Annotated in this window: 51 protein-coding genes; 39 read left to right on the forward strand and 12 right to left on the reverse strand. The window is 69.1% G+C overall.

All coding sequences use genetic code 11. The annotated features are described in order from the left end of the window. Positions 1-672, reverse strand: a 672-nt coding sequence (locus tag QM568_RS02310; RefSeq protein ID WP_415135408.1) for an A/G-specific adenine glycosylase, incomplete at its 3' end; no start/stop codon positions are given. A 40-nt stretch (positions 673-712) separates the two neighbouring features. Here QM568_RS02310 and truB point away from each other — a divergent pair. The 6 genes from truB to QM568_RS02340 all read left to right on the forward strand — a co-directional run bounded on the left by truB (position 713) and on the right by QM568_RS02340 (position 6959). Continuing rightward, the gene (truB, locus tag QM568_RS02315; protein ID WP_415135410.1) at positions 713-1597 is read left to right on the forward strand and encodes a tRNA pseudouridine(55) synthase TruB; all 885 of its coding nucleotides are present in this window, start codon (positions 713-715) and stop codon (positions 1595-1597) included. Beyond that, positions 1594-1962, forward strand: a complete 369-nt coding sequence (locus QM568_RS02320; protein WP_415135412.1) for a hypothetical protein — start codon at positions 1594-1596, stop codon at positions 1960-1962. The genes truB and QM568_RS02320 overlap by 4 nt, the downstream gene beginning before the upstream one ends. A gap of 72 nt (positions 1963-2034) precedes the next feature. After that, on the forward strand, positions 2035-2427 hold the full coding sequence (locus QM568_RS02325) for a hypothetical protein (RefSeq protein WP_415135501.1): 393 nt from the start codon (positions 2035-2037) through the stop codon (positions 2425-2427). Continuing rightward, positions 2424-3374, forward strand: coding sequence for a bifunctional riboflavin kinase/FAD synthetase (locus QM568_RS02330; protein ID WP_415135503.1), 951 nt, complete (start codon positions 2424-2426; stop codon positions 3372-3374). Before QM568_RS02325 ends, QM568_RS02330 begins: the two co-directional genes overlap by 4 nt. Before the next feature lie 161 nt (positions 3375-3535). Then, positions 3536-5698 (forward strand): DEAD/DEAH box helicase, encoded by a 2163-nt coding sequence (locus tag QM568_RS02335; RefSeq protein ID WP_415135414.1) that lies wholly within the window; start codon positions 3536-3538, stop codon positions 5696-5698. A gap of 232 nt (positions 5699-5930) precedes the next feature. After that, positions 5931-6959: an ATP-dependent 6-phosphofructokinase gene (locus QM568_RS02340; protein ID WP_415135416.1), complete on the forward strand. Its 1029-nt coding sequence runs from the start codon at positions 5931-5933 to the stop codon at positions 6957-6959. 35 nt (positions 6960-6994) lie between these two features. Here QM568_RS02340 and QM568_RS02345 read toward each other — a convergent pair whose 3' ends face one another. Continuing rightward, entirely contained in the window at positions 6995-9088 is a 2094-nt protein-coding gene (locus QM568_RS02345) for a S9 family peptidase (protein ID WP_415135418.1), read from the reverse strand. Positions 9089-9245: 157 nt separating this feature from the next. On the opposite strand from QM568_RS02345, the gene QM568_RS02350 reads away from it, so the two are divergent. The 5 genes from QM568_RS02350 (at position 9246) to QM568_RS02370 (ending at position 13891) form a co-directional block, all read left to right on the forward strand. Further along, positions 9246-10715 (forward strand): inorganic phosphate transporter, encoded by a 1470-nt coding sequence (locus tag QM568_RS02350; protein ID WP_415135420.1) that lies wholly within the window; start codon positions 9246-9248, stop codon positions 10713-10715. After that, positions 10715-11050, forward strand: a complete 336-nt coding sequence (locus QM568_RS02355) for a peptidase (RefSeq protein WP_415135422.1) — start codon at positions 10715-10717, stop codon at positions 11048-11050. Before QM568_RS02350 ends, QM568_RS02355 begins: the two co-directional genes overlap by 1 nt. 42 nt (positions 11051-11092) lie before the next feature. After that, entirely contained in the window at positions 11093-12001 is a 909-nt protein-coding gene (locus tag QM568_RS02360; RefSeq protein ID WP_415135424.1) for a phosphodiesterase, read from the forward strand. Between the two features lie 78 nt (positions 12002-12079). After that, positions 12080-13540, forward strand: coding sequence for an aspartate ammonia-lyase (locus QM568_RS02365; protein WP_415135425.1), 1461 nt, complete (start codon positions 12080-12082; stop codon positions 13538-13540). A gap of 51 nt (positions 13541-13591) precedes the next feature. After that, positions 13592-13891, forward strand: a complete 300-nt coding sequence (locus QM568_RS02370; protein ID WP_415135427.1) for a hypothetical protein — start codon at positions 13592-13594, stop codon at positions 13889-13891. Positions 13892-13952: 61 nt separating this feature from the next. Here the strand turns inward: QM568_RS02370 and QM568_RS02375 are convergent, their stop codons facing one another. After that, positions 13953-14822 (reverse strand): fumarylacetoacetate hydrolase family protein, encoded by an 870-nt coding sequence (locus tag QM568_RS02375; protein WP_415135429.1) that lies wholly within the window; start codon positions 14820-14822, stop codon positions 13953-13955. A 63-nt stretch (positions 14823-14885) separates the two neighbouring features. On the opposite strand from QM568_RS02375, the gene QM568_RS02380 reads away from it, so the two are divergent. Continuing rightward, positions 14886-16211, forward strand: a complete 1326-nt coding sequence (locus QM568_RS02380; protein ID WP_415135431.1) for a PrsW family intramembrane metalloprotease — start codon at positions 14886-14888, stop codon at positions 16209-16211. Between the two features lie 170 nt (positions 16212-16381). On the opposite strand, the gene QM568_RS02385 is transcribed toward QM568_RS02380, so the two are convergent. Together QM568_RS02385 and QM568_RS02390 are read right to left on the reverse strand one after the other, a co-directional pair. After that, positions 16382-17089 (reverse strand): cache domain-containing protein, encoded by a 708-nt coding sequence (locus QM568_RS02385; protein WP_415135433.1) that lies wholly within the window; start codon positions 17087-17089, stop codon positions 16382-16384. Positions 17090-17120: 31 nt separating this feature from the next. Continuing rightward, a complete protein-coding gene (locus QM568_RS02390) occupies positions 17121-17912 on the reverse strand; it encodes a FadR/GntR family transcriptional regulator (protein WP_415135435.1) in 792 nt (263 codons plus the stop codon). Positions 17913-18063: 151 nt separating this feature from the next. Here QM568_RS02390 and QM568_RS02395 point away from each other — a divergent pair, with 151 nt between their 5' ends. The 3 genes from QM568_RS02395 to rpsO all read left to right on the forward strand — a co-directional run bounded on the left by QM568_RS02395 (position 18064) and on the right by rpsO (position 19689). Next, positions 18064-18432 carry an FKBP-type peptidyl-prolyl cis-trans isomerase gene (locus tag QM568_RS02395; RefSeq protein ID WP_415135436.1) on the forward strand — a complete coding sequence of 123 codons (369 nt, stop codon included), beginning with the start codon at positions 18064-18066 and terminating at the stop codon, positions 18430-18432. A 113-nt stretch (positions 18433-18545) separates the two neighbouring features. Then, positions 18546-19100, forward strand: a complete 555-nt coding sequence (locus QM568_RS02400) for a YceI family protein (RefSeq protein ID WP_415135438.1) — start codon at positions 18546-18548, stop codon at positions 19098-19100. A 319-nt stretch (positions 19101-19419) separates the two neighbouring features. Then, complete coding sequence (rpsO, locus tag QM568_RS02405) at positions 19420-19689, forward strand: 30S ribosomal protein S15 (protein WP_055993247.1); 270 nt, start codon at positions 19420-19422, stop codon at positions 19687-19689. Between the two features lie 83 nt (positions 19690-19772). Here the strand turns inward: rpsO and QM568_RS02410 are convergent, their stop codons facing one another. Further along, complete coding sequence (locus QM568_RS02410; protein ID WP_415135441.1) at positions 19773-20777, reverse strand: isopenicillin N synthase family dioxygenase; 1005 nt, start codon at positions 20775-20777, stop codon at positions 19773-19775. Between the two features lie 146 nt (positions 20778-20923). On the opposite strand from QM568_RS02410, the gene efeU reads away from it, so the two are divergent. Genes efeU through efeB form a run of 3 tightly spaced genes read left to right on the forward strand, consistent with a single transcriptional unit; the run spans position 20924 to position 24451 of the window. Next, a complete protein-coding gene (gene efeU, locus QM568_RS02415) occupies positions 20924-21877 on the forward strand; it encodes an iron uptake transporter permease EfeU (RefSeq protein WP_415135443.1) in 954 nt (317 codons plus the stop codon). Next, entirely contained in the window at positions 21874-23109 is a 1236-nt protein-coding gene (gene efeO / locus QM568_RS02420) for an iron uptake system protein EfeO (protein WP_415135445.1), read from the forward strand. Before efeU ends, efeO begins: the two co-directional genes overlap by 4 nt. 40 nt (positions 23110-23149) lie before the next feature. Beyond that, complete coding sequence (gene efeB / locus QM568_RS02425; RefSeq protein ID WP_415135505.1) at positions 23150-24451, forward strand: iron uptake transporter deferrochelatase/peroxidase subunit; 1302 nt, start codon at positions 23150-23152, stop codon at positions 24449-24451. A 41-nt stretch (positions 24452-24492) separates the two neighbouring features. Here the strand turns inward: efeB and QM568_RS02430 are convergent, their stop codons facing one another. From QM568_RS02430 to QM568_RS02440, 3 genes are read right to left on the reverse strand one after another with little or no spacing between them, the layout of a single operon-like run. Next, the gene (locus tag QM568_RS02430; protein WP_415135447.1) at positions 24493-25662 is read right to left on the reverse strand and encodes a DUF2207 family protein; all 1170 of its coding nucleotides are present in this window, start codon (positions 25660-25662) and stop codon (positions 24493-24495) included. A 44-nt stretch (positions 25663-25706) separates the two neighbouring features. Continuing rightward, positions 25707-26576, reverse strand: a complete 870-nt coding sequence (locus tag QM568_RS02435) for a serine hydrolase domain-containing protein (protein ID WP_415135449.1) — start codon at positions 26574-26576, stop codon at positions 25707-25709. Beyond that, complete coding sequence (locus tag QM568_RS02440; protein ID WP_415135451.1) at positions 26573-27730, reverse strand: acyltransferase family protein; 1158 nt, start codon at positions 27728-27730, stop codon at positions 26573-26575. The genes QM568_RS02435 and QM568_RS02440 overlap by 4 nt, the downstream gene beginning before the upstream one ends. 111 nt (positions 27731-27841) lie before the next feature. On the opposite strand from QM568_RS02440, the gene QM568_RS02445 reads away from it, so the two are divergent. The 7 genes from QM568_RS02445 to QM568_RS02475 all read left to right on the forward strand — a co-directional run bounded on the left by QM568_RS02445 (position 27842) and on the right by QM568_RS02475 (position 35876). Then, complete coding sequence (locus QM568_RS02445) at positions 27842-29053, forward strand: LLM class flavin-dependent oxidoreductase (protein WP_415135453.1); 1212 nt, start codon at positions 27842-27844, stop codon at positions 29051-29053. A gap of 324 nt (positions 29054-29377) precedes the next feature. Next, a complete protein-coding gene (locus tag QM568_RS02450) occupies positions 29378-30181 on the forward strand; it encodes an SGNH/GDSL hydrolase family protein (RefSeq protein ID WP_415135455.1) in 804 nt (267 codons plus the stop codon). A 278-nt stretch (positions 30182-30459) separates the two neighbouring features. Beyond that, positions 30460-32736, forward strand: coding sequence for a polyribonucleotide nucleotidyltransferase (locus QM568_RS02455; RefSeq protein ID WP_415135457.1), 2277 nt, complete (start codon positions 30460-30462; stop codon positions 32734-32736). A 214-nt stretch (positions 32737-32950) separates the two neighbouring features. Further along, positions 32951-33979 carry an aldo/keto reductase gene (locus tag QM568_RS02460; RefSeq protein WP_415135459.1) on the forward strand — a complete coding sequence of 343 codons (1029 nt, stop codon included), beginning with the start codon at positions 32951-32953 and terminating at the stop codon, positions 33977-33979. 77 nt (positions 33980-34056) lie between these two features. Further along, complete coding sequence (locus QM568_RS02465; RefSeq protein ID WP_415135461.1) at positions 34057-34659, forward strand: histidine phosphatase family protein; 603 nt, start codon at positions 34057-34059, stop codon at positions 34657-34659. Positions 34660-34701: 42 nt separating this feature from the next. Continuing rightward, the gene (gene dapB / locus QM568_RS02470; protein ID WP_415135463.1) at positions 34702-35442 is read left to right on the forward strand and encodes a 4-hydroxy-tetrahydrodipicolinate reductase; all 741 of its coding nucleotides are present in this window, start codon (positions 34702-34704) and stop codon (positions 35440-35442) included. Beyond that, a complete protein-coding gene (locus QM568_RS02475; protein WP_415135465.1) occupies positions 35439-35876 on the forward strand; it encodes a hypothetical protein in 438 nt (145 codons plus the stop codon). Before dapB ends, QM568_RS02475 begins: the two co-directional genes overlap by 4 nt. 3 nt (positions 35877-35879) lie before the next feature. Here QM568_RS02475 and QM568_RS02480 read toward each other — a convergent pair whose 3' ends face one another. The 3 genes from QM568_RS02480 to QM568_RS02490 form a co-directional block, all read right to left on the reverse strand. Continuing rightward, positions 35880-36305 carry an OsmC family protein gene (locus QM568_RS02480; protein ID WP_415135467.1) on the reverse strand — a complete coding sequence of 142 codons (426 nt, stop codon included), beginning with the start codon at positions 36303-36305 and terminating at the stop codon, positions 35880-35882. Positions 36306-36388: 83 nt separating this feature from the next. Beyond that, the gene (locus QM568_RS02485; RefSeq protein ID WP_415135469.1) at positions 36389-36886 is read right to left on the reverse strand and encodes a DUF4395 domain-containing protein; all 498 of its coding nucleotides are present in this window, start codon (positions 36884-36886) and stop codon (positions 36389-36391) included. Positions 36887-36905: 19 nt separating this feature from the next. After that, positions 36906-37316, reverse strand: a complete 411-nt coding sequence (locus QM568_RS02490; protein ID WP_415135471.1) for a TlpA family protein disulfide reductase — start codon at positions 37314-37316, stop codon at positions 36906-36908. A 95-nt stretch (positions 37317-37411) separates the two neighbouring features. Between QM568_RS02490 and QM568_RS02495 the strand changes: the two genes are divergently transcribed. The 14 genes from QM568_RS02495 to QM568_RS02560 form a co-directional block, all read left to right on the forward strand. Next, the gene (locus tag QM568_RS02495; protein ID WP_415135473.1) at positions 37412-38221 is read left to right on the forward strand and encodes a thymidylate synthase; all 810 of its coding nucleotides are present in this window, start codon (positions 37412-37414) and stop codon (positions 38219-38221) included. Further along, positions 38218-38694, forward strand: a complete 477-nt coding sequence (locus tag QM568_RS02500; RefSeq protein WP_415135475.1) for a dihydrofolate reductase — start codon at positions 38218-38220, stop codon at positions 38692-38694. The genes QM568_RS02495 and QM568_RS02500 overlap by 4 nt, the downstream gene beginning before the upstream one ends. Position 38695: 1 nt before the next feature. Beyond that, positions 38696-39457, forward strand: a complete 762-nt coding sequence (locus QM568_RS02505) for an SDR family NAD(P)-dependent oxidoreductase (protein WP_415135477.1) — start codon at positions 38696-38698, stop codon at positions 39455-39457. A gap of 127 nt (positions 39458-39584) precedes the next feature. Then, on the forward strand, positions 39585-42197 hold the full coding sequence (locus tag QM568_RS02510) for a carbohydrate-binding protein (RefSeq protein WP_415135479.1): 2613 nt from the start codon (positions 39585-39587) through the stop codon (positions 42195-42197). A 154-nt stretch (positions 42198-42351) separates the two neighbouring features. Further along, on the forward strand, positions 42352-43329 hold the full coding sequence (gene dapA / locus QM568_RS02515) for a 4-hydroxy-tetrahydrodipicolinate synthase (protein ID WP_415135481.1): 978 nt from the start codon (positions 42352-42354) through the stop codon (positions 43327-43329). A 52-nt stretch (positions 43330-43381) separates the two neighbouring features. Then, positions 43382-45058: a ribonuclease J gene (locus tag QM568_RS02520; RefSeq protein ID WP_415135483.1), complete on the forward strand. Its 1677-nt coding sequence runs from the start codon at positions 43382-43384 to the stop codon at positions 45056-45058. Between the two features lie 59 nt (positions 45059-45117). Then, positions 45118-45606 (forward strand): GNAT family N-acetyltransferase, encoded by a 489-nt coding sequence (locus tag QM568_RS02525; protein WP_415135485.1) that lies wholly within the window; start codon positions 45118-45120, stop codon positions 45604-45606. Between the two features lie 71 nt (positions 45607-45677). Continuing rightward, entirely contained in the window at positions 45678-48407 is a 2730-nt protein-coding gene (locus tag QM568_RS02530; protein ID WP_415135487.1) for a DNA translocase FtsK, read from the forward strand. Then, the gene (gene pgsA / locus QM568_RS02535) at positions 48407-48982 is read left to right on the forward strand and encodes a CDP-diacylglycerol--glycerol-3-phosphate 3-phosphatidyltransferase (protein ID WP_415135489.1); all 576 of its coding nucleotides are present in this window, start codon (positions 48407-48409) and stop codon (positions 48980-48982) included. The genes QM568_RS02530 and pgsA overlap by 1 nt, the downstream gene beginning before the upstream one ends. Then, positions 48979-49461 (forward strand): CinA family protein, encoded by a 483-nt coding sequence (locus QM568_RS02540; RefSeq protein ID WP_415135491.1) that lies wholly within the window; start codon positions 48979-48981, stop codon positions 49459-49461. Before pgsA ends, QM568_RS02540 begins: the two co-directional genes overlap by 4 nt. A 135-nt stretch (positions 49462-49596) precedes the next feature. Continuing rightward, complete coding sequence (locus QM568_RS02545) at positions 49597-49905, forward strand: helix-turn-helix domain-containing protein (protein WP_415135493.1); 309 nt, start codon at positions 49597-49599, stop codon at positions 49903-49905. Between the two features lie 13 nt (positions 49906-49918). Next, a complete protein-coding gene (locus tag QM568_RS02550) occupies positions 49919-50143 on the forward strand; it encodes a DUF3046 domain-containing protein (RefSeq protein WP_415135495.1) in 225 nt (74 codons plus the stop codon). 264 nt (positions 50144-50407) lie between these two features. Then, the gene (gene recA, locus QM568_RS02555; protein ID WP_415135497.1) at positions 50408-51451 is read left to right on the forward strand and encodes a recombinase RecA; all 1044 of its coding nucleotides are present in this window, start codon (positions 50408-50410) and stop codon (positions 51449-51451) included. 64 nt (positions 51452-51515) lie between these two features. Beyond that, positions 51516-51698, forward strand: a 183-nt coding sequence (locus tag QM568_RS02560; RefSeq protein WP_415135499.1) for a hypothetical protein, incomplete at its 3' end; no start/stop codon positions are given.

Raw genomic sequence — 51698 nt, forward strand, 5'->3', positions numbered from 1 at the left:
CGGCCGGCCGGCGGCGACCCACGCGCAGCCGTCGCGCAGCGGGCAGCGCTCGCAGCGCGGTGCGCGTGCGGTGCACACGGTGGCGCCGAGCTCCATCATCGCGGCGTTGAAGACGGCCGCTTCGGCCGCCGATGCCGGCAGCAGCGACGCCATGAGGTCGAGGTCGCGCCGAGAGGGCGGCGCCGGCTGGGCTGCGCCCTGCACGGCACGGGCGAGCACCCGCCGGGTGTTGGTGTCCACCACCGGATGCCGGTCGCCGTAGGCGAACACCGCGACGGCGCGCGCGGTGTAGTCTCCGATGCCGGGCAGTGAGAGCAGCGCGTCGACGTCGCGCGGCACGATGCCTCCGTGACGATCGGCGATCTCGATCGCGGCACGGTGCAGCCACAGCGCCCGTCGGGGATAGCCGAGGTTCGCCCACTGCTGCAGCACGTCGGCCGGGCTGGCCGCGGCGAGGGCGCCAGGCGTCGGCCAGCGCGTCAGCCACGCCTGAAGGTGCGGGATCACGCGGGTCACGGGCGTCTGCTGCAGCATGAACTCGCTGACCAGCGTTCCCCAGGCGCCGTATTCCTGACGGAACTGCGGCCGCCGCCACGGCAGATCCCGTGCCGCGTCCCGGTACCAGTCCGCGACGTGCGCCCTGCTCACGGGGGCGGGCGACGCGGAGGACACCACGTCAGCCTAGGCGACGGCCGCGCCGTAGGCTGGGTGGATGGTCCCGCCCGGCATCCTCCTCGTCGACAAGCCGCCCGTGCTCACCAGTCATGACGTCGTCGCGCGCACCCGCCGTGCGTTCGGCACCAGGAAGGTGGGCCACGCCGGCACGCTCGACCCGATGGCCACGGGGCTCCTCGTCATCGGCATCGAGGGCGCGACCCGGCTGCTGACGTACATCGTCGGCGCCGACAAGACCTATGCGGCCACGATCCGCCTCGGCCAGACGACATCGACCGACGACGCCGACGGCGACATCGTGGCCGCACCGGGCGCCGAGGGCATCGCCGACGAGCTCATCGCCGACGGCATCCGCGCTCTCACCGGCCGGATCTCGCAGGTGCCGAGCTCCGTCTCGGCGATCAAGGTCGACGGCCGCCGCGCCTACGACAGGGTTCGCGCGGGGGAGGAGGTGACCCTCGCCTCCCGCGAGGTCACCGTCTCGCGCTTCGACGTGCTCGCCCGCCGCGACGGCGACGGCGTCATCGACCTCGACGTCGTCGTCGACTGCTCATCGGGCACCTACATCCGCGCGCTCGCACGCGACCTGGGGGCAGGCCTCGGTGTCGGCGGCCATCTGACGGCGCTCCGGCGCACCAGGGTGGGCGACTTCGATGTGGCGGATGCCGTCGGCATCGACGACCTCGCCGACGCCGTCGCGCTGAGCCCGGCCGACGCCGCAGGCCGGGTGATGCCCGTCCTACCGGTGACCGCCGACGATGCGCGGGACCTCCGTCACGGCAAGCGGCTGGCAGGCTCCGCCGTGCGTCTCGACGGCGCCCACGCCGCGGCGATCGACGAGGACGGTGCGCTGGTCGGGATCGTGGAGAGGCGCGGAGCGGATCTGAAGAGCGTCATGAACATGCCGGAGGTCGCGCGATGATCCTCTGGTTCACGACCCTGCAGATCGTGGTGGCGCTGGCCGCTGGTCTGTTCTGCGTCGTCGCCGGTCTCGCCGGGCGCCGACCAGGAGACGTCAGCGTCGGATCCCTCGCGCTCGTCGAGGTGCTGCTCGTCGTGCAGATCGTCGTCGCCGTCATCGCCCCCGTCGCCGGCAACCCGCCCACCGGCGACCTCCTCGAGTACTGGGTCTACCTCGTCTCCGCCGCGCTCCTTCCGGCAGGCGCCGTGCTGTGGGCCCTCATGGAGCGCAGTCGCTGGAGCACCGTGATCCTCGGGGTCGCTGCGCTCGCCATCGCGATCATGCTCTGGCGAATGCAGGTCATCTGGACCGTGCAGATCGCCTGAGTGCGACGTGGGTCCTACCCGGCGCGGATTAGGATGGTGCAAGCTATGAGCACTTCTGCGCCTTCTCCCCGGATGACCGGCATCGGTCGCGTCCTCGTCATCGTGTACGCCGTCATGGCGCTCGCCGCGACGGGGCGGAGCTTCGTGCAGATCGTCCGCCGGTTCGACGAGGCGCCGCTGGCGTACTCGCTGTCGGCCGCCGCGGCGGTCGTGTACATCCTCGCCACGCTCGCCCTCGTCCTGGCTGGACGTCGTGGCTGGTACGCGGTCGCCTGGGTCGCGATCGTCTTCGAGCTCACCGGGGTGCTCGTCGTCGGCACGCTGAGCCTGGTCGTGCCCGAGCTCTTCCAGCACGAGACGGTCTGGTCGCTGTACGGACGCGGATACCTCTTCATCCCCCTCGTGCTGCCGATGTTCGGCATCTGGTGGCTGGTCGCGCACCGTCCAGCCGGGGCGCGCGCGTGATCGTCTTCCGCGACCCCGGCGATGTGCCGGCGTGGTTCGGGCCGTCGGCCGTCGCGATCGGCAAGTTCGACGGCGTGCATGCCGGGCACCGCGCGGTGATCGAACGGCTGAAGCAGCGCGCCGCGCAGTCCGGCGCCAGGGCGGTCGCGGTGACCTTCGACCGCAACCCGCTGGCGGTCATCCGCCCCGACCTGTGCCCGGAGAACGTCGTCTCCGTCGAGCGCAAGATCGAACTGCTCGGCGAGCTCGGCCTCGACGCGGTGCTGCTGCTCACCTTCGACGCTGAGTTCGCCGCGCGTTCCGCGGAGGAGTTCGTCACCGACATCCTCGTCTCGGCGCTCCAGGTGTCGACGGTCTTCGTCGGCGAGGACTTCCGCTTCGGGCACGGCGGTGAGGGGACACCCGCGCTGCTCGCCGAGATGGGCCCGCGGCACGCGTTCACGGTCGAGGTCGTCGACGAGGTCTACCTGCCGGGCTCCCACCGCCGGGTGTCGTCGAGTTGGGTGCGCGAACTGCTGGCGGCCGGTGACGTGGCCGCCGCCGCCGCGGTGCTCGGACGCCTCGCCGACGTGCGCGGCGAGGTCGTGCACGGGCACAAGCGCGGCAGGGAGCTCGGCTTCCCGACGGCGAACCTCGAGAGCATCACCGACGCGTTCGTACCGGCGGACGGCATCTACGCCGGCTGGCTGGTCGACCACGACAGCGGCATCCGGCATCCGGCGGCGATCTCGGTCGGCACGAACCCCACCTTCGACGATGTGATCCTCCGCCAGGTGGAGGCTCACGTGATCGGCGAGAACGGTCTCGATCTGTACGGCCACGATGTCACGGTCGAGTTCGCCGAGCGCCTACGGGGGATGGTGGCCTTCGAGGGCATCGACGAGCTCACGCGGCAGATGGCCGCCGATGTCGACGACGCGCGCCGCGTGCTGGGAATCAGCGCCTGATGGCGTAGACTTGCCCGTAGTTCCCGAGGTTCCCTGCCGGAGCGAAAGGCGATGGCGAGAACCGGTGTTACCGTCCGCACGGTCCTGGCTCGCGCCACACGCGGACACCGAAGACGGCTCCGGCATCCACGGATGCTGTGGCCTCCACGCTCAGGAGGAGCATGCCGACCACGGCAACCGCCGCCACACGGCGCAGGAAGACCTCTCGTCGTGACGACGAGGCACCCCTCATCCCGATCCTCGCGCGCAAGGTGCGCGAGATCGAGGCCAAGTCCCAGCGGGGCAAGCTCGGACCGACGAACAGGGTCAAGTTCCAGGTGATCGCCTTCCTCGTGCGCGAGGAGCGCGCCAGGGTGAAGGCCGACGCGGCGATCGGCGATGCCGCGCGCGCCGAACTGCTCAAGCGGCTCGACGGCGTGGCCACCATTCTCGCCAAGACCGCGGCGCGCGACACCTCGCTGATCCAGCTGCTCGAAGCCGATCAGGCCACCTCGCCCGTGGCCAAGCGCATGCGCCGCGACTGGCTGCTCGAGTCCGGGGCGGAGCTCGCCCCGGAGGAGCTCATCATCGCGGACGTCGTCCCCGTGCAGGCGCCGGTGGTGCCCGCCGCGATCGCCGAGCGCCAGGTGACCCCGCCCTCGGTCGAGGCGCGTCAGCTCGCCAACCCCTTCCTCGCCCCCGACCTCACGCCGCGCGTCACCACGACGCCGCGTCGCCGGCTGGACGGCTGGGAGCTGATGGGTCCGCTCTACAAGGCGTTCGAGACCGGGGCCGGGGGTGCGGCGGCGAGCATGGAGCTGCCGCCTGCACCCGAGTTCGACCACGTGTCGCCCAAGGGCCTCGAGGTGATGGTGCACCAGTCGCGCTTCCTCGAGTCGGTGCGCGCCGGCCACCGCAGCTTCCTGCTCGCCGACGAGCCGGGACTCGGCAAGACGGCGCAGTCGGTGCTCGCGGCATCCGTCGCCGGCGCCTACCCGCTGCTGGCGGTCGTCCCGAACGTCGTGAAGATGAACTGGGCGCGCGAGGTCGAGCGCTGGACGCCGCAGCGCCGTGCCACCGTCATCCAGGGAGACGGCGCCGATATCGATGCCTTCGCCGACGTGTTCATCGTCAACTACGAGATCCTCGACCGGCACCTGTCGTGGCTCGCATCGATCGGCCTGCGCGGCATGGTCGTCGACGAGGCGCACTTCATCAAGAACCTCACCTCGCAGCGCTCGCAGAACGTGCTCTCGCTGGCCGCACGGGTGCGCGAGCGCACCCCGGGCGGCAATCCGCTCATGATGGCACTGACCGGGACGCCGCTGATCAACGACGTCGAGGACTTCGACGCGATCTGGCGCTTCCTCGGCTGGACCAACGGCGAGAAGCCCGGCCCCGAGCTCATGGAGAAGCTCGACGCGACCGGCTTCACGCCGGCCGACAAGGCGTTCTACCCCGAGGCGCGCGACGCGGTGATCTCGATGGGCATCGTCCGGCGCAAGAAGAAGGACGTCGCCGCCGACCTGCCGGACAAGCTCATCGCCGACCTGCCGGTGCAGCTCGACGACGAGTTCGGGCGCAGCATCCGTCAGGCCGAGCGGGAGCTCGGGGAGCGGATGGCGGCGAAGTACCGCCGCATCATCGCGGCCCGTTCTGACGCAGCGGTCTCCTCCGGCATCTCGCGCGGGCACGGTGAGATCGACGACGACATCGTGCGCCTCGTCGCCCACAACGAGCTCGAGGAGTCGAAGGCCGCTGGTACCGGCGGCGACAACGTCTTCACCATGGTCCGGCGCATCGGCCAGGCCAAGGCGCACCTCGCGGCCGACTACGCCGCGCAGCTGCAGCGCTCGGTCGGCAAGGTCGTCTTCTTCGCCAAGCACATCGACGTCATGGATCAGGCCGAGGCGCACTTCGCCGCCGCAGGCATCCGCTTCGTGTCGATCAGGGGAGACCAGACCTCCACCAACCGGCAGATCGCGATCGACGACTTCAACGGTGACCCCGAGGTCGGCATCGCGGTGTGCTCGCTCACCGCGGCTGGCGTCGGCCTCAACCTGCAGGCCGCCTCGAACGTCGTGCTCGCTGAGCTGTCCTGGACGGCGGCCGAGCAGACCCAGGCCATTGACCGCGTGCACCGCATCGGCCAGGACGAGCCGGTCACGGCATGGCGCATCATCGCCGCGCACACGATCGACACGAAGATCGCCGAGCTCATCGATCAGAAGCAGGGGCTCGCAGCCCGCGCCCTCGACGGCGAAGCCGTGGACGATGCGGCCGGCGAGCCGGTGCAGCTGGCGGCGCTCATGCACCTGCTGCGCGAGGCGCTGGGAGCGGCGTGATCGTCACGCGCTGAATCCCGCGGGCGAAGGGCGTTAAGAATCAATGTTCTTAGCACCCTTCTTCGCTTCAAGGGCGCCTCTTTCCCAAAGTTCCCGTATTTCGTCTGATACGGCACGCAAGAAGCGCTGTTTTCGGCGCTCCGAATGGCGCTCGATCGCTCCGGGACGCTAGTCTCATTCGCAGGCAACGTCGCCGTCCTCCCCCACCACCCGAACAATCGAAGGCGGCAGCATGAAGATCGGCATCCTGACGAGCGGCGGCGACTGCCCCGGGCTCAATGCGGTCATCCGCGCGATCGTGCTCAAGGGCACCCGGGCCTATGACCTCGAGTTCGTCGGCATCCGCGACGGCTGGCGCGGCGTCGTCGACGGCGACTTCTTCCCCCTCACCCGCCACGACGTGAAGGGTCTGTCGAAGGTTGGCGGCACGATCCTCGGCACGAGCCGGACGAACCCCTACGAGGGCGTGCGCGGCGGTGCGGAGAACATCGCCAAGACCCTCTACGGCCACAAGATCGACGGCATCATCGCGATCGGCGGCGAGGGGACCCTCGCCGCCGCCGATCGTCTCGCCAAGGACGGCATCCACGTCATCGGCGTCCCGAAGACGATCGACAACGACCTGCGCGCCACCGACTACTCCTTCGGCTTCGACACGGCCGTGAACATCGCCACCGACGCGATGGACCGACTGCGCACCACCGGCGATTCGCATCGCCGGTGCATGGTCGCCGAGGTCATGGGCCGCCACGTCGGCTGGATCGCCCTGCACGCCGGCATGGCCGCAGGCGCCCACGTCATCTGCATCCCCGAGGTGCCCTTGTCGATCGAGGAGATCGCGGAGCTCGTCACGAGCGCGCACGATCGCGGTCGTGCCCCGCTCGTGGTCGTCTCGGAGGGCTTCAAGCTGCGCGACATGGACGAGGCCTACAGCGACAAGGGCCTCGATGCCTTCAACCGCCCTCGCCTCGGCGGCATCGGCGACCTGCTCGCCCCCGAGATCGAGCGCATCACGGGCATCGAGACGCGCGCGACGATCCTCGGTCACATCCAGCGCGGCGGAGCGCCCTCGGCGTTCGACCGTGTGCTCGCCACGCGCCTCGGCATGCACGCGGCGGATGCCGTGGTCGACGAGGCCTGGGGCCAGATGGTGGCCATGCAGGGCACCGAGATCGTGCGCGTCCCCTTCGCGGATGCCCTCGGCGAGCTGAACACGGTGCCGCAGGTCCGCTACGACGCCGCGGCCACGCTCTTCGGCTGAGTCGTCTCGCACCGGGCTGGTTCGAAGGGCGGGCGTCAGGCGAGACCCAGGGTCTCCAGCATCCAGGCGAGCTCGAACGCCCGCTCGCGCCAGGAGTTGTAGCGTCCGCTGACGCCGCCGTGACCTGCGACCATCTCGCACTTGAGCAGCACATCGGATGCTCCGGCTTCGCGCAGAGCCGCGACCCACTTGGCCGGCTCCACGTAGGCGACGCGGGAGTCGTTCAACGAGGTCACTGCCAGGATGCGCGGGTACGTCGAGGCGTCGCCGATGTTCTCGTACGGCGTGTACGACTTCATGTACGCGTACACCTCGGGGTCGTGCAGAGGGTCGCCCCACTCGTCCCATTCGATGACGGTCAGCGGCAGCGACGGGTCGAGGATGGTGGTCAGCGCGTCGACGAAGGGCACCGCGGCGAGGATGCCGGCGAACGAGGTCGGCGCGAGGTTGGCCACAGCGCCCATCAGCAGCCCGCCCGCGCTGCCGCCCTCCGCCACCAACTGCGCGGCGGTGGTCGTGCCGGAGCCGATCAGATGCTCGGCGCAGGCGATGAAGTCGGTGAACGTGTTGCGCTTGTGCAGCAGCTTGCCGTCCTCGTACCACTGGCGCCCCATCTCGCCGCCACCGCGCACGTGCGCGACGGCGAAGACGACGCCGCGGTCGAGCTCGCAGAGGCGGGCGACCGAGAACCCGGGGTCGATGGAGTGCTCGTAGGAGCCGTATCCGTACAGGTGCACGGGGCGCGGCTGCGCTCCCGGCTCGCCGAACGAGCGCTTCCAGACGAGCGAGATCGGCACGCGGGTGCCGTCGGATGCCGTCGCCCACTCGCGCCGCTGACCGTAGTCGGCGGGGGAGTAGCCCCCGAGCACCACCGCCTGCTTGCGGAGCACGAGCTCGCGGGTGGCGAGGTCGAGCTCGTACACGGTGCCCGGTGTGACGAACGAGCCGTACCCGAGGCGGAGGAACGGCGAGTGCCACTCGGGGTTGCCGCTGACGCCGGCCGAATAGAGGGGCTCGTCGAAGGCGATGTCCTCGAGGGTGCCAGACGCGTAGTCGAGCAGCGCGACCCGCTCGAGGCCCTCGCTGCGGTACTCGACCGTGCCGAAGTCGCGGAACGCGTCCATTCCGAGCAGCCGGCGCCCAGGCCGGTGCGGCAGGACGATCTCCCGCTCGCCCTGCGGGTCCTCGGCCGGGACGCAGACGAGCTCGAAGTCGAGAGCGTCCTGGTTGTGCAGGATGTACAGCCGGTCCTCGCCGTCGACGATCGCGTGCTCGATCGAGTACTCGACGCCCTCGGTGCGCGGCCAGACCAGTCGCGGCGAGGCGGTGAGGTCGCCCCGGAGGTCGACGAGGTGCTCCTCGCTGGTGATGCTCGACCCGACCGCGATGACGAGGAAGCGACGGCTGCGGGTGATGCCGGCACCGAGCCAGAACCTCTCGTCCGGTTCGTGGAACAGCTGCACGTCGTCGGCGACGGGGGTGCCGAGCCGGTGCAGCCACAGGGTGTCGGGGCGCCAGGCCTCGTCGCGGGTCGTGTAGAGGACGCCTGAGCCGTCCGGCGTGAAGAACGCGCCGCCGGTGTTCGGGATCTCGTCGGCGAGGGTCTCACCGGTGGTGAGGTCGCGCACGCGCACCGTGTAGAGCTCGTCGCCCTCGAAGTCGGTCGACCACAGCAGCATCGTCCCGTCGTCGGAGGTGTCGAAGGCGCCGAGTGAGAAGAAGCCGTGGCCCTCCGCCTCGACGTTGCCGTCGAGCAGCACCGCTTCGCCGGGGACGGCGACGCCCGGCTGGAGCTCGGGGGGCGTCCAGTCGTCGTCGGCGGCCGCGGTGCGGCAGTGGATGCTGTACTGCGCGCCCTCCTCGGTGCGGCTGTAGTACCACCATCCGCCCCGCCGCGTCGGCACGGAGAGGCCGGTCTCCTGCACGCGCCCCTTGATCTCCTGGAAGAGCTTCTCGCGGAGATCGGCGAGGTGCGCTGTGCGCTCCTCGGTGTAGGCGTTCTCGCTCTCGAGGTGGGCGATCACCTCGGAGGAGTCCTTGTCGCGCAGCCACTCGTACGGATCCTCGACGGCATCGCCGTGGTGCGTGCGGACGATCGGGCGGCGGGCGGCTGCTGGTGCTTCGGTCACCCTCCCACGCTAGTCGAGGTCGAGTTGACCGGGTTCGGAGAGGGTGGGAGGATTTAGCGGGGCCGGTTAACGGAAGTCAAACCCCCGACGAACTCTTCGTTCGTCACGTCGATCCCGTCGACATCCTCTTCCTTCCTCACACGACCGAAAGCGAACGGTGGAAACCGCAGCCCTCATCGTCGTGCTGGTGATCGCACTGGCACTGTTCTTCGACTTCACCAACGGGTTCCACGACACGGCGAACGCCATGGCCACGCCCATCGCGACCGGCGCCCTCAAGCCGAGGACCGCGGTGCTGCTGGCCGCCGCGCTGAACCTCGTCGGCGCCTTCCTATCCACCGAGGTCGCCAAGACCGTCTCCGGCGGCATCGTGCGCGAGGACGCGATCAGGCAGATGGGCGCCGAGATCTTCCTTCCGCTCATCTTCGCCGGCCTCATCGGCGCGATCACCTGGAACATGCTGACCTGGCTGCTCGGGCTTCCTTCGAGCTCGTCGCACGCGCTGTTCGGCGGCCTCATCGGCGCGACCCTCATCGGCGTCGGCTTCTCGGGCATCGACTTCGGCGTCGTGCTGTCGAAGATCATCCTTCCTGCCCTCATCGCTCCGCTCACGGCGGGCGTCATCGCCTTCATCGCGACGAAGATCGCGTACTCGATCACCCGTCGCTACGACGGCAAGCCCGACGGACGCGACGGCTTCCGCTGGGGGCAGATCTTCACCTCGTCCCTCGTCGCCCTCGCGCACGGCACGAACGACGCGCAGAAGACCATGGGCATCATCACGCTCGCCCTCATCACGATCGGATGGCAGTCCGGCGCGCATCACGAGCCGGAGTTCTGGGTGATCGTGGCGTGCGCCTTCACCATCGCACTTGGCACCTATCTCGGCGGCTGGCGGATCATCCGCACGCTCGGCAAGGGGCTGACCGATGTCAAGCCGGCGCAGGGGTTCTCGGCCGAGAGCTCGACGGCGGCGACAATCCTCGCCTCCAGCGCCCTCGGGTTCGCCCTCTCAACGACCCAGGTCGCCTCGGGATCGGTCATCGGCTCGGGGCTCGGCCGCCGTGGTTCGCAGGTGCGCTGGCGCACCGCTGGCCGGATCGCGATCGGATGGCTGCTCACCCTCCCGGCCGCGGGCGCTGTCGGCGCTCTCGCCGCGCTGCTCGTGCAGTGGCTGGGCGGATGGGGCGTCGCCATCGATGCGGTCCTCGCGGTGGCGATCATCGTCGGCCTGTTCCTGCGCTCGCGCCACGACGCCGTCACCCACTCGAACGCGATGAGCGACGTGGCGGAGTCCGGCCTCGCCGTCGACCTGCCAGAGGCCCCTGGACCCACGCGGCGCCAGAGCCGCATCGAGCTGGCCAGGGCGCTGGCGAAGGCCGATCGCAAGGCCGTCGAGGCCGAGAAGGCCGTGCACCGCGCGCGCAAGCTCGAGAAGTCCATGGGCTCGGGCCCCGAGGTCAAAGCAGCCAAGAAGGCGGCGGAGGTCGCCAAGCGCAAACTCGCCGAGGCCGAGCAGGCGGCCCAGGAGTGGGAGGTGCTCAGCGCGAGTCGCCGGGCACGGGCCGAGCGCGCCGCGCGAGAGCTCGCCGCCGAAGCCGAATCCGGTGCAGAGGGAGGCCGCTGATGGTCATCGAGATCAACTGGCTCGCGTTCTTCCAGGTGTTCGCGGCGGCTCTCATCGGAGCAGCGGCGATCGTCACCTTCTACGCGCTGGGGCTGCGCCTGCTCGTGCGCGGCGGCCGGGCGCCGGTGGTGAGTCCCGCCGAGTTCACCGACGCGATCACGGTCATCACCGAGAAGGACCTCAAGCGCGCGGCCAAGCAGGCGGCCAAGGCGGCGAAGCAGAGCCCGCTCACCGAACGGCAGAAGCTCCTCGCCCTCGTGGGGGCGTACGGATGCTTCGCGCTGTGCGGCCTCGCCGTGCTGAGCGGCATCGTCATCATCGTCGTCGGCCACTGAGCGCGATCGCAGCGGCCCGGCCCTGGTGTCTAGGCTGAGAGCATGGCAGATCTGCCCTCTCTCGGACGCCACAGCCCCGCGTCGCACGTGATCGTCCACCTCAGCGACCCGCACTTCCTGGCCGGGGGAGCGAGGCATCCGGGCGGCGCCGACACCGACGCCAACTTCGCCGCGACCCTCGATGCCGTCCGGCGCGTGCATGCGCACCCATCGGCGATCGTCGTCACCGGCGATCTCACCGACCTTGGGGAGCCCGACGCGTACCGACGGCTGCGCCTGGCCGTCGAGCCGGTGGCGGTGCAGCTCGGATGCCCGATCGTCTGGGTGGCAGGCAACCACGACGAGCGGCCGGCCCTGCGCGCCGAGCTGCTCGACGATGACGCTTCGCAGCAGCCGGTCACCGGCGTCTGGGATCTCGACGGGCTGCGGCTCATCGCGCTGGACACGAGCGTGCCCGGCTGGCATCACGGAGACCTCGACGACGCGCAGCTGCGATGGCTCGCCGGCATCCTCGCCGAGCCCGCCCCGCACGGCACGCTGCTGGCGATGCACCACCCGCCGCTGCCGGCGCACGTGCCGCTGTTCGACATCCTCGAGCTGCAGCATCAGGACGAGCTCGCCGACGTCGTGCGCGGCACGGACGTGCGCGGCATCCTGGCGGGGCATCTGCACTACTCGTCCAGCGGCACCTTCGCCGGCGTCCCGGTGAGCGTGGCGTCGTCGACCTGCTACACCATGAACGTCGCGCGGCCGGCGACCGAGGTGAACGGCATGGACGCCGCTCAGTCGTTCCAGCTCGTGCACGTGCATCCCGATGTCATCACCTACACCGTGGTGCCGGTGACGGACGCCGCCACGGCCGATGTGTTCACCGCCGAGTGGGTGGAGAGGATGGCCGGTCTCAGCCGCGCCGAGAGGCTCGATGCGTTCTCGCGCAAGCCGGGGCGGTGACCTCGCGCTCGCGTTGAACAGGCGTACACTAGATGTACCCCCGAATCACTCACTCGCCACGACCCACAAGGATGTGACATGGCTTCCGCCGCGCCCGCCCTCACCCGCACAGAGACCGATTCCCTCGGGAGCATGGAGATCCCCGCCGACGCGTACTGGGGTATCCACACCGCCCGCGCCGATGCGAACTTCCCGATCACCAAACGCCCCATCTCCGTCTATCCGGAACTCGTCACCGCTCTCGCGATGGTCAAGCAGGCCAGCGCCAGGGCGAACAAGGACATCGGCGTCCTCGACGCCGAGAGGGCCGATCTCATCGACCGCGCAGCCCAGCGGGTGATCGACGGCGAGTTCCACGATCAGTTCACCGTCGGGGTGATCCAGGGCGGCGCCGGCACCTCGACGAACATGAACGCGAACGAGGTCATCACCAACATCGCGCTCGAGCTGGCCGGACGGGAGAAGGGCGACTACGCCTTCCTGTCGCCGATCGACCACACCAACCGCAGCCAGTCCACGAACGACGTGTATCCGACGGCGGTGAAGATCGGGCTGTCGCTGACGCTGAACTCGATGCTCGAAGAGCTCGATCTGCTGCGCAAGTCCTTCCTCGCGAAGGCCGGCGAGTTCCACGACGTGCTCAAGGTCGGGCGCACGCAGCTGCAGGACGCCGTCCCGATGACCCTCGGGCAGGAGTTCCACGGCTTCGCGACCACCCTCGGCTACGACCATCAGCGCCTCAGCGAGAACGCGGCGCTCATGTTCGAGATCAACATGGGCGCCACCGCGATCGGCACCGGCATCACCACGCATCCCGACTACGCGCCCGCCGTGCTGAGGCACCTGCGCGCCATCACCGGTCTCGACCTCGCCACGGCTTCCGACCTCGTCGAGGCCACCAGCGACACCGGCTCGTTCATGTCGTTCTCGTCGTCCATCAAGCGCAACGCCATCAAGCTCTCGAAGATCTGCAACGACCTGCGCCTGCTGTCCTCCGGCCCCCAGGCAGGTCTCGGGGAGATCAACCTCCCGGCGATGCAGGCCGGCTCCAGCATCATGCCTGGCAAGGTCAACCCGGTGATCCCCGAGGTCGTCAACCAGGTCGCCTTCTCGGTCGTGGGCGCCGACGCCACCGTCACGATGGCCGTCGAGGGCGGTCAGCTGCAGCTCAACGCCTTCGAGCCGGTGATCGCGCACTCGATCTTCCAGTCGATCACGTGGATGCGTCAGGCGATGTGGACGCTGCGCGTCAACTGCGTCGACGGCATCACCGCGAACCGCGACCGGCTGGGCGCGATGGTCGGCGCCTCGGTCGGCGTGATCACTGCGCTCACCCCTTTCATCGGCTACGCGGCGGCGGCGGCGCTCGCGAAGACCGCGCTGCTGACGAACCGCAACGTCGCCGACCTCGTCGTCGAGGCGGGACTCATGTCCCGCGACGAGGTCATGAAGCAGCTCTCACCCGCCCGGCTGTCGGGGCTCGAAGCCGTGACGGCGGCGGTTCCGACCATTGCGCCGGAGGAGCTCGCCGAGATCTGAACCGGGGCACGCGGTAGAGTTCCCGGAGACATCCCATCGACCGGAGGCAACATGTCCCAGCAGATTCCCGGCGCACCGTCGCCGTCGTACGCACCCGCACCGCCGAGCATCCCGGGCAAGACGCTCGGCATCGTCGCGGTCATCCTCACGTTCGTCGTGTCGTCCGTGCTGGGGCTGATCCTCGGCTACGTCGCCCGCAACCAGAGCCGTGCCGTCGGATACGACAACATCCCTGCTACGATCGCGATCATCGCCGGCTGGATCATCACGGGGCTCGGGATCGTCGTGATCGTCGCCGTCGTCTTCGTCGTGTTCGCCTCGATCGGCGCATCCGGTTCGCTCTCCCGCTGAGCGCCGACGCCGAAGGGCGGGAGACGGTGCGCACCGTCTCCCGCCCTTCGGCGTACGAGGGTCAGTCCCGCACGAGGCAGTGCGTGGTGAGCTCGCCGATGCCGTCGACGCCGACGGTCACGGTGGAGCCGTGCTGGAGGAAGATCTGCGGATCACGGGAGTATCCCGCCCCGCCAGGGCTTCCCGTGGAGATGAGGGTGCCAGGCGGCAGGGTGACCGACTGCGACAGGTGCGCGATGAGGGCCGCGACCGTGCGCACCATCTGCCCGGTGGTGGCGTCCTGCACGATCTGACCGTCGACGACCGCCCAGATGTGCAGGTCCTGCGGATCGGCGATCTCGTCGGCGGTGACGACCACAGGGCCGGTCGGGGTGAAGCCGTCGAACGACTTGCAGCGCGACCACTGCGCCTCGGCGAACTGCACGTTACGCGCGGTGATGTCGTTGACGACGGTGTAGCCCCAGACGTGCCCGAGCGCGTCCTCCTCGGCGACGTCCTTGGCCGGGGCGCCGATGAGCACGCCGAGCTCGGCCTCGTAATCGACGGCCTCGCTCAGGGTGCGCGGCCAGGAGGTGGTCTGCTCGTGCCCGGTCAGCGAGTTCGGCCACAGCGTGAACACGGTCGGGGCGGCATCCGTCTTCAGGCCCAGCTCGGTGGAGTGCGCCGCGTAGTTGAGGCCGACGGCGAGCACCGCGGGCGGTGCGATCACGGCCGACGCGAACGCGAAGCCGGAGAGCGGATGCCGCGGCGCCCTGCCGAGCGCGACAGCGGCGCGCACGTCGTCGAGCAGCGTGGCGCCGCCCTCGATGAGCTGCTGAAGAGTCGCGGGGGAGTCGGGAAGGAGGTCTGAGACGAGGATGGCGTCGGCGCCCTCGACCACGGCAAGCTCTACCGCAGAGGAGTCGGCACGGCGCAGATGAGCGAACCGCATGCCTCTACGGTAGCCGTGATCGGCGCTCCGGCGCGGGATGAAGCGCCACATATGCTTTTCTCTATGAGTTCTGCAGGCTCGCCCCCGCCCATGCATCAGCCGCCCTCCGGGCCCGCGCCGCGGCAGCCGTTGCCGCCCCAGCCTCCGTACGGCGCGCCGCGGCCGCAGTACTCCGCGCAGCAGTACGCGGCGTCCGCTTACGCGCCTGCGGCCTTCACCCGGCAGCCCGGCTACCCGTCGGTGCTCGCGCAGCCGGTGTACCACGCCCCGTCGGCGCCGGTGGCGCCGGCCCCCGCGCCAGGCCTGCCGGCGCTTGCGGTGCCGCATCGCCGGGGGCGCGTCGCGCTCTACGTCGGCTTCGGCTTCCTCGGCTTCCTCCTGCTGGCGCTGATCGGATACTTCGTGGTCTTCCTCGGCCCCGGTGCGTCGGCCATCGGCTTCATCCTCGCGTTCATCCCGCTGGTGATCGTCTTCCTCGTGGTGCGCATGATCGACCGCTGGGAGCCAGAGCCGAAGCTGCTGGTCTTCTTCGCCGTGGCCTGGGGCGCGATCGCCGCGGTGGGTCTCTCGTTGCTGCTCGATCTCGTCGTCACGCTCGTGCTCGGCGAACGCCCTGAGGCGCTGACCGCGGTCGTCCAGGCTCCGCTCGCGGAGGAGTTCTTCAAGGGCGTCGGCATCTGGCTCGTCTACGTCGTCGCGCGCCGCAGCATCGACGGGCCGGTCGACGGCGTCGTCTACGGCGCGCTCGTCGGCGCCGGCTTCGCGTTCACCGAGAACATCCAGTACTTCGCCATCAGCCTCATCGAAGGAGGCGAAGCGCAACTGACGATGACGTTCGTCGTCCGCGCCATCCTCTCGCCGTTCGCCCATGCGATGTTCACCGCGCTGACCGGCCTCGCCATCGGCCTCGCCGCACGACGTCAGGTCGGAGCCGGCTCCGTGCTGGGGTACGCGGCGATCGGCTGGATCGGGGCCGTGCTCCTGCACGCGCTCTGGAACGGGTCGGCGACCTTCGGGGACTTCTTCCTGCTGTATTTCCTGCTCCAGGTGCCGCTGTTCATCGGCTGCATCCTCGGGGTCATCGCGCTGCGCCGTGAGGAGGCGCGTCTGACGAAGGCGCGGCTGGGCGACTACGCGGCGGCGGGGTGGTTCACGCCCGAAGAGGTGAACATGCTCGCCACCGGCCCCGGTCGCAAGACCGGACTCGCCTGGGCGGCGCAACTGCGGGGCGACCGACGTGCGCTGATGCGCGAGTTCATCAAGGACGCCACGACGCTCGCGATCGTGCGTCAGCGCGCGATCACTGGTCGCGATCCGCTCGCAGCTCACGAGGAGCAGGCGCTCCTGGCTCGTACACGCGCGACCCGTGCGGCACTGCTGGCGTACTGAGCGTCAGGGCGCCGAGGGGGATGGGGCGTTCGGGGAGAAAGACTCAGCGCCCGGTCAAGACTCAGCGCCCGGTGCTGCGGCGATGCCTGCAAGTCTTCCCGGGCGCTGAGTTGATCTACAAACAGGGTGCACCCGGCATCCGCGGGTGTCAAGGGCTTTTCCGGATGCCGTCAGATCTCCTCGACGATCACGTCCAGCGCCACACCGTCGCAGGCCAGCCGCGGGAGTGCGCCGAGCGGGCCGCCGCGCACCGATTCCCCGGTGGCGTGACGAGGGTCAGTGGACACCACGACGCGCCCGATGCCGTTGACCAGCGTGACCTGGTGGCCGAGCGCCATGAAGCGCGGGGTGAGCTCCTTCTCGACCGCGGTGACGAGCACGTCGAGCCCGGCGACGCCGATGCTCTCCGTGCCGATCTGCGCGGGGACGGCGACGGTGATCGTATACTCCTCGCTGCACAGGTAGTCGACGTATGGGCCGGCGACATGCGGCTCGCCGGTGGCCATCGGCACCCGGAACCACTCGAGGGTGCTGTAGTCGATGTCCTCCTTGTTGACGCTCTGTGAGGCGAGCACGAGGCGTCGTCGATCGGCCCCCTGCCACCAGGAGAGATGGGTGCGCGCATCGGAGAGCAGGTCGATGGCCGCGATGAAGCCGGCCCCGTACACGGGCACGCCATCGAGCGCAAGGGTCTGCAGCGCGTAGGGCTCGACGAGCGGATCGAGTTTCGCCTGCGTGAGGGGTCCGCTGCGCCGCAGCTCCTCGACCTGTGCGGCGAACGGCGCCGCCCAGTCCACGAGCGTGCGCGTGGGTATCGAGAAGTAGCCGCTGACGATCTGTGCGGCGGCGCGCATCGCGGAATCGGTGGTGGCTGCCATTGTCTTCCTCCCTTGTGATTCCCGTCGATCCTCAGGTGAGCGTCATCTGCATGGCGATGAGCGCCTCGATGGTCTCGGTGACCATGAGATCGGTGCGCGCGCCGGCGGCGTTCTCGTCGGCGGCCTCGACGGCCTCGGCCACCGCCGCGAGGTGCTCCGCCTGACGCCGCACGTCGTCGCCGTCCTGGGCGAGCAGTCGCAGGAACGGGGAGAGCTCTGCCTGCAGCTTCATCTGCTCGCGGGTGAGCCTGGCCGACTGGCTGAGCGCGACGAGCTCGATCTGCGCGTCGTCGAGCACCCGGCGGCGCTGCTCGATGTCGAGCCCGCCCGCCTCCTGCATCCGGCGGCGGACCTGCTGGGCCTCGGAGGGGTCGGCGCGGCGGGCCGCCAGCCGCACGCATGCGCCGGTGATCGCCCCGTAGTGGGCGCCGAGGTCGCGCAGCGCGAGGCGGGAGGCCGTGCGCACCGCCTCCCGGGTGAACGAGACCGGGTCGGCCTGCTCGGCGACGAAGCTGCCGCCGTTGCGCCCGCGCCGGGTGACCACGAGGCCGCGGCCGCGCAGGGCCAGCAGCGCCTCACGCACGGTGACGGGGGCCACGCCGAGACTGCGCGCGAGATCGGCCTCGGAGGGGAGCCGCTCGCCGGCGCTGAGGTGGCCGCGGGTGATCGCGTCGACGAGCCGGCGTTCGACGAGCTCGGCACGGCCCTCGTCGCCGATCGGTTGGAACAGCGCCCCCTGCAGCCGGTGCGGATGCCGGCCGCCGCGCTCCGGAGAGGGGCCGATGTCGTCCGCGGCGCGGGCGGTGAGCGGCATCTCGTCCATGCAGTGATTCTGCACCCCGTGCTTCCGAAGTGGCAACGGCTCCGGCGGGACCCCGGTGCTGCGCACCCTCACGGCCGCGGCGGGGACGCGACGCGACCGAGCGCGACGGAGCTCGGTTGACCGGGGGAGGAGCCTCGGGTTGGATGGAGTCATGACTGATCGTACGAAGCCCGAGTTCGACGCCCCCACCGGGCCCGCCCCCTCTGAGCTCGTCATCCGCGACATCGTCGTGGGCGACGGCGCCGAGGCGAAGCCCGGAGACACCGTGACCGTGCACTACGCCGGTGTCGAGTTCGACTCCGGCGAGGAGTTCGACTCCTCGTGGGGTCGCGGCGAGACCATCCAGTTCCCGCTGCGCGGCCTCATCCAGGGCTGGCAGAACGGCATCCCCGGCATGAAGGTCGGCGGCCGCCGCGAGCTCGTGATCCCCCCGCACCTGGCCTACGGCCCCGTCGGCGGAGGCCACTTCCTCTCCGGGAAGACCCTCATCTTCATCATCGACCTCGTCGCCGTCGGCTGATCCGACCGGCCAAGAGCGCCCTGTCCTCTCCGGGGCAGGGCGCTCTTCGTGTTCCCGGAAAGTTTCTCGTATTCATGGGAATACATCCATGTGCATGTAAGTTGTACGATGTCATGACTACTATCGACATCCCCGGATACCGTGCAGGAACCTGGGCCCTCGACCCCGCTCACAGCGAGGTCACCTTCAGCGTTCGGCACATGATGATCTCCAAGGTGCGCGGCACCTTCGGTGTGAAGAGTGCGACGATCACAGCCCCTGAGAACCCTCTCGAGGCGAAGGTGACCGCCAGCGTCGACGTCGCCTCGATCGACACCAAGGACGAGGGCCGCGACGCGCACCTGCGCTCGGCCGACTTCTTCGACACCGAGCACTTCCCGACGATGGACTTCGTCTCCACCGGTGTCCGCATCGAGGACGGCGACTTCCTCGTCGACGGCGACCTCACCATCCGCGGCGTCACGAAGCCGGTGACCTTCGAGGTCGAGTTCGGCGGCTTCGGCACCGACCCGTGGGGCAACTACAAGGCCGGTGCGTCGGCGAAGACGGTCATCGACCGCGAGGACTTCGGGCTCACCTGGAACGCCGCCCTCGAGACCGGCGGCGTCCTCGTCGGCAAGGACGTCACGATCACGCTCGACCTGCAGGGCTCGCTCCAGCAGGACTGAGAGCCGAGGATCGGCTGGTCGGCGACGGGACGACACAGTCCTGCACCGTGCTTCGATGAACGGATGCCGGCAGGCGGCGGGCAGTTTGTCGGGCCGATTGCCGAATGTCGGGCGGATCCTGCCCGACACGCCGGCGCACCGGCATCCGCACCCGACAAATCGACCGCCACCGACCCTCCGCGCTGCGTCCTACGGCCGTTCGCGCGGCGCGCGGTTCTCGGGTAGACTGTCGAGGTTGCCGTTCGATCGGCCGCGGATAAAGAGAGCTCGCACATCAGGTGCCGGGCACCGCGCAACAAGCAGAAAGGGGATCGAATCTATGGCACTGGAAGCAGACGTCAAGAAGGCGATCATCGAAGAGTACGCGACGCACCCCGGTGACACCGGATCCCCCGAGGTGCAGGTCGCGATGCTGACGCAACGCATCAAGGACCTGACCGAGCACCTGAAGGAGCACAAGCACGACCACCACTCGCGTCGTGGCCTGTTCCTCCTCGTCGGTCAGCGCCGTCGCCTGCTGGGCTACCTGCAGGACATCGACATCGAGCGCTACCGCTCGCTGATCGAGCGCCTTGGGCTGCGTCGATAAAGCACCGACCTGCGTACAATCGCGCAGAACATTCTTGAGAAGGCCTCCCCACGGTGTGGGGAGGCCTTCGTCATACCAGGGTGTCAGGCCGGTGCGGCCACGAGGTCCGGGTGGTGGATCGCCGCGACGTCGGGATGCGCGCGCAGGCGCGACTTCAACGCGTTCTCGCCGTAGAGCGCGTGGATCGGATTGCGCGGATCCTCGGTGACGCCGGTGGCCGCTGCTGCGAGCTCATCGGGGAGCTCGATGAGCGGCAGCCGCTTGTCGAGGGCGGGATTGAAGAAGAACGGGATCGAGATGCGCTCGTCTGGCGCCTTCGGCGAGACCACCCGATGGTTCGTCGCCTTGAGGTACCCGCCGGTGGCGTACTCGAGCAGCTCGCCGATGTTCACGACGAACGCTCCGGGGACCGGCGGGGCGTCCACCCAGGCGCCGTCTCGCTCGACCTGCAGGCCGCCCTTGCCCGGCTCGACCCAGAGCAGGGTGAGCACGCCGGAGTCCTTGTGCGCACCGACGCCCTGCTGCGGCTCGGGTTCGTGGGTCCCGGGGTAGCGGACGATCTTGATGAGCGTGGACGGCTCTCCGAAGTGCTCGTCGAAGTACGACTCCGCAGCGCCCAGCGCCTGCGCCCAGGCGCGCAGCAGCCTGCGGGCCACGTCCGCGAGGGTCGCGTGCCACTCGGCGACGACCTCGCGCAGCTCGGGCTGCGTGGCGGGCCACAGGTTCGGGCCGATCAGGCGGTTGAAGGCGGGGCCGCCGTCGACGGCCTCGCGCTCCGGTCCGATGTCGATCTGCTCTCTCCAGTCCACCTTGCCCTGGGTGCGCTCGCCGCCGATGCGCGTGTACCCGCGGAAGTGCGGGCTCTTGACGTTCTCGATCGCGAGCTTCTCCTCCTCCGGCAGCGCGAAGAAGTCCAGGGCGGCGCGGTGCAAACGTTCCTCGAGGTCGGGGGAGACCCCGGTGCCGGTCAGGTAGAAGAAGCCGACGTCGTGCGTCGCGGCGCGCAGGTCGTCGCGGAAGCGCGCGGCGGCCTCAGGGCCGGCATCCAGCTGGGACAGATCGAGGATCGGGAGCGAGAGTTCAGACATGAGGCGAGGTTAGGTCCGGCCGCAGCGTCGCGCGAGCAGTGTTGCGCAGCGTTACCGCGATGAGCTCGTTTCGACGGCGGTGCCGCTCGGGTGTAAAGTTGGTCAGGTAAGGCATCCCTTACTCAACCCGTTCGAAGGCGCTGTACGTGTTCGCTACCTTCCTGATCGGGCTCCGCGAGGGGCTCGAGGCCGCTCTCGTTATCGGCATCCTCGTCGCCTACCTTCGCCGGCTCGATCGCCAAGAGGCGCTGTCCCGGATGTGGGCGGGTGTCGGCCTCGCGATCGTACTTGCCCTCGGCATCGGAGCGGTGCTCACTTTCGGCGCCTACTCCTTGACCTTCGAGGCGCAAGAATTGATCGGCGGGCTCATGTCGCTGCTCGCGGTCGGAATGGTCACCGCGATGATCTTCTGGATGCAGAAGGCCAGTCGCACCATGAAAGCCACCCTCGAAGAGGGCATCGACCGCGCTCTCACCAGCGGCGGCGTCTGGGCACTCATCGCGATCGGTTTCGTGTCGGTAGCCCGCGAGGGCATCGAGACGACACTGCTGCTGTGGTCGATGGTGCAGTCCTTCGGCGATGCGCCCTCGGCGCTCATCGGTGCCCTACTCGGCCTGCTCTCGGCTGTCGTCATCGGATGGCTGCTGATGCGCGGGGTCGTGCGCCTCGATCTGCGCAGATTCTTCACCTGGACCAGTGGCTTCCTGGTGATCGTTGCCGCAGGCGTTCTCGCCTACGCGATCATGGACCTGCAAGAGGCCGGAGTCATCCCGGGTCCCTTCACCCCAGCTGCGCCGCTCGACGCGGTGACTGGTGCAGTGGCAACAGGCTGGAGCGGCTTCCCGTTCGGCTGGACGTTCGATGTGAGCACCGTTATTGCCCCCGGCGGCGGGTTGGCGGCCATCCTGCAGGCGACCGTCGGTTTCATGCCGCGGATGACCTGGATTCAGGTCGCCGCCTGGGCGCTGTATGTAGCGATCGTTGGGTACTTTTTCATCCGCGGTTTGCGTGCCCGCCGACCTGCCCGTCCCATTTCCAATGCAGGGCCCGATTCTCAGGGTGCTGCGACCGAGTCCCTCACACAGCAAGGAGCATCATGAACACCTTCCGCCGAACACTCGGCGCTCTGGCCGCGACCGGAGTCGCAGCGCTCGTCATGAGCGGTTGCGTTGCCAAGACCGACGATGCCGCAGCAGGGGCCTCATTCGAGGTCACCTCCACTGACACCGCGTGCACCGTCTCGGGCGCGACCGCCGCAAGCGGCACCCTGACCTTCGACGTGACGAACGACAGCAGCCAGATCAGCGAGTTCTACCTGCTCGCCGAAGACGGCCTGCGCATCGTCGGCGAGGTCGAGAACATCGCTCCTGCAGCATCGCGCACCCTCACCGTCGTTGCCCAGCCGGGTAGCTATTACACCCTGTGCAAGCCGGGCATGATCGGCGACGGCGTCGGCAAGTCCGAATTCACCGTCACCGGAGACCGCGTCGAGGTCACAGGTGAGGATGCCGAGCAGAAGCAGCAGGCCGTAGAACTCTACGCCGCGTTCGTCAAGGACCAGGTCGGACAGCTCGTCCCCGCCGTCGACACGTTCGTCACCGCATACGAAGCCGGCGACGACGAGGCTGCTCGCGAGCAGTTCCCCCAGGTGCGTGCGTTCTATGAGCGCATCGAGCCGGTGGCCGAAGCTCTCGGTGACCTGGACCCTCGTATCGACTACCGCGAGGTCGACGCGGTCGCTGAGGGGCTGGACTGGACCGGCTTCCACCGCATCGAGAAGGATCTCTGGGTCCCCGCCGAAGATGCGCTGAACGCCGATGGCGAGACGCCGGCCTGGCAGGACTGGGCGCCGTCAATACCAGAGGAGCGCGCCGGGTTCGGCGACCAGCTGATCGCCGATGTGCAGGAGCTCTACGACTACGTGCACTCCGACGATTTCACGAGCGCACTGGACGACCAAGGCATCGGCGGTATCTCGAACGGCGCAATCGCTCTGCTTGACGAGGTCGCCACCGGCAAGATCTCCGGCGAGGAGGACTGGTGGTCTGGAACCGACCTGTACGACTTCGCTGCCAACGTTGAGGGCTCCAAGATGGCGTTCTCGCTGGTGCAGGACTTCGCTGCGTCGAAGGGCGATGAGGGCGCGGCGCTGGTCGCGGAGATCGAAGACGGCTACGCAGCTCTGGAGGCTGCGCTTGCGAAGCACGGCTCGCTGGCCGATGGATTCGTGAACTATTCAGAGCTCACTGAGGACGACAAGCGTGAGTTCACTGATCTCATCAACGCTCTGGCAGAGCCGCTGTCGCAGCTCACCGGTACCGTCCTGGACTGAGCGCCGGAACAGGTACGATCCCGGAGTGAGCGAAAGCACGATGGATACCCCGTCCCCCGCATCGGATGACGATGCGGGGGACGGGTCCTCCGCATCGCAGGGGTTGAGTCGGCGAGGTCTTCTCGGACTCGCCCTGGGTGGAGGCGTTGTCGGGCTCGCTCTCGGTGGGGGAGCTGGTGTCGCTGGCGGTGTCGCGCTCGGTAGGGCGCAGGCGGCGGATGACGCGGCGAAGGTGTACGAGTTCTTCGGTGAACATCAGGCTGGAATCACGACGCCAGTTCAGGAGCATCTGCACTTCGCCTCCTTCGACATGATGCCGCGCACCGATCGCGAGGACCTGATCTCGCTGCTCCAGGACTGGTCCTATGCGGCGTCGCGCATCACCCAGGGACTCGAGGTGAGCGCGACCGGCGCCGTGGGCGGAGACGCCGATGAGCCGCCGGACGACACCGGCGAGGCGCAGGGGTTGCCGGCGTCGGGGCTCACGATCACGTTCGGGCTCGGGCCGAGCCTCTTCGAGGACGACGAGGAGGGCGACCGCTATGGCATCGCCGCGCTCCGCCCCGAGATCCTGCAGCGCCTCCCCGCCTTCCTCGGGGACGACCTCGACCCGGCGCAGTCGCACGGGGACCTCTGCATCCAGGCCTGCGCCGACGACCCGCAGGTGGCGGTGCACGCCGTGCGCAACCTCAGCCGCATCGCCTTCGGACGGGCGAAGCTGCGCTGGTCGCAGCTCGGCTTCGGCAAGACCTCGCGCACCACGACCGCGCAGGCGACGCCGCGCAACCTCTTCGGCTTCAAGGACGGCACGGCGAACATCCTCGCCGACGACGAGGACGCCCTCGCCGCGCAGGTCTGGGTGGGCGGCTCCGACGAGCCCGCCTGGATGGCGGGCGGCTCGTATCTCGTGGCGCGCAAGATCGCGATGCTCATCGAGACGTGGGACCGCGTCCGGCTCAGCGAGCAGGAGACGATCATCGGCCGCGAGAAGGGGTCCGGCGCACCGCTCTCGGGCGGTGACGAGTTCACCGAGCCGGTGTTCACCGGCTCCGACATCGACGCGAACTCGCACGTCCGCCTCGCCCATCCCGAGCAGAACGACGGCATCCGCATCCTCCGCCGTGGCTTCAACTATGTCGACGGCAACAACGAGCTCGGCCGGCTCGCCGCGGGGCTGTTCTTCCTGTCATACCAACGCGATCCCGCGCAATTCATCACCCTGCAGAGGCAGTTGTCCACCGATCTGATGAGCGAGTACATCACGCACGTCGGCTCCGGCATCTGGGCGATCCCTCCGGGGGCTGCGCCCGGCTCCTACGTGGGCGCAGGGCTGTTCGCCTAGCCCCGGTACGCGCTCACGGACCCGTCGGCGGCGCTCACGCATCAACCGCCACCGTCGCCACCGCCTCCACCATCACCGCCGCCGCCCCCGTCGCCGCTGCCGCCGCCATCCACGCCGTCGAACGTGGAGGTGATGTCTCCGAGCGTTCCCTCCAGCGAATCGAGCGACTCGAACCAGTCGCTGGAGTTCGTCCAGTCGGCATGGACGACCGATCTGTCCGACCCGCCGCTGGCGCCGATCCAGGCGGGGCGGGCGGACTCGCTGCGGTACCGCATCTCGCGCACGCGGGACCACTCCCGCTCCAGCTGGAAGAGGATCGCGTAGGGCAGGAGGTGTTCATCGGTCTCGATCACCGAGGCGGTTCCGTCTGGCCGGCGGCGCGCTCCGGTGTAGCTCTGCAGCATCCGCAGCCGCTCCTGTTCGGCGCTCCTGATGAACATCTCCACTCCGCGCAGATGCCGGCAGGCCTCATGACCGAGCGCTGTGCAGAACCGCCAGGGGATCGCCGCCAGGATCCACAGGACCAGGGCGATCCCCGCGACGATGGCCGGAAGCACCGCTTGCGTCGGCGCCTCCTGGAGCAGGAGGATCATAAGACCTCCGAAGGTCACTCCCACGATGATCAGGCCCACCTGGAGCAGAGAGGTGCCCATTCGCGCCCGGTCGAAGAGCCGTCTCACCGACGTGCGGACCTCGACCTGGTATCCCCGCCTGACAGCTTCCTCTTCGGCATGGCGGCGGGACCAGCGCAGGTGATTCGAGAGCCGCCACGATCCCTTCGCCACCCGCACGACCTCTCCGGGCTCGGGCGACCAGAACAGGCCGTCCACGACGTACTGATCCACCTCGTCCACAGCACGGCTGCGGTCCACAAGCCGGAGTGCGGGTTCTCTTCCGTCCTCCCACCTGCCTTTGCCTTCATGCCGCTTCTCGCCGTCTTCGATGCGGATCGCGCCGATGACCGCCAGATGCACCAGCTGCGCGGCGATGAGGTTGCGGCGGATGCCGAGGAGTGCGCCGGCCAGCAAAGGCGGCAGGTCCGCAGGCACCTCGTACTGTGGCACGACCGATCGATAGGGCCGACCGGCCCGCCATGACGCGATGCCTTGACGCAGCACCGGGGCCATGATGGCGAGTGCGATGACCAGTGCCGTCAGCGATACGAGCACCGCGATCATCGTCAACAGGTCATGCTGTTGCGTGCTGAGCATGCGCTCATGCTACAAAGACGGGCTGATCACTAACAGGCTTCCGGTCAGCTCGCGTCAGCGGCAGCGCGCACGGCGAAGGCGGCCATCGCGTCGGCGCCGAAGTGGTCGTCTGCCGCGATCGTGATCACGGCATCGGCGTGGAAGATCAGCAGCTGTCCGTACGCGCCGTGCAGCCGCCACGCGGGGCCGGGGCTGTCCCAGCCGGCCAGCGCGTACCGTTCGTAGCCCGGACTCGTCCCCGCGACCACCCAGTCCGAGTGCATCGCGTCGATCCAGCGGGCAGGGACCAGCTCCCGTCCGCCCCAGCGTCCGCGGTCGCGGATGAGCCGACCGATCCGCGCCATCTCCTCGGTGCGCAGCGCGAGTCCTCCGCCGGCGATGATCCTCCCGTTCGGGCAGCGCTCCCAGGGGGCGTCCTCGATGCCGAGAGGGCGCAGCAGCCGGTCCGCGATGAAGTCGCCGACGTCGCCGACCCTGGCGGCGAGGGCGGTCATCGCCGTGTAGGTGCTCGCGTTGGAGTACTGGAATGTGCGGCCGGATGCGGGGCGGCTCAGGAACTCGCGGGCGAGGTCGGGCCAGTCGGTCATCATCGTCTCCGACCACGGGAGGTCGATGCCGCTGGACATGCTGAGCAGGTGGCGCAGGGTGACCTGATCGGCGCCGTCGCCGGTGCGGAAGTCCGGAAGATAGCGTGTCACCGGCTCGTCGAAAGAGACCAGCCCCGCCTCGGCGGCGATGCCGGCGGCCAGCACGCACAGCCCCTTGGTGACGGAGTGCACGTCCTCGCGCACGTCGTCGGTCCAGCGATGCTCGGCCGTGTCGTCGCCGATGAGGACGTGCATCCCGTGCGCGCCGAAGCCGACGGCATCCGCCTCCTGGACGATCCGGTCGAGGAGGAGCTGGGCGCGCGTCATGCCCCCAGGCTATCCGCCGATCTCTCCCGCGGCCTGCGGGATCCGGTCGGGTCGCTGCGGTGGCCCTCGCGGGAGGCGAGCTGCGGGTCGATGAACAGTCGTGCGGGCCGGGGCTCCACGAGAGGGCGGAACACGCGCCGGACGGGCTTGGTGGCGAGGGCGAGGGCGATCAGCACGGATGACACGGTGACCAGCGGCAGCCAGAGCCAGGTGGGCTCCGCATCGCGCAGGATGCCGGTCTCGCGGAACGGGTACAGCACGAAGGAGTGCAGCAGGAACACGTACATCGTGTACTGGCCGAACGCTGTCCACCAGTACTGGCCTCGCGGAATGAGGGTGAAGAATGCCGCGCTCAGGATCACGGCACCGATCATCAGGGCCAGGCGGATGCCGCCAGCCCACCACTGTTCGCCGCCCAGTTCGGCGTAGGAGTCCTCGTAGAACAGCCAGTGCCGTAGATCGATCGACTTCCACAGGTCCAGCCAGTACCAGGCGGCAAGGCCGCTGCCCGCGAGGATCGAAGCAGCGAGGATGCGGCTCCACCACGGCCTGCGGGCGAGCAAGCCCAAGCGGTTCACGATGTCGTGCTCACGCAACCACCACCCCAGGGTGAAGAACGGCAGCAGCCCGAGGGTGCGTGAGAGCGAGAAGGTGCTGTCGACGTTGGGGAGGTAGCCGACGCCGATCGAGATCATGACGGTCCACAGCAGCGGCCAACGAAGCAGTGCCAGATAGGGGAGCACGAGGCGGAAGATGCCCAGGGCGAGCAGGAACCACAGCGTCCACGACGGCTTGGTGAGGTTCGGGTCGGCCTGGCCCTCGACGAGCCACTTCGTCAGCGTCCAGAGGAGTTCGAAGATGACGTAGGGCACGAGGATGTCGGTGATGATCCGCGCCATCTGCACCCTGGTCGGAGGGGAGGACTTCGAGAAGTAGCCCGAGATGATCGCGAAGGCCGGCATGTGGAAGGCGTACAGGGCGAGATAGAAGGCCAGCGCGATGTCGGAGTCGTAGATGAGGCGCTGGATGGCGTGGCCGAGGACCACGAGCACGATGCAGATGTAGCGGGCGTTGTCCCAGAACGGCACTCTCCGGCGCGGGCGGGGAATCGAGCCCGTGCGGGGGGCTGCGGCATCCGATCCTGCGCTGCTCATGCTCCGAGGCTACCCCGGGGAATAAAGTTGGTGCGGTCGCGTTGACTCAGATACATTCAAATGAATATAAACGGATGCCGAGGCGTCCGGTTCACGAGAGCACGGAGAATCATGAGCGAGCAGTCAGGCGCGCAGGCGTGCCAGTTCGGCATCATGTCGGTCAGCGACATCACCCGCGACCCCACCACCGGAGTCACCCCCAGCGAGCAGGAGCGCATCACGGCGACCCTGGCGATCGCCACGCACGCGGAGGAGGTCGGCCTCGACGTCTTCGCGATCGGAGAGCACCACAACCCGCCATTCTGGTCCTCCAGCCCCACGACGTTCCTCTCCGCCATCGCGGCGCAGACCGAGCGGCTTATCGTCTCCACCTCGACGACGCTCATCACCACCAACGACCCGGTGCGCATCGCCGAGGAGTACGCGCTGCTCCAGCACATCGCCGATGGCCGCGTCGACCTCATGCTCGGCCGCGGCAACACCGGTCCCGTGTACCCGTGGTTCGGCAAGGACATCCGTCAGGGGCTTGCGCTCGCGATCGAGAACTACGCCCTGCTGCGCAAACTGTGGGACCAGGACGTCGTCGACTGGGAGGGAGAGTTCCGCACTCCTCTGCAGGGCTTCACATCGACCCCGCGCCCCCTCGACGGCATCCCGCCGTTCGTGTGGCACGGCTCGATCCGCACCCCGGAGATCGCCGAGCAGGCCGCGTACTACGGCGACGGGTTCTTCGCGAACAACATCTTCTGGCCCAAGGAGCACTACCAGCGCCTGATCGAGCTGTACCGCCAGCGCTACGCGCACTACGGGCACGGCACCCCGGAGCAGGCGATTGTCGGCCTCGGCGGCCAGGTCTTCATGGCGGCGAAGTCGCAGGACGCGGTCGCGCAGTTCCGGCCGTACTTCGACAACGCCCCCGTCTACGGCCACGGCCCCAGCCTCGAGGACTTCAGCGAGCTGACGCCTTTGACGGTGGGGTCGCCGCAGCAGGTGATCGACCGCTACGCCGCCATGCGCGACCACTTCGGCGACTATCAGCGCCAGCTCTTCCTCATCGATCACGCGGGGCTGCCGCTGAAGACCGTGCTCGAGCAGCTCGACATCCTCGGTTCCGAGGTCGTCCCGGTGCTGCGCAAGGAGCTCGCGAAGGACCGCCCCGAGGCGGTGCCGGATGCCCCCACCCACGCCGCGCGCGTCAAGGCGGTGTACGGTGACGGCCCGACCCGTCAGGCGCGCCCCAGGGCGAACCGCGGGGACAACCTCACCGGCGATTCCCCCTACCAGGACACGCCTGAATCTGACCGGCGCTCCAGCATCCGGTGAACATCTGGTGACGACGACCGGTTCCGGCGATCAGGGCGGGCGGAGGACGGCATCCTGAGGGTGTGAGAGTCGCGATCGTGACAGAGTCCTTCCTCCCGTGGCCGCCTATCAGACCGACGTCGCCGCCTACACGCAGAGGTACTGCGTCGCCGCGACGACCGGATTCGCGCAGACGCACATCGCCCGGCTGCACCGCAGCGCGACCCTCACCCTCGCCCCTTCGGCCGAGTCGGCCCGTCAGCTGGCCGCACTGGGCTCATCGACCACTTCGCGCAGGCCCAGGAGCTCGCCATCGTCGACCGCAGCCTGCGCGCCCGGCGAAGCGTGCGGCCCGAGCTCCCGCTTCCGCCGGCGCAGGCGCCGTGGCGGCGGTACGTCGCGCTCGGCGACTCGCTCACCGAGGGGCTGTGCGATCCGGACCCGCGCGGTCAGCTGCGCGGCTGGGCCGACCGGCTCGCCCTCCTCCTCGCCGCACGCGCTGACCTGCACTACGCGAACCTCGCGATCCGCTCGAAGCGCGTCGCCGACGTGTGCGGCGACCAGCTGCGCCGGGCGCTCCAGCTGCGTCCCGATCTCGTCTCGATCCTCGTGGGTGCGAACGACCTCGTGAAGCCCCGCGTCGACATCCCCGCCCTTGCCAGGCAGGTGGAGGACGCGGTCGTGGCGCTCAGGGCGAGCGGGGCCGAGGTCGTGCTGGTGACCCCGTTCCTGCCTGGCAACCCCATCGCCGGCGTCTACGCGCGACGGTTCGCGGTCTTCGCCACGGCTCTGTCCGGCGGCGCCGCCCGCACGGGGGCGACGCTCATCGACACCGACATGCTCCCTGCGCTGCGCGAGCGGCCGAACTGGGGCGAGGATCTCGTACATCTCTCCAGCCGAGGGCACCGTCTTCTCGCCTACCGCGTCGGCGAGGGCCTCGGCGTCCCGCACGCCGAGGCCCTCGGCGCGCTCGATGCCGCACTGCACGAGAACGAGCCGATCGGGGCAGGCCTGTGGTGGCGCCGCCACGCCCTGCCGTGGGCATGGCGGCGGCTGCAGGGGCGCGTGGCCGGCGATGGGCGCGCCGCCAAGCACGACGACTACGTCTACCTCGGGCGTCCGAACGCCCGTCGCGCCGTGCCTGTGTAGCGGCGCAAGGGATTCTCGGCGCCCGCTGATAGGGTGGACGGGGTCGATCTGCATCGACCTCACAACTGCACATCGATTCATGGAGCGATCGGCGGAGAAGCTGGTCCCCTGTGGTGGGTTCCTCGGCGGCATCGTCGGGTGGCTTTCTACTGGTGGCCAGCGCAGGCGAGATACGCAGCATGTTGTATGCCCGTGCCCGAACCCCGTCGGCAGCTCCTTCATGAACACGCTCGCGCGTCATACGGACCCGCGAGCCTAAACAAAGAAGGAGAGACCTCTTGGAAGGTCCTGAAATCACCGCCACCGAGGCCGTTCTCGACAACGGCCGCTTCGGCACCCGCACCGTCCGCTTCGAGACCGGCCGCCTCGCGCAGCAGGCTCAGGGCGCCGTCGCCGCCTACCTGGACGGCGAGACGATGCTTCTCTCCGCCACCAGCGCGAGCAAAAGCCCGCGTGAAGGCTTCGACTTCTTCCCGCTGACCGTCGACGTCGAAGAGCGCTCATACGCTGCGGGCAAGATCCCCGGATCGTTCTTCCGTCGTGAAGGCCGTCCATCCACCGAGGCCATCCTCGTCTGCCGTTTGATCGACCGCCCTCTGCGTCCGTCGTTCGTCGATGGCTTGCGCAACGAGGTTCAGATCGTCATCACTGTGCTTTCGATCGCTCCTGGCGAGTTCTATGACGCGCTCGCGATCAACGCAGCATCCGCATCGACGCAGATCTCTGGCCTGCCGTTCTCAGGACCGATCGCGGGCGTGCGCCTGGCGTTCATCCCCGGCCATGGCGAGCACGCCGACCAGTGGGTCGCGTTCCCGAACGAAGAGCAGGTCGGGCAGGCCGTCTTCGACCTCGTCGTCGCCGGTCGTGTGGTGACCAAGAACGACGGCACCGAGGACGTCGCGATCATGATGGTGGAGGCTGAGGCGACTGAGGGCAGTTGGAACCTCATCAAGGCTGGCGCCACCAAGCCGAGCGAGGACATCGTGGCCCAGGGCCTCGAGGCCGCGAAGCCCTTCATCGCCCAGCTCGTCAAGGCTCAGGCCGAGCTCGCCGCCACCGCGTCGAAGGAGCCCGGCGTGTACCCGGTCTTCCTGCCCTACACGCAGGAGACCTACGACTTCGTCGTCGGCCGCTCCTACGACGAGCTCGTCGGTGTCTACCAGATCGCCGACAAGGTCGAGCGCCAGAACGCCGACGACGCGATCAAGGACCGCGTCAAGGGTGAGCTCGTCGCAGCGGTCGAGGCAGGCACCCTGCCCGAGTCCGCCCTGGGCGAGTTCTCCGCGGCGTACAAGTCGGTCACCAAGAAGATCGTCCGCGGCCGCATCCTCACCGAGGGTGCCCGCATCGACGGGCGGGGCCTGGCGGATATCCGTCCGCTCGACGCCGAGGTGCAGGTCATCCCGCGCGTGCACGGCTCCGCGATCTTCCAGCGCGGCGAGACCCAGATCCTGGGCGTCACCACGCTGAACATGCTCAAGATGGAGCAGCAGATCGACTCGCTGTCGCCCACGACGAGCAAGCGCTACATGCACCACTACAACTTCCCGCCCTACTCGACCGGTGAGACCGGCCGCGTCGGTTCGCCGAAGCGTCGCGAGATCGGGCACGGCTTCCTCGCCGAGCGCGCCCTCGTGCCTGTGCTGCCGAGCCGCGAGGAGTTCCCGTACGCGATCCGTCAGGTCTCCGAGGCCCTCGGATCCAACGGCTCGACCTCGATGGGCTCCGTCTGCGCCTCGACCCTGTCGCTGCTGAACGCGGGTGTGCCGCTGCGCGCACCCGTGGCCGGCATCGCGATGGGCCTCGTCTCCGACGAGGTCGACGGCGAGACCCGTTACGCGGCGCTCACCGACATCCTCGGCGCCGAGGACGCCCTCGGCGACATGGACTTCAAGGTCGCAGGAACGAGCGAGTTCGTCACGGCCATCCAGCTCGACACGAAGCTCGACGGCATCCCGTCGTCGGTGCTCGCAGGCGCGCTGACCCAGGCCCGCGACGCGCGTCTCACGATCCTGAACGTGCTGAACGCCGCGATCGACGCCCCCGACGAGATGGCGCCGACGGCGCCGCGCGTCATCAGCGTGCAGATCCCGGTCGACAAGATCGGCGAGCTGATCGGCCCGAAGGGCAAGACGATCAACGCGATCCAGGACGAGACCGGTGCGCAGATCTCCATCGAGGAGGACGGCACGGTCTACATCGGCGCGACCGACGGCCCGTCGGCCGAGGCCGCCAGGGCCCAGGTCAACGCGATCGCCAACCCCACCAACCCTGAGGTCGGCGAGCAGTTCCTCGGCACCGTCGTGAAGATCGCCACCTTCGGCGCCTTCGTGTCGCTGCTGCCGGGCAAGGACGGCCTGCTGCACGTCACCGAGGTCCGCAAGCTCGCCGGCGGCAAGCGCGTCGAGAACGTCGACGACGTCCTGTCGGTCGGTCAGAAGATCCTCGTGAAGATCACGAAGATCGACGACCGCGGCAAGCTCTCGCTCGAGCCAGTGCTCGACGACGCCGCAGCGCAGGACGCGGCGCCCGCCGAAGAGGCTGCGGCCGAGTAAGCACCGCTGACGCACGAAGAACCCGGGTCCGCCTCGCGCTGGCCCGGGTTCTTCGTATCCGATGTGATCAAACCGTTACGGGAAGTTCGTGTGCCGCTCCCCAGATCGACCGGAACGTTCACGCACGTCGCATACCCTGTCAGTACGCACCGGGGGGTGCAGACAGGCAGTGACGTAAGGACCGGAACGCAACGGTCGATGCGGGGGTGAGGGTATGCGGTTGTTCGGTTCAGGCGCAGCGGCGCCGATCGAGCGCGCGCAGCCGACCGGCATCGAGCATCCCTCCGCTCCCATCCCGATCGTCGGTCTCGGCGTCGGCGAGCGCATCAGGGTGGCGCTCGGCGAGACCGGGTTCGAAACCTTCCCGCTCATGCTGGGCGCTGCCGAGTTCGGCTGGAACGTCGACCTCGAGACCAGCCACGGCATCCTCGACCGGTACGTGGAGTTCGGCGGCAACGCTGTGCACACCGCCGACGGCTTCTCCGGTGGTCGGAGCGAGCACATCATCGGCCAGTGGCTGCGCTCGCGCGCGCTCCGCGAGCGGATGGTGCTCAGCGTCCGCGTCGGCGCGCACGCCGACAACCCCGGTCTCGGCTCGGTCAACCTCGTGCGCGCGGCGGAGGGCTCCCTCACCCGTCTCGGGATCGAACGCATCGACGTGCTGTACCTCGACGCGTCGCTCGACCAGACGACGAACCTCGAAGACACCCTCGCCACGGTCGAGTGGCTCGTCGAGGCGGGCAAGATCTCCCGCGTCGGGGCTTTCGGGTTCAGCCCGGAGCGCCTCGTCGAAGCGCGCATCCTCGCCTCGGCGGGCTACCCGCGCATCGAGGTGGTCGACGCGCCGTACAACCTCATCCGTCGGCATCCGTTCGAAGGCGATCTGCGCCTGGTCGCCGGCGCGCAGAACCTCGCGGTCACCCCTTCGCACGCGCTCGAGCACGGCTTCCTCTCCGGTCGCCACCGCAGCAAGGCGCTCGCGGCGCAGGGCGTACGCGGCGAGCAGCTGCGCAGCCACCTCAACCGGCGCGGCATCAAGATCCTGCGGGCGCTCGACCAGGTCGCCGGCGACCTCTCTGTGCCGGTCGCCGCCGTCTCGATCGCCTGGCTGCTCGCGCAGCGCACGGTCACGGCGCCGATCGTGAACGCCTTCGCCGCCGATCACGTCGACGAGCTCATGCAGGGCGCAGGCGTCACGCTCTCGCGTGCGCAGCTCGCCGACCTCACGCGAGCCGGGGCCTGACCGCGATGCCCGCCGTCGCAGACCTGGCATAGGGTGGACACGAGCCCGGCAGATGCTGGCGATGAAGCGAGCGAGTTGTGACGCACTACATTTATCTGGTCAGACACGGTGAACATCAGGATGCCGAGCACGGCCTCGCCGACGGTCCGCTCTCTCCGCGGGGGCAGCGCCAGGCAGAGCTGATCGCCGACCGGCTGTCCGGGCTCCCGCTCGACGCGGTCTGGCATTCGCCGCTGCTGCGGGCGAACGAGACCGCCCGCGCGATCGCGGCGAGACTGCCGTCGGTCGACCCCGAGCCGACGGCCCTGCTGTTCGACTGCGTCCCCACCGGCATGACGGAGGAGACCCCCGCGGTCTTCGAACCCTTCTTCGGAGCGGTCACCCAGGCCGAGATCGAGGCGGGGGCCGCGCAGATGGCTGATGCCGTGAACGAGTTCCTCGTGCGCAAGACCGGCGATGTGCACGAGGTGCTGATCACCCACAACGTCGTGATCTCGTGGTTCGTGCGCGAGGTCCTCGGCGCCCCGGAATGGCGCTGGATGACGCTCAACCAGGCGCACTGCGGACTCACCGTGATCGCGCAGAAGCAGGGTCGCCCGTGGACGCTCCTCACGCACAACGACACCGGGCACTTGCCGGTGGAGCTGCGCACCGGCGTGCCCGACACGATTCCGGTGTGACACGCGCCTGCGGCGCCTTCGCCCCTGAATAGACTGGGGGGCATGACCACGCGCATTGCTCTCGTCGGCGGTACCGGCAGGCTCGGCACGATCATCCGCACGGTAATCGATGAGCTCGACGGCTTCGAGGTGGTCCGGGTCCTCGACTCCTCGAGCGACCTCGCCGAGATCGAGGGAGCCGACCTCGTCGTCGACGCCTCGACGCCCCAGATCAGCATCGACGTGGTGCGGGCGGCGCTCGAGCGCGGCATCAACGTGCTCGTTGCCACCTCCGGCTGGTCCGAGGAGCGCATCTCGATGATCCGCCCGCTCGTCGACACGGCGCAGAGCGGGGCGGTGTTCATCCCGAACTTCTCGCTCGGCTCGGTCCTGGGCTCAGTCCTCGCCGCCGCGGCGGCGCCGTTCTTCGGCTCGGCGGAGATCGTCGAGGCCCATCACGAGGCGAAGATCGACTCGCCCAGCGGCACCGCGGTGCGAACCGCTGAGCTCATCGCCGCCGCGCGCGCCGAGCAGGGCCCGGTGAGCGCTCCGCATGTCGATCAGCGCGCCCGCGGCCAGCAGGTCGGCGGTGTGCCGATCCACTCGCTGCGCCGCCCCGGGGTCATCGCCAAGCAGGAGGTGATCCTGTCGGGGCCGGGGGAGTCGCTCACCTTCACCCACGACACGGTGGACCCGGCCAGCGCCTACGCGCCCGGCATCCGACTGGCGATCCCCTTCGCCGCCGAGGCGACCGGCGTCGTGGTGGGGCTGGAGAACATGATCGACATCGGCATCCGGTCATGACCTCGCGCCTCGGCGTCGGCGTCATGGCGGTCTGCCTCGCGCTCTACATCGTGGTGGTCGGCCAGCGCTCGGTTGTGATGCTCACCACCAAGGAGCCGGTCGCGATCGCCATCGGCATCGCCCTGCTGGTGATGCCCCTGGTCGGGGCCTGGGCGCTGTACCGGGAGCTGCGGTTCGGCGTCGCTGCGGACCGGCTCGGCCGGACGCTGGATGCTGAAGGCGGCATGCCGCAGGCGGAGAGCGAGCTCACGCCGTCGGGTCGGATCGCGCGGGACGACGCGGAGCCGATCGTGTCGAAGTACGCGGCACTGGTCGATGCCGCACCGACCGACTGGCGCGCCCACTACCGGCTCGGGGTGGTGCAGGATGCTGCGGGGCGGCGCAAGGACGCCCGTGCCAGCATCCGCGAGGCGATCCGCCTCGAGCGCGTCTGATGATCAGTCGAGCGTCGCTTCGAGGGTGATCTCGATACCGGCGAGCGCCTGGGACACGGGGCATCCGGTCTTGGCGCCGTCGGCGATCTCCTGGAACTTCTCGGGAGCGAGGCCGGGGACGACCGCGTTCACGTTGAGGTGACTGCCGGTGATCCCGGTGCCGGGCTTGAACGTCACCGAGGCGCTGGTGTTCACGCGCTCCGGGGGCGTGCCGTTCTCGGAGAGGGCGTGCGACAGGGCCATGCTGAAGCACGATGCGTGTGCGGCGGCGATCAGCTCCTCCGGCGTGGTCGTGGTGTCGCTGCCTTCGCTGCGCGCCTTCCAGTCGATCGGGAAGGAGCCCAGGTTCGACGACGCGAATGCGACGGTGCCCGATCCCTCGAGGAGCGATCCGGTCCAGGTGCTGTTGGCTTCGCTGGTGACGGGCATGGTTTCCTCCGGTTCTCGCGCTGCCACGGCGGCAGCGTCGCGTCGCAGTCAGCCTACCGAGAGCGCGCGCTCCGCGACAGCGATCACGCGGTGCCTGCGCGGCCGACGACGCCGACACGCTGCAGCAGCAGATACAGCTGGCAGCCGAGGCAGAAGGAGAAGGCGGCGTTGAGGAATGCGGCGAGGAACGCCGCCGCCGTGGCGATGGGCAGCGCCCACGGCACACCGACCAGATGCAGAAGCAGGCCGACGGCGACGACGAACAGCCCGACGCCCTGCGCGAAGCGCGGCGGACGCGGATCCTCGAGCTCGGTGGGCGGCGCCAGACGAGGGCGGATCGCACGGCGGAACAGCGCGCCCCATGGCGCGGTGGCGGGCGATGCCGCGCTCCAGAGGAACAACGCGGCAATCACGACAGTCAGCAGGAATCCGGGGTCGGCGATCCGCTGGGCGATCGTGGCGGATGCGGCGGTCGGTGCGACGCCGATCAGTGCGAGGAAGGTCGCCACGAGAAGCAGCGCAGCGGTGATGGTGGCGGCGAAGCGCGGGCCGCGCGGGTCGATTCCTGCGGGTGCGGACATGATGTTCTCCGGTCTGCGCTCAGAGCGCGGCGAGGGCTTCGTCGATGGCTTGCCGGTGCGGCACACCGGTGAAGCGGGCGCGTACCGCGCCCGTGCGGTCGACGAGGAACGTCGTCGGCGTCGACAGCACGTGGTACTGCTGGGACAGCTCCGGGCGATGCGTGAGGTCGACCTCGACGTGGGCGAGGCCGTCGCCGGATGCTGCGATCGTGCCCAGCAGCCGGCGCACCTGCGGGCAGCGCGCGCACTGCTCGGTGCTGAACTGCACGAGGGTGGCCCTGCTGCCGAGGTCGCCGTGCGCGTGCGCAGGGTCGAACCGCAGGTGGCCAGCGCCGCGACGCCGCCCGTCGACGAGGCGCAGCACGACGCCGACGATGATCGCGAGCACGATCAGCGCGCCCGCGAGGGCGAGAGCGACCGGCGGTGACATGGATCGAGCGTACGACCGCTGGGGCGGGGCGCGGGTCGTTGTTTCGCACGATGACGACGGAGCCGGCCACGTCCTCGCCGGGTAATCTTGACGCCATGAGCGACGCCGTCCCCACGCCATACGAAGATCTGCTCCGCGACGTGCTGGAGACCGGCACGCACAAGTCCGATCGCACGGGGACCGGCACCACAAGCGTCTTCGGGCGGCAGATCCGCTTCGACCTCTCCCAGGGGTTCCCGCTGATCACGACCAAGCGCGTGCACTTCAAATCGATCGCCTACGAACTGCTCTGGTTCCTCCGCGGCGACTCGAACGTCCGCTGGCTGCAGGAGAACGGCGTGACCATCTGGGACGAGTGGGCGGATGCCGATGGCGACCTCGGTCCGGTGTACGGCGTGCAGTGGCGGTCGTGGCCGACCCCGGACGGGCGGAGCATCGACCAGCTGTCCGAGGTGATCGAGCAGATCCGTACGAACCCCGACTCGCGCCGCCTGATCGTGTCTGCCTGGAACCCTGCCGACATCCCGGACATGGCGCTGGCCCCCTGCCATGCCCTCTTCCAGTTCTACGTCGCTGACGGGAAGCTGTCGTGCCAGCTGTACCAGCGCAGCGCCGACCTGTTCCTCGGCGTCCCGTTCAACATCGCCTCCTATGCGCTGCTCACCCTGATGATCGCGCAGCAGGTCGGTCTGGAACCAGGCGACTTCGTCTGGACGGGGGGCGACTGCCACATCTACGACAACCATGTGGCGCAGGTGAGCGAACAGCTGACCCGTGAGGCGTACCCGTATCCGCAGCTGCGCTTCGCGCGCAAACCGGAGTCGATCCTCGACTATCGCTTCGAGGATCTCATCGTCGAGAACTACCAGCACCACGCACCGATCCGCGCGGCGGTGGCGGTATGACCTGGGTGGGCCTGATCTGGGCGGAGGCGCACGGAGGGGTCATCGGCGCGGAGGGCGGGATGCCGTGGCATGTGCCCGAGGACCTCGCCCACTTCAAGGAGGTCACTCTGGGGGAGCCGGTCGTGATGGGGCGCAAGACGTGGGACTCCCTCCCCGAGAGGTTCCGTCCGCTCCCCGGTCGCGAGAACATCGTCATCACCCGCCAGCAGGACTGGGCGGCACACGGAGCCCGGCGGGCGGCGACCGTCGCCGAGGCCGTGCGCGGTGAGGACAGGGCGTGGGTCATCGGCGGAGCGGAGATCTTCCGTCAGGTCCTGCCGGACGCCGACCGTCTCGAGGTCACCGAGATCGACCTGGAGGTCGACGGCGACGCGTTCGCCCCGCCCAGGGCGGGGTGGCGGCTGGTCGACGAGGGGGAGTGGCAGACGAGCAGCACCGGCATCCGCTACCGCTTCCTCGGATACGAGCGCTGACATGCCCACCGCGCTGATCACTGGTGCAAGCGCAGGGCTGGGCGCCGAGTTCGCCCGGCAGCTCGCGCGCCGACGGGCCGATCTGATCCTCGTCGCCCGCACGGCGGACGCGCTGGAGGCGCTCGCCGCGGACCTGCGCGGCGAGTACGGGGTCGCGGTCGAGGTGCTGCCGGCGGACCTCGCGATCGAGGCGGACGTCGAGCACGTCGCCGATCGGCTGCGCGATGCATCGGACCGCGTCGACCTGCTCGTGAACAACGCCGGCTTCGGTCTTCCGCTGCGGTTCGCCGACAACGATGTCGCCGACGAGGTGCGTCATCTGCGCGTGCACGTCGAGGCGTCGATGCGGCTCATGCACGCCGCTCTGCAGACGATGCGGGGTCGCGGCGGTCGCATCATCAACGTCGCCTCCGTCGCCGGATTCATCTCCCGGTCCACCTACTCGGCGTGCAAGAGCTGGCTGATCGGCTTCAGCCGCTGGGCGAACGAGGAGTACGCACGCGACGGCGTGACGGTGACCGCCGTGTGCCCCGGCTTCGTGCACACCACGTTTCATGAGCGGATGGGGCTCGCGCCGGGTGAGGAGGGCGTTCCTGCGCTCATGTGGCTCGACGCGCCCGCCGTCGTCAGGGAGGGGCTTCGGGACGCCGCGCGCGGCCGGGCGGTCTCGATCCCGTCGCTGCGCTACAAGGTCATCGTCGGCGCCGCACGGGTGCTGCCGCGCGGGCTCACCGCGGGTGTCGCGCGCCGCGGGCGGGTCTGACGCGGGAGCGGGCCCGTACTCGAACGCGTGTCGTCACGCGCGGCGTGGGAGCGCTCTCTTGCGAGACTCGAAGCGCTTCGATACTGTCGCTGTGGGCTCACTGCTCACCTGACACGAAGGAGTGCGCATGGTGCATCGCAACAGGCAGGCATGGACGGTCGCGTTGATCGCAGGGGTGATCATCGCCGGAGGGAGCGTCACAGCGGCATCCGCCTCGACCGCCGCCGCAGATCCCGACTACGAATGGGGGAACGCGGCGATCGAGGGCGGAGGGTACGTTCCCGGGATCATCTACAACCAGACCGAGGAAGGACTGGTCTACGCGCGCACCGACGTCGGCGGGGCCTACCGCCTGGACCGCGAAGCGGACCGGTGGGTCCCGCTGCTCGACCACATCGGCTGGGATGAGTGGAACCGGCTCGGCGTGCTGAGCCTTGCCACCGACCCCGTCGACACCGCGAACGTGTACGCGGCCGTCGGCATGTACACGAACGACTGGGATCCGAATGACGGTGCCATCCTGCGATCGCGCGACTACGGAGCCACCTGGGAGAGCACGGCGCTGCCGTTCAAGGTCGGCGGCAACATGCCGGGGCGCGGGATCGGCGAACGTCTGCAGATCGACCCCAACGACAACGACGTGCTCTACTACGGCGCCGAGCAGGGACAGGGGCTGTGGCGGTCGGAGGACGCGGGGGTGAGCTTCGAGCAGGTGACGGCGTTTCCGAACGTCGGAGACTTCGCACCGGATTCCGACTCGGACAACTCCTATCTGACCAGCGAGCTGGGCGTCCTGTGGACTGCGTTCGATGCGGCATCCGCACCGGCGGGGGAGACCACCCGTACGCTCTTCACCGCCGTCGCCGACAAGGAGCACATCCTCTACCGGTCAGACGACGCCGGCGTCACCTGGAGCGAGATCGCGGGCGCCCCGACCGGGTTCCTCCCTCAGCGCGGCGTCGTAGACGAGGCCGGGCGATTCCTCTACGTCACCACGACAGACACCTCCGGTCCGTACGACGGCTCGGACGGCGCCGTCTGGCGCTACGGCATCGACGACGGGACCTGGACCGACATCACGCCGACGCAACGGCCGATCGGCGGGGACTTCGGCTTCAGCGGGCTCACGATCGACCGGAACGATCCCGACACGATCATGGTGGCATCGCAGATCCAGTGGTGGCCGGACATCCTGATCTTCCGCAGCACCGACCGCGGCGCCACATGGTCTCCGATCTGGGACTACGCCTACGGCGACGGCACGCAGCTCGTCCGCCGCTACGAGCAGTCCATCGCCGAGGTGCCGTGGCTCGCGTTCGGCAAGGACGTGAGCGAACCGGTCCCGTGGAGCGAGCCGACCCCGAAACTGGGATGGATGGTCTCGGCCCTCGAGATCGACCCGCACAACTCGGACGAGCTGATGTACGGAACCGGCGCCACCATCTACCGATCCGATGACCTGACAGCCTGGGATCAGCCGGACGGCATCATCCATCTCACTCCGCAGGCGTCGGGCCTCGAGGAGACCGCCATCCAGGATCTCGTCGCGCCTGCCGGCGAGGTCGACCTCGTCTCGGCCATGCTCGACCTCGGTGGTTTCGTCCACGACGACCTCGCCACCGTCAGCAACACGTTCCAGGAGCCGTACTTCGGCGGCGGAACGAGTGTGGACGCCGCAGGTCTCGACGGTGCGGTGATCGGCAGGGCGGGGACGGACGGCTCCGGTGCGCACCGCGCCGCGCTCTCGGCCGACGCCGGCCGCAGCTGGGTCGCGTCGCCTGCGGTCGAAGGAGCGACCGGGAGCGGCACCATCGCCGTCACCGCTGACGGTTCGGGGGCGGTGTGGGCGCCCGCCGGCGCCGTCGCTCAGGTCACGGCGGATGCCGGTGCCACCTGGACCCCGGTGGCGGGGCTCGCGGACGGCGCACGCGTCGAGGCGGACCGCGTCCAGGCGCGCAACGTGTACGCCTTCGCGGACGGCGTCTTCTACCGCTCGGTCGATGGCGGAGCGAACTTCCGTGCCGTCTCGACGGATGCGCTGCCGGCGGCCGGACCCGTGCGGTTCGCCGCCATGCCGGGGCGCATCGGCGACCTCTGGCTGGCCGGCGGCGAGACTGATGGGGACTACGGGATGTGGCGGTCGACGGATGCCGGGACCACGTGGTCGCGTGTCGCCGGGTTCGACGAAGCGGACACCGTCGGTTTCGGCAAGGCGGCGCCGGGTGCCGACGCCGCGGCCATCTACGCGGCCGCCGAACGCGATGGCGTCCGCGGGGTGTTCCGCTCCGTCGATGGCGGCGAGTCGTGGACGAGGATCAACGATGACGCCCACCAGTTCGGCTGGATCGGCGCCGACATCGAGGGCGACCCCGATGTGTTCGGCCGTGTGTACATCGCGACGAATGGTCGAGGCATCGTCATCGGTGACGACGCGGATGCCGATGAGCCGCCGTTGTGGCGGGCCGGTGCCGTGTACGTCGCCGGAGACGTCGTCGCCTTCGACGGGGCGATCTGGGTCCCGACGTGGTGGACCAGCGGCGAGACACCGGGAGCGTCGAAGCACGGATCCTGGCAGGAGATCGCGGCGACCCCGGACGGTGTCGCGACGTGGACGCCCACGCGGATCTTCGACGCAGGCGACATCGTCAGCGACGGCGGACAGCTGTGGCGGGCAAAGTGGTGGAGCCGCGGCGACGTGCCGGGTGGGAGATGGGGCCCCTGGGAGCCGCTCGCCGGCTGATCCGCCCGGCGGCGTGTCCGCCGAGGGGTCACGACGGCCCCGCCGGCCTGTGCAGGTCGGCGGGGCCTCGTCGATCGGGGCTTCGTCGATCGGGGCTTCGTCGACCGGCCGGACTCGCGCCATGGGCGAGGCCGCGAACCGATACGCTGGAAGCATGACGCACTCGGGCAATCCTTTCGGACAGGTTCTCGTCGCGCTGGTCACTCCGATGACCGCCGACGGCGAAGTCGACTGGCCTGCGGTCGAGAAGCACATCGACGACGTCATCACCGCAGGCGCCGACGGCGTCGTCGTGACGGGCACGACCGGTGAGACCTCGACCCTGACGGACCCGGAGAAGCTCAAGCTCGTCGAGGTCGGCAAGTCCGTCTCGGCCGGACGCGCGAAGATCATCACGGGCGGAGGGTCGAACGAGACCGCGCACGCGATCGAGCTGTACAAGGCCAGCGAGAAGCTCGGCGCCGACGGCATCATGATCGTCACGCCGTACTACAACAAGCCCACTCAGGCCGGCATCCTCACCCACTTCCGGCTCGTGGCCGACGCCACCGATCTTCCGGTGATCCTCTACGACATCCCCGGTCGCACCGGTGTCCCGATCAAGTACGAGACGATCCTGCGCCTGGCCAAGCACCCCAACATCCTCGCGGTCAAGGACGCCAAGGGCGACTTCAGCGAGGTGAGCCGTGTGCTCAACCAGACCGACCTCATGTACTTCTCCGGCGATGACGCCAACGTGCTGCCGCATCTCGCCATCGGCGCCACCGGCCTCATCGGCGTGACGGCCAACATCACCGCGACCCCCTACCGCACGATCGTCGATGCGGTGAACCGCGGTGACCTGGCCACGGCGACGGCCGAGCACAAGCGCCTCGAGCCGCTCGTGCGCGCGGCGATGACCCATGTGCCGGGCACGGTCGCGGCGAAGTACATCCTGCACGGTCTCGGCCGCATCTCCAGCCCCCGCGTGCGCCTGCCGCTGGTGGGCCCGGAGGAGTGGGAGGCCGCCCTCATCGAGGACGAGCTCGCTCTCGTCGCCGATGTGCCTGGTGCCGACTTCGCGAACTTCCGCCCCGACCGCAACGCGGCCGCCGGCGGCGCCCTGCCCAAGGTGCACGGCACGACGCGCTGAGCTGCGTCACCACGAACGAACGGACACGCGGAGTGTCCGACTGAGGAGACACATGTCCATCCCCATCGCAGATCCTGCCGCCCAAGAAGAGGGGACCCTGCGCGTCACGCCGCTGGGCGGCCTCGGCGAGGTCGGCCGCAACATGACCATCTTCGAGTACGACGGCAAGATCCTCGTCGTCGACTGCGGCGTGCTCTTCCCGGAGGAGCACCAGCCAGGCGTCGACCTCATCCTGCCCGACTTCGAGCCCATCAAGGACCGCCTCGACGACATCGTCGGCGTCGTGCTCACGCACGGCCATGAGGACCACATCGGCGCCGTGCCGTACCTGCTGCGTCTGAAGAGCGATATCCCGCTGATCGGCTCGAGCCTCACCCTCGCGCTGGTGGAGGCGAAGCTCAAGGAGCACCGGATCAAGGCCTTCAGCCTCACGGTGCAGGAGGGTCAGCGGGAGAAGGTCGGTCCGTTCGACCTCGAGTTCGTCGCGGTGAACCACTCGATCCCCGACGCGCTCGCGGTGGCCATCCGCACGCCGGCCGGCCTCGTCCTCGCCACCGGCGACTTCAAGATGGACCAGCTGCCGCTCGACGGACGCATCACCGACCTCCGCGCGTTCTCGCGCCTGGGGGAGGAGGGCGTCGACCTGTTCCTCGTCGACTCGACCAACGCCGACGTGCCAGGGTTCACCCCCACAGAGCGCTCGATCGGCCCGGTGCTCGACCAGGTGATCGGCAAGGCGCCGCGCCGCGTGATCGTCGCCAGCTTCTCCAGCCACGTGCACCGCGTGCAGCAGGTCATCGACGCCGCCCATGCGCACGGCCGCCGGGTCGCGTTCCTCGGACGCTCGATGGTGCGCAACATGACGATCGCCGAGCAGCTGGGCTACCTCAAGGTGCCCGATGGCGTGCTCATCGACTTCAAGAAGGCGCGCGACCTGCCCGACGAGCAGGTGGTCTACATGTCCACCGGCTCCCAGGGCGAGCCGATGGCGGTGCTCAGCCGCATGGCGAACATGGATCACGCGATCGAGATCAGCGAGGGCGACACCGTCATCCTCGCCTCCAGCCTCATCCCCGGCAACGAGAACGCCGTCTACCGCGTCATCGACGGGCTCACCAAGCTCGGCGCGAACGTCGTGCACAAGGCCAACGCGCGCGTGCACGTGTCGGGCCACGCGGCGGCCGGCGAGCTGCTCTACTGCTACAACATCCTGAAGCCGAAGAACGTGCTGCCCGTGCACGGCGAATACCGCCACCTGATGGCGAACGCCAAGCTCGCTCAGGACACCGGCATCCCCGAGGAGCGCACGATCATCGCCTCGAACGGCACCGTGATCGACCTGAAGGACGGCGCCGCCCGCATCGCCGGTCAGCTCGACCTCGGCTTCGTCTACGTCGATGGGTCGACCGTGGGGGAGATCACGGATGCCGATCTGAAGGACCGTCGGATCCTCGGCGAGGAGGGCTTCGTCTCCGTCATCGTCGTGGTGGATGCTGGCACAGGACGCATCATCTCGGGCCCCGAGATCCACGCCAGGGGCATCGCCGAGGACGACGCGGTGTTCGACGACGTCGTACCCAAGATCGTGGCCGCCCTCAAGGACGCCGCGGGCAACGGCGTGCGCGACACCCACGCGCTGTCGCAGGTGGTGCGCCGCACCATCGGACGGTGGGTCAACCAGAAGCTGCGCCGCCGTCCGATGATCGTGCCCCTCGTCATCGAGGCGTAGCCGCCGCGCTCCCGGTTCCGTGTCATCCCGCTGTAACAGGCGGCGCCTAGAATCCGGGCATGGCAGAGGTTGTGCACATGCGGCCGGCCGTCCCCTCCGACGGCGTCTTCCTCGGCGACATGCTCGTCGAGGCCGCCAACTGGCGCGTCGGGGCCGCACGTCCTCGCCACGAGGTCCTCTCGACGTCGCACCGCCGGTACGTTGCCGGTTGGATGCGCCCCTCCGACGTCGGCATCATCGCCGTCGACGGCACCGGCGAACCGATCGGTGCGGCCTGGTACCGCGTGCTTCCGCCCGATGAGCCGGGGTTCGGCTTCGTGGGCACCTCGGTGCCCGAGCTGATCATCGGCATCCGCCCTGTCTGGAGGGCGCGCGGCATCGGCCGCGCGCTGCTGCAGGAGCTCACCGCCCGCGCGGCCGCGAGCGGCTATCGGCGGATCAGCCTCAGCGTCGAGCACGACAACTTCGCCAGGCTGCTCTACCAGTCGGAGGGCTTCATCGTGACCACGGCCGGACCGGTGCGCGACACGATGGTCCGCGTCCTCTGACGCCTCGCGCAATCCGGCGCAAACCCGCGTCATTACGGGGGAATGCCGATGATCGCCCGTAGCGTGGACGCATGGCCAGGAGCACCACGAAATCCGAGCGCGCGTCGGAGAGCGCATCGTCGCGTCCGAAGCGGCAGGCGGCGCGGCAGGCGGCTCCGAAGTCCCCGGCGGCTCCGAAGAAGTACATCGACGAGGCCGACAAGCCGCCCGTCGCCGTGCGGGCCTGGAACGGCATCGCCCACGGCGTGGGCGGGCTCTTCCGCGCCTTCGGACCCGAGACGCTCGAGAAGGACGACCGCCGCGACGGATTCCCGCTGCTGCTCGTTCTGCTCGCGATCGCCGGGGTGGTGAACGAGTGGTTCTTCATCGGCGACGAGGCCGCGGTGAGCATCAGCGCCTATTCCGTCGGCGCTCTCGTCGGCCGTGTCGCTTTCGTCATGCCGGTGCTGCTGCTGCTGCTCGCGGGATGGCTCTTCCGGCATCCGTCGTCGGTACACGACAACGGGCGCATCGGCATCGGCTTCGGCCTGTTCGTGCTGGCGATGGCCGGGTTCTGCCACACCGCCTCCGGCCATGCCGGCGCATCGGGGACGATCGAGCGGGCGCAGCCGCGGCAGGGGATGCCTGCCCTCAGCGACGCCGGAGGGCTCCTGGGCTGGATGATCGGCGAGCCGCTGTCGTACCTGACCCCGATCGGCGCGTACATCGTGCTCGCGCTGCTGGCCGGCCTCAGCATCCTCATCCTCACCAAGACGCCGCCGAACCGCATCGGTCAGCGCCTGGGCGACCTCTACGCCTGGATGTTCGATGCGGAGCGCATCGAGAGGCCGGCGAAGGATGCGGGCATCGACGAAGCCGACAAGGCCGATGACCCCGACGTGCTGCCGTGGTGGCGGCGCAACAAGACCGGCCGCGAGGAGGATCCGGACGTGGGCGGGCTCGGCTCCGACGACGTCACGGCTCTGCTCGACCCGGCCCCGGCGACGCCGGCCTACGACCAGGCCGTCACCGTCGAGAACTCGTATGACGCGGCCACCGAGGTGCTCTCCGACGTGCGCGCCGTCGCCGATGCGCTCGCGGGGCAGCAGACCACGGCGCTGCTCGACGACTCCGACACCGGCGAGATGCCCGAGCTGCCGGGACTCGACGGCTTCGGTACAGACGGCCCGGGGGAGCGCGGCCCCCAGGCGCCGGTGGCGCCCTACATCCTGCCCTCGCCCGGCGTGCTGTCCGAGGGGCCGCCCCCGGTCACGCGCTCCGAGGCCACCGACAAGGTCATTGAGCAGCTCACCAGCGTGCTCACGCAGTTCAAGGTCGACGCGAAGGTCACGGGCTTCTCGCGTGGCCCGACGGTCACGCAGTACGAGATCGAGGTCGGCCACGGCGTCAAGGTCGAGAAGATCACGCAGCTCAGCAACAACTTCGCGTACGCCGTCGCCTCTAACGACGTCCGCATCCTCTCGCCGATCCCCGGCAAGAGCGCGATCGGCATCGAGATCCCGAACGCCGACAAGGAGATGGTGGCCCTCGGCGACGTGCTTCGTTCGCCGGCCGCCCTCAAGAGCACCCACCCGATGACCATCGGTGTCGGCAAGGACGTCGGCGGCAACATCGTCATCGCGAACCTCGCGAAGATGCCGCACCTCCTCGTGGCCGGTTCCACAGGGTCCGGCAAGTCGAGCTTCGTCAACTCGATGATCACGAGCCTGCTCATGCGCGCCCGCCCGTCCGAGGTGCGCATGGTGCTCATCGATCCCAAGCGGGTCGAGCTCACCAGCTACGCGGGAGTGCCGCACCTGATCACTCCGATCATCACGAACCCCAAGAAGGCCGCGGAGGCGCTGCAGTGGGTCGTGAAGGAGATGGACATGCGCTACGACGATCTCGCGTCGTTCGGCTTCCGTCACATCGACGACTTCAACCGCGCGGTGCGCGCGGGCGAGGTCGAGGTCCCCGTGGGCAGCGAGCGCGTGCTCAAGCCCTATCCGTACCTGCTCGTGGTCGTCGACGAGCTCGCCGACCTCATGATGGTCGCCCCGCGCGACGTCGAGGACTCGATCGTGCGCATCACGCAGTTGGCGCGGGCGTCCGGCATCCACCTCGTGCTGGCGACCCAGCGACCCAGCGTCGACGTCGTCACCGGTCTCATCAAGGCCAACGTGCCCTCCCGGCTCGCCTTCGCCGTCACCAGCGTCACCGACAGTCGCGTGATCCTCGACAGTCCGGGCGCCGACAAGCTCATCGGCCAGGGCGACGCGCTGTTCTCGCCGATGGGCTCGTCCAAGCCGTTCCGGTTGCAGGGCGCGTGGGTCGACGAGAAGGAGATCGAGGCGGTCGTCAAGCACGTCACCCGTCAGGCGCGGCCGGAGTACCGTTCCGATGTGCAGGAGGCGATGGAGCCGAACCGCAAGAAGGAGGTCGACGAGGACATCGGCGACGATCTCGAGCTCCTGCTCGCTGCGGCCGAGCTCATTGTGTCCTCGCAGTTCGGTTCGACCTCGATGCTGCAGCGCAAGCTCCGCGTCGGATTCGCCAAGGCCGGGCGCCTCATGGATCTGCTGGAGTCGCGCGAGATCGTCGGGCCCTCGGAGGGATCCAAGGCCCGCGACGTGCTCGCGACCCCCGAGCAGCTGCCGCAGGTGCTCGCCAAGCTCCGCGGGGAGGATGCACCGGCATCCGTCCCCTCGGCCTCGCAGGCGGGAGGGAGCTCCGGCGACCCGATCGAGTCGCAGTTCGATGGCCTCCCAGTCGTCGAGGCGGAGGGCGATGAAGACGCCTGGGGCCTGACGGGGCGCGACTGATGGCGATTCCACGGCAGCTGCCCAACGCGATCACCGTGGTCCGCATCCCGCTGGCGATCGTCTTCTTCGTGCTGCTGCTCGTCGGCGGCACCTATGGCGCGGGCGATCTCGTGGTGCGCTGGATCGCCGGGGTGCTCTTCGTCGTCGCCATCTCCACCGACTGGGTCGACGGCTACCTCGCCCGCAAGTACGACATCGTCAGCGACTTCGGCAAGCTCTGGGATCCGATCGCCGACAAGCTCCTCACCGGTGCGGGCTTCGTCGGCCTCGCGATCCTCGGCGAGGTGCAGTGGTGGATCGTCGCGATCATCCTCGTGCGCGAGTGGGGGATCACCGTGCACCGGTTCATGATCGTGAACGAGCACGTGGTGGCCGCCGCCTGGATGGGCAAGGTCAAGACCGCCTTCCAGGGGGTGGCGCTGGGCTGGGCGCTGCTTCCTCTGCACGAGTTCATCGGGCTGGGCCCGTGGACGCTGGTCACTGCGGTCCTCATGATCATCGTGCTCGTGCTCACGGTCGTCAGCGGCATCGACTACATCGTCGCCCAGGTGCGCGGAGCGAAACGGCTGCCATGAGCGCGGCAGCCGCGGTCCTCGAAGCGATGCGCGATCGCGGATGGACGCTCGGCGTCGCGGAGTCGCTCACCGGAGGCGCGGTCGCGGCGGAGCTCGTCTCGGTGCCCGGTTCGTCCGCGGTGCTCCTCGGTGCGGTGGTCGCCTACGCGACCCCCGTCAAGCACACCCTGCTCGGCGTCGACGAGGCGCTGCTCGCAGCGCACGGCCCTGTGCATCCCGAGGTCGCCCGGCAGATGGCCGTCGGCATCCGGAGCGCCGTCGCGGTCGACGGGCGATCGGCGGATGCCGGTGTCTCCACCACCGGCATCGCAGGCCCCGATTCGCCGGACGGACAGCCCGTCGGCACCGTGCACATCGCCGTCGTCACGCCGGAGGGCGAATGGACGCGCGCTCTCCGGTTCGCCGGCGACCGTGCCGAGATCCGTGCGCGATCGGTGCAGGCGGCGCTTGCGCTCCTGCTCGCGGCGGCGCGGGAATAGGCGGCGGTGGGTCAAAGTTGATACGAGTGTGCTCACATTCAAGCCACAGGATGTCACAGTAGATTTCATACAGGTCGGTCGGGCTAGACTGGCCATCTCTTCGAGGGAGTCCTCGAAGAACGGGAGGAGGTTCCGATGATTCTTGTCCGCCAGGAGATCGGCGATGTGCTGAGGGACTTCCGCCTGCAGAAGGGGCGTACTCTTCGGCAGGTCGCGAGCAAGGCTTCCGTCGCCCTCGGTTATCTCAGCGAGGTGGAGCGCGGACAGAAAGAGGCGTCCAGCGAGATCCTGGCCTCGGTGGCCGAAGCGCTCGACGTGCCCATCTCGACGATCATGCGCGAGGTCGGCGACCGCATCTCGGTGCTCGAGGGCATCCAGGTCTTCCCCGACATCGTCCCCGACGATCTCGTCGCCTCGGTCGAGCCGCAGCTCTCGCTGCGCTGATCGCCTTCCCTTCATGCGACGCAGCGAGTTCCTGCGCGCCGTCGATGCGGAGTTCGGCGCACGCGCGAGCTCGCTGGTCAGCGATCTCGTGCTGAACCAGCTGGCCGGACGTACCGCCGCCGAAGCGCTCGAGGCCGGGGTGCCGCCGCGCGATATCTGGCTGGCGCTGTGCGTCGAGGCCGATGTCCCGCTCGAGCGCAGGCACGGGGCCGGGAGGCTGGAGCCGCGCCGACGGTGACGCCGGGCGTGCAGGTGTTCTGCATTCCGACACGCCGTAACGCACTCCTCATCGAAGATGTGTTCGATGAGGCGTATCGTTCTGCACAAGTGGTTCTGAACCGGAGTTCTCCACCGTTCGCGAGGTTTCCGCCCTGATGTCGGAGGCCCCTCGTACGGTGAAGACATGGCCTCGGAGCCATACGCCTTGTCGGAGAGTCTTGCCCCAGCCGGGGCGGGCCGCGACAGCCTACAGGCGGCATCACGCGAGCAGAAGGAACGGAACATGCCCAGCACCGCAGACCGCGAGAAAGCCCTCGAATCGGCTCTCGCCCAGATCGACCGCCAGTTCGGAAAGGGCTCGGTCATGCGCCTCGGCAGCGACGAGCGCGCTCCCGTCGAGGTCATCCCCACCGGTTCCATCGCGCTCGACGTCGCCCTCGGCGTCGGCGGGCTCCCGCGTGGCCGCATCGTCGAGATCTACGGTCCGGAGTCGTCGGGTAAGACGACCCTGACGCTGCACGCGATCGCCAACGTGCAGCGGGCCGGGGGCATCGCCGCCTTCGTTGATGCCGAGCACGCCCTCGACCCCGACTACGCCGCCAAGCTCGGCGTCGACATCGACCAGCTCCTCGTCTCGCAGCCCGACACGGGTGAGCAGGCGCTCGAGATCGCCGACATGCTGATCCGCTCCGGCGCGATCGACCTCGTCGTCATCGACTCCGTCGCAGCTCTCGTGCCGCGGGCCGAGATCGAGGGCGAGATGGGCGATTCCCACGTGGGTCTGCAGGCCCGCCTCATGTCGCAGGCGCTGCGCAAGCTCACCGGTGGACTGAACCAGACCAAGACCACGGCGATCTTCATCAACCAGCTGCGTGAGAAGATCGGCGTCTTCTTCGGCTCTCCCGAGACCACCGCCGGTGGCAAGGCGCTGAAGTTCTACGCGTCGGTCCGTCTCGACATCCGTCGCATCGAGACGCTCAAGGACGGCACCGAGGCGGTCGGAAACCGTACGCGCGTCAAGGTCGTGAAGAACAAGATGGCGCCGCCCTTCAAGCAGGCCGAGTTCGACATCCTCTACGGCGTCGGCATCTCCCGCGAGGGGAGCCTCATCGATTTCGGCGTGGAGCACGGCATCGTGAAGAAGTCGGGGTCGTGGTACACCTACGACGGCGACCAGCTGGGTCAGGGCAAGGAGAACGCGCGCGGGTTCCTCCTCAAGAACCCCGATATCGCCCTGGCGATCGAGTCGCAGATCAAGCAGAAGCTCGGCATCGGCGCCCTGGTGGCCGCTCCCGCCGACGAGCTCGCCGAGCGTCGCCCGGCCTGATGCCTCGGCGAGGAGCGGCGACGGTGTTCGCGATCGATCCGGTGCACGCATCGCGGAGCGAGCGATGACGCGCGACGACGAGACCCTGGCTCCGATCATCCCGCTGTTCGCGGCGCAGCGCGGGGCGAAAAGCCCTGAGACGTCGTCGTCCGGTGCGGCGGGGTTCGAGACGGCGGGGCACGAATCGGTGTGCAACGTGCCCCCCCGCACGGGCGATTACGGGCGCTGGCGATCGACAAGGGAGTCC

The sequence above is a fragment of the Microbacterium sp. genome (genome assembly GCF_047607465.1).
GTDB lineage: Bacteria > Actinomycetota > Actinomycetes > Actinomycetales > Microbacteriaceae > Microbacterium.

Coding starts and splice junctions, on each gene's coding strand:
- QM568_RS02475 (WP_415135465.1), top strand. CDS start 35,439: ATGACCTCGCGCCTCGGCGTCGGCGTCATGGCGGTCTGCCTCGCGCTC.
- QM568_RS02385 (WP_415135433.1), bottom strand. CDS start 17,089: ATGGCAGCCACCACCGATTCCGCGATGCGCGCCGCCGCACAGATCGTC.
- QM568_RS02325 (WP_415135501.1), top strand. CDS start 2,035: ATGACCGGCATCGGTCGCGTCCTCGTCATCGTGTACGCCGTCATGGCG.
- QM568_RS02490 (WP_415135471.1), bottom strand. CDS start 37,316: ATGTCACCGCCGGTCGCTCTCGCCCTCGCGGGCGCGCTGATCGTGCTC.
- QM568_RS02460 (WP_415135459.1), top strand. CDS start 32,951: ATGCGGTTGTTCGGTTCAGGCGCAGCGGCGCCGATCGAGCGCGCGCAG.
- QM568_RS02530 (WP_415135487.1), top strand. CDS start 45,678: ATGGCCAGGAGCACCACGAAATCCGAGCGCGCGTCGGAGAGCGCATCG.
- QM568_RS02435 (WP_415135449.1), bottom strand. CDS start 26,576: ATGACGCGCGCCCAGCTCCTCCTCGACCGGATCGTCCAGGAGGCGGAT.
- QM568_RS02375 (WP_415135429.1), bottom strand. CDS start 14,822: ATGCGGTTCGCTCATCTGCGCCGTGCCGACTCCTCTGCGGTAGAGCTT.
- QM568_RS02550 (WP_415135495.1), top strand. CDS start 49,919: ATGCGACGCAGCGAGTTCCTGCGCGCCGTCGATGCGGAGTTCGGCGCA.
- rpsO (WP_055993247.1), top strand. CDS start 19,420: ATGGCACTGGAAGCAGACGTCAAGAAGGCGATCATCGAAGAGTACGCG.
- QM568_RS02370 (WP_415135427.1), top strand. CDS start 13,592: ATGTCCCAGCAGATTCCCGGCGCACCGTCGCCGTCGTACGCACCCGCA.
- QM568_RS02365 (WP_415135425.1), top strand. CDS start 12,080: ATGGCTTCCGCCGCGCCCGCCCTCACCCGCACAGAGACCGATTCCCTC.
- QM568_RS02510 (WP_415135479.1), top strand. CDS start 39,585: ATGGTGCATCGCAACAGGCAGGCATGGACGGTCGCGTTGATCGCAGGG.
- QM568_RS02410 (WP_415135441.1), bottom strand. CDS start 20,777: ATGTCTGAACTCTCGCTCCCGATCCTCGATCTGTCCCAGCTGGATGCC.
- QM568_RS02360 (WP_415135424.1), top strand. CDS start 11,093: ATGGCAGATCTGCCCTCTCTCGGACGCCACAGCCCCGCGTCGCACGTG.
- QM568_RS02430 (WP_415135447.1), bottom strand. CDS start 25,662: ATGCTCAGCACGCAACAGCATGACCTGTTGACGATGATCGCGGTGCTC.
- QM568_RS02335 (WP_415135414.1), top strand. CDS start 3,536: ATGCCGACCACGGCAACCGCCGCCACACGGCGCAGGAAGACCTCTCGT.
- dapB (WP_415135463.1), top strand. CDS start 34,702: ATGACCACGCGCATTGCTCTCGTCGGCGGTACCGGCAGGCTCGGCACG.
- QM568_RS02355 (WP_415135422.1), top strand. CDS start 10,715: ATGGTCATCGAGATCAACTGGCTCGCGTTCTTCCAGGTGTTCGCGGCG.
- QM568_RS02480 (WP_415135467.1), bottom strand. CDS start 36,305: ATGCCCGTCACCAGCGAAGCCAACAGCACCTGGACCGGATCGCTCCTC.
- QM568_RS02485 (WP_415135469.1), bottom strand. CDS start 36,886: ATGTCCGCACCCGCAGGAATCGACCCGCGCGGCCCGCGCTTCGCCGCC.
- QM568_RS02340 (WP_415135416.1), top strand. CDS start 5,931: ATGAAGATCGGCATCCTGACGAGCGGCGGCGACTGCCCCGGGCTCAAT.
- QM568_RS02545 (WP_415135493.1), top strand. CDS start 49,597: ATGATTCTTGTCCGCCAGGAGATCGGCGATGTGCTGAGGGACTTCCGC.
- recA (WP_415135497.1), top strand. CDS start 50,408: ATGCCCAGCACCGCAGACCGCGAGAAAGCCCTCGAATCGGCTCTCGCC.
- QM568_RS02380 (WP_415135431.1), top strand. CDS start 14,886: ATGAGTTCTGCAGGCTCGCCCCCGCCCATGCATCAGCCGCCCTCCGGG.
- efeB (WP_415135505.1), top strand. CDS start 23,150: ATGGATACCCCGTCCCCCGCATCGGATGACGATGCGGGGGACGGGTCC.
- QM568_RS02525 (WP_415135485.1), top strand. CDS start 45,118: ATGGCAGAGGTTGTGCACATGCGGCCGGCCGTCCCCTCCGACGGCGTC.
- QM568_RS02400 (WP_415135438.1), top strand. CDS start 18,546: ATGACTACTATCGACATCCCCGGATACCGTGCAGGAACCTGGGCCCTC.
- QM568_RS02520 (WP_415135483.1), top strand. CDS start 43,382: ATGTCCATCCCCATCGCAGATCCTGCCGCCCAAGAAGAGGGGACCCTG.
- QM568_RS02395 (WP_415135436.1), top strand. CDS start 18,064: ATGACTGATCGTACGAAGCCCGAGTTCGACGCCCCCACCGGGCCCGCC.
- QM568_RS02320 (WP_415135412.1), top strand. CDS start 1,594: ATGATCCTCTGGTTCACGACCCTGCAGATCGTGGTGGCGCTGGCCGCT.
- QM568_RS02495 (WP_415135473.1), top strand. CDS start 37,412: ATGAGCGACGCCGTCCCCACGCCATACGAAGATCTGCTCCGCGACGTG.
- QM568_RS02445 (WP_415135453.1), top strand. CDS start 27,842: ATGAGCGAGCAGTCAGGCGCGCAGGCGTGCCAGTTCGGCATCATGTCG.
- QM568_RS02500 (WP_415135475.1), top strand. CDS start 38,218: ATGACCTGGGTGGGCCTGATCTGGGCGGAGGCGCACGGAGGGGTCATC.
- QM568_RS02390 (WP_415135435.1), bottom strand. CDS start 17,912: ATGGACGAGATGCCGCTCACCGCCCGCGCCGCGGACGACATCGGCCCC.
- dapA (WP_415135481.1), top strand. CDS start 42,352: ATGACGCACTCGGGCAATCCTTTCGGACAGGTTCTCGTCGCGCTGGTC.
- efeO (WP_415135445.1), top strand. CDS start 21,874: ATGAACACCTTCCGCCGAACACTCGGCGCTCTGGCCGCGACCGGAGTC.
- QM568_RS02505 (WP_415135477.1), top strand. CDS start 38,696: ATGCCCACCGCGCTGATCACTGGTGCAAGCGCAGGGCTGGGCGCCGAG.
- QM568_RS02440 (WP_415135451.1), bottom strand. CDS start 27,730: ATGAGCAGCGCAGGATCGGATGCCGCAGCCCCCCGCACGGGCTCGATT.
- pgsA (WP_415135489.1), top strand. CDS start 48,407: ATGGCGATTCCACGGCAGCTGCCCAACGCGATCACCGTGGTCCGCATC.
- truB (WP_415135410.1), top strand. CDS start 713: ATGGTCCCGCCCGGCATCCTCCTCGTCGACAAGCCGCCCGTGCTCACC.
- QM568_RS02540 (WP_415135491.1), top strand. CDS start 48,979: ATGAGCGCGGCAGCCGCGGTCCTCGAAGCGATGCGCGATCGCGGATGG.